This window comes from Pseudogracilibacillus sp. ICA-222130 (assembly GCF_037892545.1).
Lineage (GTDB): Bacteria > Bacillota > Bacilli > Bacillales > Amphibacillaceae > Pseudogracilibacillus.
On record NZ_JBBKBG010000016.1, the window covers coordinates 1 to 54,377 of the forward strand.

The following is a 54,377-nucleotide window of genomic DNA, read 5'->3' on the forward strand; positions in this document are numbered from 1 at the left end:
GAAAAAGCCGTTCCACTTGCGGATATATGAGTTAATTCCGCAAGTACAAGCGGAAAAGCCATTCCACTTGCGGATATATAGGATAATTCCGCAAGAACAAGCGAAAAAGTCGTTCCACTTGCGGATATATGGGATAATTCCGCAAGTACAAGCGGAAAAGCCGTTCCACTTGCGGATATATGAGTTAATTCCGCAAATAAAAGTGAAAAAGTCGTTCCACTTGCGGATATCCGGCATATTACTCCAACCCAAGTAAAAGCAAAACACCCACCTCACTCTCCCTTCAAAAATATCCATCCAATCTCCCCCTGACCACAAACGAAAAAAATAAATATTAAATGATAACTATTATTGATAAAACGCACTTAAATGAGAATGGAAATAGGGTCAGTCAACGATTCATCCAATCGCTCGATGAGAAAAAACTTAGAGAATACATAGTTTTTAAAACCGTAACATTTGAAAAATGCCACGCTATCGTTTAATATTGTAATGAGAATCAAACATAGGTTGAAGAGACCTAAAAATTAAATTCATGTAGTGGAGGTATCTATATGTCAACAAATACTTTAGAAATTAAAGATCTTCATGTTTCTGTTGAAGGTAAAGAGATATTAAAAGGGATTAATCTTACGATAAAGAGCGGTGAGTTCCACGCTATTATGGGGCCAAACGGAACAGGGAAGTCAACATTAGCTTCTGCAATTATGGGGCACCCATCATATGAAGTAACAAGCGGTAGCATTTTATTAAACGGAGAAGAAGTATTAGAAATGGAAGTTGATGAGCGTGCACGTGCTGGTCTATTTTTAGCGATGCAGTACCCGAGCGAAATTAGCGGTGTGACAACATCAGATTTCTTACGTTCTTCTATCAACGCACGTCGTGAAGAAGGAGACGAAATTTCTCTAATGAAATTCATTAAAGAAATGGATGGTGCTCTAGAAGAATTAGAAATCGACAAAAATATGGCACAACGTTACCTAAACGAAGGATTCTCAGGTGGGGAGAAAAAACGTAACGAAATTTTACAAATGAAATTATTAAATCCAGCAATCGCAGTATTAGACGAGATTGACTCTGGATTAGATATTGACGCTTTACGTATCGTTTCAGATGCAGTAAACAATATCCGTGAAGAATCAAATATTGGATGCTTAATTATTACACACTACCAACGTTTATTAAACTACATCAAACCAGATTTCGTACACGTTATTATGCAAGGACGTATCGTGAAATCAGGTGGCGTAGAATTAGCTGAACGCTTAGAGAAAGACGGATACGAGTGGATCAAGGAAGAATTAGGGATTGAAGACGAAACTGTTGGACAAAACGCTTAATCGTTAGGAGGGATAGTTCAATGACTACAGTAACTCAAATACCATTCGATAAAGACTATGTTGAAAATTTTTCAAAAGAATTTAACGAACCAAATTGGATGACTGAACTTCGTTTAGAAGGGTTAGACTTAGCAAACTCAATCGACATGCCTAAACCAGACAAAACGAATATCAATAGATGGAATTTTTTACAATTCAAACATCGTGCTCAAGGAGAAAAAATTGCTTCTTTATCAGAACTACCTGAAAGATTAGAAGCATTTATTGATCAAGAGAACAGACCAGAAAACATTTTAATTTTACGCAATGAAACAGTTGCATTTAATGCATTACATGACGACTTAAAAAATAAAGGCGTTATTTTTACAGATATTTTCACTGCACTTCAAGAACATGAAGCATTAGTGAAAAAATATTATATGAAAAATGCAGTAACAGTAGATGAGCATAAATTAACAGCTTTACATGCAGCATTAATGAACGGTGGGGCATTCATTTACGTTCCAAAAGGCGTAAAAATCGACACACCACTTCAAGCTATTTTTTGGCAAGAAGATAATGAAACAGCATTATTCAATCATGTCATTGTGGTAGCAGAAGACGATGCGGAAGTGACATATGTGGAGAACTATATTTCTTCCAATGAAGAGGAAGAAACAGTAGCGAATGTGATTGCAGAAGTATATGCGGGTGCGAATGCATATGTATCATTCGGAGCGGTAGACCACTTTGCAAATGGTACAACAACATATGTAAATCGTCGTGGAGTAACTGGGCCACAAGCTACTATTGATTGGGCTTTAGGACAGATGAACGAAGGAAACACGATTTCAGAAAACGCTACTCATTTAGAAGGAGATGGCTCTGTTTCAAACTTACGTACTGTAACAGTTGGTACTGGTAAGAATATCCAAAACTTTTCAGCGAAAACCGTACACTTTGGATTAGATACAGATGGTCAAATCTCACAGCGTGGAGTGTTAAACGGGGCAACGACTGCTATCTTTAACGCTATCGGAAAAATTTATAACGGAGCTACTCGTGCAAACGCTGATCAAGAATCACGTGTATTAATGCTAAGTGCAGACGCTCGTGGGGATGCAAACCCAATTCTATTAATCGATGAAGATGATGTAACAGCAGGTCACGCTGCATCTGTTGGTCGTATTGATGAAATGCAATTATACTACTTACAGAGCCGCGGAATTACTCGTACAGACGCAGAGCGTTTAATCATTCACGGATTCATGGCACCAGTAGTAGCTGAGTTACCAATCGAAACGATTAAAAATCAGTTAACACAGTTAATTGAAGGGAAGATAAAATAATGGATATTCGTGCGATTCGTGAGCAGTTTCCAGTTTTAGATCAAGAAGTTAATGGACATCCACTAGTATACCTTGATTCATCTGCAACGTCACAAAAGCCAATATCTGTTATAGAGGCAGTCGATCATTATTATCGTACTACAAACTCGAACGTTCACCGTGGCGTTCACACATTAGGTTCACGTGCGACAGACCTTTATGAAGGAGCACGTGAAAAAGCACGTCGCTTTATTAACGCAAAAAGCACGTCAGAAATTATTTTTAACCGAGGAACAACGACAGGACTAAATATCGTGGCACAAAGCTATGGATTAGCGAATGTAAACGAAGGGGACGAAATCGTCATTACGCCGATGGAACACCATAGTAACATCATTCCATGGCAGCAAGTAGCAAAGAAAAAAGGTGCAACGTTAAAATATATTCCATTGCAAGAAGATGGAACGATCACCTTAGAAGATGTGCGAAACACGGTAACAAATCAAACGAAAATCGTTGCGATTGCTCACGTGTCAAATGTTCTTGGAACGATTAATCCAGTAAAAGAAATTGCAAAAATCGCTCATGAAAATGGCGCGGTCATTGTCGTAGATGGTGCACAAAGTGCTCCACATATGAAAATAGACGTCCAAGATTTGGATTGTGATTTTTATGCATTTAGTGGTCATAAAATGTGTGCGCCAACTGGAATTGGGGTATTATATGGAAAAGAGGATTTACTAAATGCAATGGAACCAGTAGAATTCGGTGGTGAAATGATTGACTTCGTTGAAAAATACGATTCAACATGGAAAGAATTACCATGGAAATTTGAAGGTGGAACACCAATCATTGCGGGAGCAATTGGTCTTGGTGCAGCAATTGATTTTATAGAAGAGATTGGATTAGACGAAATCGCCGCACATGAAGAACATATTGCAAATTACGCGTACGATGCATTAAGTAATATTGACGGCTTAACTATTTATGGACCGAGAAAACGAGCATCACTCGTAACATTTAATCTAGATGAAGTCCATCCACATGATGTTTCAACGGTGCTTGATACAGAAGGTATTGCGATTCGTGCTGGTCACCACTGTGCACAAGTATTAATGAAAGAATTACAAGTATCTGCAACAGCGAGAGCGAGCATGTACTTATACAATACAGTAGAAGAAGTCGACCGTTTAGTGGAAGGTCTTTTGAAAACAAAGGAGTATTTCGGAAATGTCTCATTTTGATTTAGACACACTCTATCGCCAAGTGATTATGGATCATTACAAACATCCGCGTAATCGTGGCACTTTTGAAGACGAATCTTTAACGGTAGAAATGAATAACCCAACTTGTGGGGATAGAATTTTTCTTCAGTTTAAACTCGATGGCGATATCGTAGAGGACGTTAAGTTTACAGGAGAAGGATGCTCCATCAGCCTTGCTTCTGCATCGATGATGACGCAAGCGATTAAAGGAAAAACTGTCGAAGAAGCGCTCGCAATGTCAGAGCTATTTTCACAAATGATGCTTGGGAAAGAAATAGATTTTGATGATTTTGGATTAGAAGATATTGAAGCATTACAAGGTGTCTCGAATTTTCCAGCGCGTATTAAATGTGCGACATTAGCATGGAAAGCGATGGAACGAGTACACAAAAAGTAAAAACTTTAAGGAGGTTTTTTACGTGGCTAAAAATGTACCTGAAATTGGTGAATATAAATACGGTTTCCAAGATAAAGACATTTCGGTGTTCCGTACGGAGAGAGGGTTAACGAAAGCTGTCGTGGAAGAAATTTCACGTATGAAGAACGAACCTGAATGGATGTTAGAAGAACGTCTAAAAGCTTTAGACATTTTCTACTCCAAGCCGATGCCTCAATGGGGTGGAGATTTATCTGAGTTAGATTTTGATGAAATTGTTTATTACGTGAAACCAACAGAACAACAAGGAAGAACTTGGGATGAAGTACCTGATGAAATTAAGCGTACGTTTGATGCATTAGGTATTCCTGAGGCAGAACAAAAATATTTAGCAGGGGTTTCTGCTCAGTACGAATCAGAAGTAGTATACCAAAGCTTAGAAGAGGACTTAGAGAAATTAGGAGTAATCTTCTCTGATACGGATTCGGCTTTACAAGAGCATGAAGAATATTTTAAAGAGTATTTCGGAAAAGTTGTACCAGCTTCAGACAATAAATTTGCTGCATTAAATACAGCAGTTTGGTCTGGTGGGTCTTTCATCTACGTACCAAAAGGAGTAGAAGCAAAAGTACCTTTACAAGCATATTTCCGTATTAACTCTGAAAATATGGGACAATTTGAAAGAACACTGATTATCGTGGATGAAGGGGCATCTGTACACTATGTGGAAGGATGTACAGCTCCAACCTATACGACAAACTCATTACACAGTGCGGTAGTAGAAATTTTCGTTCAAAAAGATGCTTCATGCCGTTATACAACTATCCAAAACTGGGCAAACAACGTGTACAACTTAGTTACAAAACGTGCATCGGTGGAAGCGAACGGTTCTATGGAGTGGATTGACGGTAATATGGGATCGAAATTAACGATGAAATACCCATCTGTTTTATTACGTGGGGAAGGTGCACGTGGTGTGACCATTTCCATCGCTATAGCTGGAAAAGGGCAACACCAAGATGCTGGTGCGAAAATGTTCCACTTAGCACCGAATACTTCCTCTTCCATCGTTTCGAAATCTATTTCAAAAGACGGCGGAAAAGTATCGTACCGCGGTATCGTTCACTTCGGACGTAAAGCAGAAGGAGCTCGCTCGAATATCGAGTGTGATACGTTAATTTTAGATAATATTTCCACGTCAGATACGATTCCGTACAACGAAATCTTAAATGACAATATTTCTCTTGAACACGAAGCGAAAGTATCAAAAGTTTCAGAAGAACAGTTATTCTACTTAATGAGTAGAGGACTAGAAGAACAAGAAGCAACAGATATGATCGTAATGGGTTTCATCGAGCCATTCACAAGAGAATTACCAATGGAATATGCAGTAGAAATGAACCGTCTAATCAAATTCGAGATGGAAGGTTCGATTGGTTAATCGCATAAAAATACCTATCACAATGATGATTGTGATAGGTTTTTTTTGTTCGATCAGTTTGGATGAATTGTAAAAAGTGACATCTTGAATGTGCATGTATAGAAAAAATTGCAACAAAGCTAAAGGAATATCATCATGCATGTTTTAGTGTGAAAGGATGGAGGAATGTAAATGAAAAAACATAAAATATATACGATGAGTTTTGCGAGTGTGTACCCACATTATATAACGAAGGCGGAGAGGAAAGGGCGGACGAAGGAAGAAGTAGATGAAATCATTCGTTGGTTGACAGGTTACAGTCAGGAACAACTCGAAACAGAACTTGATAAACAAACAGATTTTGAAACGTTTTTTGCACATGCACCAGCAATGAATGAGGCGAGAACACGTATTAAAGGAGTCATTTGTGGGGTACGCGTGGAAGAGAGCGAAGAACCATTGATGCAGGAAATTCGTTATTTAGATAAATTGATCGATGAATTGGCTAAAGGAAAAACAATGGAGAAAATTTTGCGAAAAAATTAATCGAAAAAAAGATTCCTTAATGTTTAAGCAAATCATCGAGGTCACTTTTGATTATTTACATCATGATGCTCGAATTTTCAGACATTGGAATAAAAATGGAGCTTGACAGTTCGCATGCAATCTCGTACAATCGTAGTTAGAAAATTTCATACATGTTAAAAGCACTAGGGGAGCTATGTTGAATGGCTGAGAAAGGTAAACCTTGACCCTTGGCACCCGATCTAGATAATACTAGCGTGGGGAAGTGTGGCCGGGCATATACTGTATATATGTTATTTTTGTATATTTATATATTCGACTGCATTTCCTTATCGGGATTGCAGTTTTTTTATTGGTGAAAAAAGGAAAGGAGCGATCAACAAACAACAAAGCACGACAATCATAACAAAGGAGTGTATGGACGTATGACAAAAAATTGGAAGTTGAAAGAAATTGTAATGTTATCGATTATTTCGGTTGTTGCTGGGGTACTATATATGTTTTTCGTGTTGTTTGCATCTACTTTACGAAATGTATTAACCCCGATTGGACTTGCGCCATTTAGTTTTGAGTTTGTGTTTGGATTATGGTTTATCGGATCTGTCGTTGCGATGTATATCATTCGGAAGCCTGGGGCAGCCCTTTTTACAGGAATTATTTCAGCTGGGGTTGAAATTTTAGCAGGTGGTCCTGGTGGGGCAAAGGTTTTAATCATTGGGCTTATCCAAGGGGCAGGGATTGAGACGGCATTTCTATTAACGAAATATAACAATTATCGTCTTGGCATACTAATTTTGTCCGGAATGATCGCAGCCATATATAGTTTTGTGTATCAATTATTCGCTTCTGGAAATCTGGATCTTGCTCCCTCTGTACTAATTGGGATGCTTTCGATTCGTTTAATAAGTGGAGCATTGCTAAGTGGTGTACTCGGAAAATGGATAGCAGATAAGTTGGCATGTACAGGTGTATTAGATGGTTATGCATTAGGAAAGGAGGTTAGAAAAAAACGTGAACAAGATGCTGCATAAACGAGTGAACGGTGATGAACATGCAAACGGAAGCAACTGGAGGGAAACAAAGCGTCCATTAGTCACCATTGAAAATTTTTCATTTGCTTATGAATCATTGGAGGAGGCCGTTTTACGGGAGCTGGATGTCACATTGTATGAAAATGAAGTGACATTGCTCATGGGGCCAAGCGGTTCTGGTAAAAGTACATTATCGCTCTGTTTAAATGGACTATACCCGGAAGCGGTGGAAGGAGAAACAGCTGGTTCCATAAGGTTTCGCGGAGAACATTTGCAAGATTCTCCAGCTGGCACATGGAGCAAACAGATCGGTGTCGTCTTTCAAGATCCTGAAGCACAATTTTGCATGATTCATGTTGCCGATGAGTTAGCTTTTACATTGGAAAATATGGCGATAAAAGAGCAAGAAATGGACGAAAAAATCGATGAAGTGCTTTTATTAGTCGGCATGGAAAAATATAAACATCGGAAACTTCACGAATTATCAGGAGGAGAAAAACAGAAAATTGCTTTAGCTGCCGTTCTTTTATTGGAACCGACATTGCTTATTTTAGATGAAGCGACGGTTAATTTGGATCCACATGCAACCGAATCATTTATCAACCTTATCCAACACATTCAAGAAGAACGACAAATGAGCGTATTCATTATCGACCATCAAGCAGATGCATGGTTGAATATGACAGACCGTGTATTATTATTAGGGAAAAATGGTCGCTTGCTACAAGATGCATCCCCAGAAGAAATGTTTACGACGTATAAAGCACAAGTGAAAGAAGCGGGCATTTTTATACCGAAGAAGTTTTCTAGCCATTCTTTTGGTGCTTGTTTGTATACTCGTTCCTCCACGCAAAATCGAAATGAAGCTAAAGACGCTGAAACCGTCATGCGTCTCGAACATGTTACTTATAAACGAAAAACGCGGACGATTTTAAAACAGATTCATATGGACATTCCGAAAGGTGCTTTTATATCTATTCTTGGCAGAAATGGGGCCGGTAAATCTACCTTGCTTGAGTTGATGGCTGGAATTATCCCCCCGACGAAGGGAAAAGTTTATTTCCAACATCGACCTTTACAAAAATGGAAAGAAACGAAACTGCGACAACAATTAGGTTTCGTTTTTCAAAATCCAGAACATCAATTTATTACGGATACGGTTTATGATGAACTTGTCTTTTCCATGCGGTTAAATGAGGAACCACGAGAAAAAATGGAGGCTACCGCCACGTATTTACTCGAACATTTTCAACTTGAAAGTGAGAAGTATCGGAATCCATTTTCGCTAAGTGGAGGGCAAAAGCGGAGGTTAAGTGTTGCTACAGCACTGGATGATACACCAGATATGCTATTATTTGATGAACCGACATTTGGTCAAGATGCGGAAACGACAGCACGATTAATACATACGATATTCGAATTAAGGGAAAAAGGTATTACGATCATGATTGTCACACATGATATGGATCTTGCTGCCATAAGTGATATGGTATACGTGCTCCATGAAGGGGAAATTGCCTATCATGGTGCTCCTGATACATTATGGGAACAGGAAGATCTGTTACGCGCTGCCCATTTACGTCGGCCGTTGGAAGCGAAATATGTGCGACAGAAGGTAGGGGAAATAGGATGAAAGACATGAATCCCGTCATGAAGTTATTGGCAATTTTAGTACCAGGACTATGTCTCAGTCTCTTTTATGATTGGTTTACACCACTTTTTTATTTCGTGTTTTTACTTTGTATGACATTTGGTTATGGGAAGATTCCACTGCGTAAAGGACTGAAAATTTTCGCTCTGTTTTTATTCCTGTCATTCGGATTCGGTTGGACAGCTGCACTGTATGCAAATGATAGTTTTACTGGTGGAGATGTCCTTTTCACCTTTGGTTGGATGACATTAACGACTGGTGGCCTTCAAACAGGATTAAGTATTATGTTTCGTTCCCTCTGTTTTTTAATGATGTCCATGATGTTTATTTTTACGACAGATACGACACAGCTTATGATGAGCTTTATTCATCAATGTAAACTGCCACCGAAATTTGCATACGGCATTATTGCTGGATATCGCTTTTTGCCAGTATTTCAACATGAATTTCAACTATTACAAAAAGCACACCAAATTCGTGGGGTTGATAGAATGAGAGGGATAAAAGGAAAAATGCATCGATTTCAGCGTTATTCGATTCCACTTTTAGCGAATGGGATAAGAAAAGCAGAACGTGTTGCCATTGCAATGGAGTCAAAAGGATTTACAGGCGATAGAAACAGGACCTATTACCATCGAACATATGTGACAGCACGAGATTGGATTTTTTTCGCCATGATGGTGGGCATGTTAGGAGTGGGTGCTTTTATTTCGTATAAACTTGGTTATTTGAAAGTGTTTCATAAACAATTTTAAAGCGTCTAGTATCATACTAGATTCTTTTTTATAGACTATTCGTAGTAAACTGATATACTTAATTATAATTAATGTTTAGGAGGTTCTACGTTGAATATTCAAAACTTAGAAGCTTTTTTATATGTACATCATTTTGGGAGTGTGAATAAAGCTGCGGAAGCATTGTTTTTGTCACAACCATCCGTGTCTTCACGCATTCGTACATTGGAAAAAGAGTTGAATGTTGCGTTATTTGAACGGGTCGGACGTTCCCTCGTCATGACGAAAGAAGGAAAAGCGTTCATTCCATATGCGGAATCTATCGTGCAAGCGTATAAAAGTGGCCAGAAACGAATGAAAGAAACCGCGGCAACAGATCATATCGTTATTGGAGTGACTGGGCTCATCGCTAATTATGTCATGCCTTACGTCTTACCGAAATTTAAATTAGCCTATCCGAACGTCCAAATTACGATGCATACAGGGACGACAGAAGAAATCGAAAGTAAAGTATTGCACCGGGAAGTAGATGTTGGTTTTGTGCGGGCGAGCACCCATCCATCTTTAGAAAAAATTGCGATGTTACAAACGCCAATTCGTTTATTCGTTTCACGCCCACATCATTTAGAAAATGTGCCAAATATCAGTATGGAACAGTTGCAAGAGGAAACATTCGTATTTTATGAATGTGGGTCATTAGATTGGACGAAGGTGAAAAACTTATTTTTCAATGCCGCATATGTACCGACGATTACGTATGAAGTAGATAGTTTAGAAACAGCGAAAGGATTAATACTAGAAGGTGCTGGCATTGGATTTTTACCAGAAATATGTGTAAGAAAGGAAGTGGCAGACGGTAGACTAACAACCCTTGATGTTCCTGTCGTCGCCAAGGAATCGTTAAAAGCCCAAATGATTCATTATATGGGAGAAAAACCGTCATATTTTGATCACTTAGTAACATGGACGAAAGAGATTGATAGAGTTTCTCTATAAGAAAATAAATGAAAATCTATTACACGAATAAAAATTGCTATGATATACTATTTATAACATTTAATTCCGAGTAATTGAATGTGAAAACTAACATTAAAAGGTGGATGACGATGCATAGTCATAAAAATCTTTATATATTTCGTCAAAAAATACCGTGTTGTCGTTGTTTCATGGTGTATCGTTAACGAAAGTGGAAATGATAAAATGATGAACGGAGGAAGCACATATGACATATAAAATTGGGATTTTAGATCAAAGTCCAATTTTTCCTAATAAAACAGCTCAAGATGCATTGCAAAGTACGGTTGAGCTAGCTAAAAAAGCAGAAAGTTGGGGGTATCACCGATTTTGGGTGGCAGAACATCATCAGTCAGATGATTTGGCTGGTGCATCACCAGAAATATTAATAAGTCATTTGTTGGCACAAACAAATAGTATTAAAATCGGAGCTGGTGGTGTCATGTTGCAACATTATAGCCCTTATAAAGTGGCAGAAAATTTTCATGTCATGGAAGCATTGGCTCCAGATCGAGTGGAATTAGGTATCGGGAAAGCACCAGGAGGGTTGAATGCTTCCACCGCAGCATTACGATATGGCGGAACGGGCAATGACACTTCTTTTGAAGAACGATTTACATTGTTGCAGCAATTTTTAAGTAATGATATTCCAGAAGATCATATATTATCGGAGGCAGTTGTACATCCGAAAATAGCACGCACATTGCCGACATTTTTATTAGGGGCAAGTGTAAACAGTGCACGATTTTCGGCACGGCTCGGTGCCAATTTTGTCTTCGCTAGTTTTTTAAACGGGGATGAAACATTGCTTGAAGAAACGATTCATGCATATCGTGCATTACATCCGCATGGGAAGTTTATTATCGCAGTTGCTGCATTCGCCGGGACAGACCAACAAGCGGCAGAGGAAGAGGCAGAGAAATATAATATTTATAAAGTGACATTTGAAAGTGGTCGCGCCCTTTCCGTTGCTTCTTTAGACCAGGTGGAAGCATTATGGCGACAAACGAATGAACCGTTTGAAGTGAAGGAACAAAAAGTGAAAAAAATAGCGGGAACACAAAATTATGTGAAAGAAGCATTTGATCGTCTTGCAAAGACGTATGATGTCGATGAATTTATCGTACACACCCCAGTGCTTGATGAAGCGAAAAGATTACAATCCTTTCAATTGTTAAGCGTCTTAAATAAACAACATGTGTAACATTTATTAATCGGAAATTGTGATTAGATCACGTATAAGTAAAAAAATGGAGGTGTGTCATCATTGAATATCGATATCGGTTATGTGTTTGAAATTATTCCAGAGTTGCTCACTTATTTACCGATTACATTGTATATGACGTTTGCAGCGATGGCGATTGCGACGGTCATAGGGGCAGTTATCGCGATTATTTTAGTAAACAAAACACCTATTTTCATGCAACTGGCAAAAGTATATATATCATTTTTTAGAGGCACACCGATTTTAGTACAATTATTAATGATTTATTTCGGTTTACCGCAAATTTTTCCAATATTCAATGATGTAGGGGCAATCGTTTCTGCTATCGTCGCATTCGGATTAAATACTTCCGCTTATTTGGCAGAAATTTTTCGAGCAGGACTTACATCTGTTGATAAAGGGCAGGAAGAAGCAGCGATTTCTGTCGGGATGACGTATTTCCAATCATTGCGGAGTATTGTGTTGCCACAAGCAATACGAAATGCGCTTCCAGCAACAGGAAATATGTTTATCGGTCTCATCAAAAATTCATCCCTCGCCTTTACGATTGGCGTGACAGAATTACTCGCTCAAGGAAAAATGCTCGCATCTGCAAACATGAAGTTTTTTGAAGCATATTTAGCGGTCGGCCTCATTTATTGGGTGCTTACCCTATTATATAGTCAATTGCAAAGTTGGTATGAACATCGAATAAGTAAACCATATCAAGTGTAATGGTGCCTAATAACGTACTTGTATACAAGATGGAGCATGTACGAAAGTGCTCGTGTAAGAAAAATAAGTGTGGATCAAAGAGGTTGAAGGAGGATGTTTACATGAAACGTATTCGTTTATTATTGTTCGTAATAGGGGTCCTATTTTTAGCGGCATGTGGCCAAGAAGATACGAAGGAAGCGGCAAATGCAACAGATGAAAATGTAATTAAAGTTGGGACAGTGCCTGACAGTTTCCCAGTTTCTTTTAAAGAAGAGGATGATTTAAAAGGATTTAGTGTGGACATTGTGAAGGAAATTGTGGAGGAAGCTGGATATGAAGTAGAATGGGTAACTTCTGATTGGAATGGTGTGCTCGCTAATTTACAATCTGGAAAAGTAGATACAGCGATCAATTTTGCAGCTACGCCAGAACGAGGAGAAACATACAATTTCACAGAACCATACTATAGTTCAAAAGCGGTTATCGCAACGGCAGAAAAGAACGATACATTAAATAAGGTAGAAGATATAGAAGGGAAGGAGATTGCGACCATGATGGGAACGAATTTTGAAAACGTGCTTGCAGCAGAGTTCCCTGACCTTGATTATGAATTAATTACGTATGAATCAAATGATGTCGTGTATACAGATCTCGCATCTGGAAAAGTTGAAGGGCTCATTTACGGCCGTGAACAATTATTGGCTCAAATTAGTGAGCGTGAACTCCCATTACGTATTGTCGGAGAACCATTTGGGGATCAACCAGTTGCATTGCCATTTCAAAAAACAGAAGAAAACGATGCATTGATTGAGGAGTTAAATGAAGCGACCAATCGATTAAAAGAAAATGGGAAGTTTTCGGAAATTTCATTAGAGTATTTCGGAGTCGACCTTTTAGAAGATGAAAAATAATGAAGGTGTATAACGTGGGGGTCGAGACAGTGGGAATATTTATCATGAACATTTCGCACTGTTACGCACCCAGCCCCCACTTTTTCTAAAAAAATGGAGAGGAAGATGTGTCATGACGAAAAAAGACGTGAAACTCGGTGTCCTTATTCAAGGTGCTGGTGGTCATATGAACGCATGGAAAGCACAAGATGTGCCAAAAGATGCAAGTATTAATATCAATCATTATATAAACGTGTCACAAAAGGCAGAAAAAGCTGGACTGGATTTCATTTTTATCGCAGATGGATTGCATATTCATGAAAAATCGATCCCACATTTCCTTAACCGATTTGAACCATTAACATTGCTATCGACACTTGCTGCAACAACAGAAACGATAGGGCTTGTCGGTACGGTATCTACGACATATAGTGAACCATTTAATATTGCACGACAATTTGCTTCCTTAGATATATTATCTGGTGGTCGTGCTGGATGGAACGTCGTCACAACCCCCTTAGAAAACACGGCGAAAAATTTCCAAAAAGGGAACCATCCAGCACATTCTCTCAGATATGAAATGGCAGATGAATATGTAGAAGTGGTGAAAGGATTATGGGATTCATGGGAAGATGATGCATTCGTTCGAAATCGTGAGACAGGGCAGTTTTTTGAGGAAGAAAAAATGCACCGCGTACATTATGAGGGTAGGTATTTTCAAGTTGAAGGTCCTTTAAATATTCAAAGATCCCAACAAGGCCAACCAGTTATTTTCCAAGCTGGTTCATCTAAAACAGGTATCGAATTTGCCGGAAAAAATGGGGAAGCCATTTTTACGAATAAAGCGACAGTAGAAAGTGCACAAGCATATTACAAAGCTGTAAAAACGGCTGCGATTTCACACGGGCGAACAGAGGATGATATCGTCATTTTACCAGCATTATCACCAATTGTCGGTGCAACGGACGAGGAAGCAGAAGCGGCATACGAACAAATCAAACATTTCGTTACGATCGATGATGCCCTCGCATATCTCGGACGATTTTTTGATCATTTCGATTTCACCCAATTTCCATTAGATGAACCTTTTCCAGATATCGGGGATGTCGGCAAAAATAGTTTCCAATCCACGACAGACGATATTAAAAAGTTTGCGAAAGAAGAAAATTTAACTTTACGAGAAGTCGCATTACGTGTTGCAACGCCTAAACATTCGTTTATCGGATCATATGAAAAAGTTGCAGATGAAATGATCAAATGGATCGATGAAAAAGCAGCTGACGGATTTGTATTAAGTATGCCAGTATTTGGCAAACAATATGACGCATTTTTAAATAACGTCTTACCAATATTAGAAGAAAAAGGTTATTACAACAACGAACCGAAAAAGCCGACATTACGTGAAAATTTAGGCTTACACATACCAGAAAATCAATTTACGAAACAAGCACATGTGCCACGATAAATAATTTTCATAGATAGAGAGGAGTATCAACATGAGCGACATCGTTTTCATATCAGGTAGCCCGAGAGCACATTCTCGTTCCGAACGTATTTTATTTTATCTTGCCTCATTGTTTCAAAAAAAGGGGTATACGACGTCACATATTTCTGTCACCGATATTCCAGCTGAAGATTTACTGTATGCGAATTTTACTAGTAACGTCATTCAAGAAACAAATGAAAAAATTGCTGCCGCAAAAGGAGTAATCATTGGCTCCCCCGTATATAAAGCAGCATATAGTGGTGCGTTAAAAACGTTGATAGATTTACTTCCACAGGATGGATTACGAGGGAAACCCGTTTTACCAATCATGACTGGTGGAAGTGCAGCACACTTACTTGCAATTGATTTTGCCTTCAATCCATTGATCCATGCTGTAAAAGGGGAACCACTTCAAGGATTATATTTTCAAGATGAACAAATCGATTCCTCGAAAGAAAACCCGATTCAAGATAGTAGCATGCTAGAGAGAACCGAAAAACAAATAAATATATTCGAACATAAATTAAAAGAAATTTATTATGAAATAGTATAAAATGAAACGTCTAGAACATTTTTCTAGGCGTTTTATTTTTTATTTAAAAAATTTCAACATTAACTCGTGAACGTGGTAAGATAGAATATATAGAAATGGAGGGTCATGATGAAGAAAGGCTTAAAAATAAATCTTGTCCTATTAGCTGTTGCCTTTGTTTTATTCGCTTGTAGTAATAAATCGAATGAACAAAACGCAGATACGAATACAAATATCGAAATAACGAACGAACAAAAAGAGACGAAAAAGGAGAAATCATCCAAAAATGCATCCATTACTATCGATCAACTGATGGAAGAAGTGGCAGATGTCAATAAAGCATTAGATAGTTTTACGATGATAGAAGAAACGAATACAATCGAAACATTCCAAGAAGAAGAAAGCCATCTGTATACGAAGGAAGCTTTAGATATCGTGTTTGAACCATTTCAAATGGAAGTCATGATGGAGCAAAAACAACCGAAAGGGTTTAATGAAGAAGAACAAGAATCCTTCGAATATGAAGGAGGATTTTACATCGTCGACGGAAAGACATATATGAAATTGGACGGTGATACATGGAGTGAATCGGAAAACACTTTGTCCGATGAAGAGTTTCGGGAACAAGAAATGATGGTATTTGATCATATTACGGAAACGTATCGCAATGTTGCTGAAAAAGAATCATTGGATGAAACAGAAGATACATATGTCGTTACATTCGAGTTACAACCACAGCAAGCAACAAAAATGGATAAAAATGCAGAACAACCAGCATTTGAAGCATTGAATAATACGTATAAGGTAGAAGAGATGACGGTACAAATAACGATTGCCAAAGAAACTTTGTTCGTGACAGAAATCGTTTTGGATAAAACATTTACATATGATGAAGATTTCAATATTGAAAAAGATAAAATGACGGTACATCAAAAACAAGTGCAAACATTTTCGAATCAAAATGCGATTGAAGCGGTCACAGTACCAGATGATATAAAACAAAATGCTGAACCGATGTAAGGTATCGTAGAATTTGAAAACATACGGGACGGAATATAGGATGTCTGTTTCGTATGTTTGTTTCTATTTACCTATCTTTTTCGCTATAGAATAGAGATGATAGGAAAAATGAAATAAATAATATGATAAATAACCAATATTTGTTCCTATGTGGTATAATGAAAGAACCAAAAAATGTACGGTGTAAAGGAAGGGTGAAAACATGCGTACACTTACCATATTAGAATTAGAAGAGAAATTTTCTCATGTTCAAGTACACACAAACAATATGCGCATATTTTCACTTCTCGTTAGTGATGCGAAAAATACGATGCTCGAAACGAAACAATTTATATTGAATTGGTTAAAAGAAAATGGGCAATTTCCAATGTACATCTATATGAGTGCATATGACGACGGGATGAATGTAACGAATGATTTAAAACGTAAAAGCATCGATGTGAAAGAAAGAACGACAGACATACAAGCGATGTTTAAAATTAAACTGACGGAAAAGTCGCATATTGAAGCAGTAATAGGGGAATATTTTTGCATGTCCTCCCATAGTGAATTAATGATCATCGCTACCCCATCTGTTGAAATAACGATGAGTGATACGATGCATATTGCATCTGCAACGATCCCAGAAGGTGAATTTATTATTATTATTGAACATGATGGGCAAGGATTACAATTATTAACGTCGAAACAAGAATGGTTTTCGAAGGAAGGCCTTGAACAAACTATATTGAAATTAAAAGATTATACATACACGATAAATTATTATGGCTTAACAAAATAAAGTTCTCTCGTAAATTAATACGAGAGGGCTTTTTTATTATTATGTATTTGAATAATCTTGCTGGCTCTTCCGGGGTTCGAAGTTGCAAGAATAGTGGTCGAAGTTGCAAGAATAGTGGTCGAAGTTGCAAGAATGTGGGTCGAAGTTGCAAGAATACGAGTAGAAGTTGCAAGAATATGGCCTGAAGTTGCAAGAATACAGGTGAAAGTTGCAAGAATGCGTGCTGAAGTTGCAAGAATATGTGCTGAAGTTGCAAGAATACAGGTGAAAGTTGCAAGAATCCGTGCCGAAGTTGCAAGAATATGTGCTGAAGTTGCAAGAATCCGAGTCGAAGTTGCAAGAATCCAACCATAAAGCTAATCACCTTCCACAAAGTGGAAACAGGAAGTTGTGGTGTTGAAGGTATTTTGCGGATACAGTTGGAAGCAATAAAAATCAAATTTGGTAATATATAAGAAATCAGTTGAAAGATGATTATAAAAGCGATCAACTAACATTATTCGAAGAGTACGATCCATTTATAGGATACCAAAATAAAAAGCAATGAAGGATTCATAAAGAATCTGTATGTGAATATGTACTGCATAAAGGAGACACGTTCAGTGAGTTTTTTAAGCTGAGGTTTGTAATAAAGGCTTTCAGTCGCAGAGCAAACTACCAGTTCGGTAATGACCCAACAAAGTTAGAATTTTGATTAGCATAAAAATAAGCATTATTAATTGAAAAAAATTCCAAAAATGGGAATAAGGAATCATTTTGTCATATAGTAGTAAATTAAATGCATATTTATGATAAACTGTGAAGTATAAAATGTTTAATTTTTGTTTATAAATTATAAAGATTTTAGGGATTTGGAGGGGGTAACGTGATACGAGCAGTCGTAATTGATCGTGACGAAACGTCGGTACAATTTTTAAGAGAGCAGATAACGAATATACATATTGTAAAAGTATTCACTTCGAATGCATTTTCTTTACAAACATTAGAAAAATTGCGACCAGAAATTATTTTTATGAATATTGATGAACCAACATGTATTCATATTGACCTCATTCAATATATATCGAATCATCAGCTATTAGCGCATCTCATATTTATAAAAGAAGATGAGCAAACATTAGAACAGACGTATGTACATGAAACACCGGTGAAATATGTCGTAAAACCGTACACGAAAAAGCAGTTAGAAAAGTTAATGAAAGAAATTAATGATGATATCATTTATCCAAATTATCCTGTAACTGAAGTATGTTTATTTAAATATTTTCATATAAAAAAAGCTGGAAATAACATATTAAATATAAAATGGCGCACAGCAAAAGCACGTGAATTACTTATTTACTTGATTCAACATTATGGTGAAATCGTTCGGAAAGATGTATTAGTTGAATTATTATGGTCTGATTCGTCTGTCGATAAAGCGTATGATAATTTATATGCGTCGATTTATTATATACGGAAATTGCTCTCCGAGTTACATATTGGTATTCATATTCATACTCATGTGAATGGGTATGAGATCGAATTTCATAATGTGACGTGTGATGTGATAGAGTTTAACCAGTTATTTGAAGAAATCATGAGTGATATACGTCAGGAAGTAGATAAACAAGTTTTAATTCATAAATTCAACCGATTAAAACAATTGTATAGTGGAGAATATTTAGAAGAAGAATCTTACGTATGGAAAGAACATTTAAAGGAAAAATGTCGCATCCAGTTTTTATCCATCGCTCGTAAAATAAATCAATTATTTATAGAGCAAGAAGATGTGACAAATGCCATATTACTTTCATTAGATATTCAAAAACTATATCCGTATATGGATTATTCCTATTTTTCTTTAATGAAGTTATATAGTGAGTATGGTGATATGGAAAATGTCGAACGGCAATATATGAAGTTAAAGACGATGTTATATGACGAGTTTAATACAGAGCCAAATGAAGCGATTAAAATGTGGTATCAAAATTGGATTAAAATGCAGTACGCTTAAAACCTTACTAGAAAGATAGTAAGGTTTTTTATTATGGACAGTGTTTAGAAATTGTGAAGAAAATGAAAAGAAATCGAAAAGGTATTGAAAAGAGCTTGTAAATGTTTTGGAAATATTCAGATTATTATGATGTAAGTTAGGTGATTAGGTCGTTCCTTTATGTTATTAGTATATAGTAATTATCTAAATATTCTAATCATTATCAAGGGGGAATGTGGTGGAGATATATAGGAATTATCTAAATATTCTAATCATTGTCAAGGGGGAATGTGGTGGAGAAATGCATGATTGGAACTATATGTTGCATTAGAGTGACCAAAAGCGAATAGATAATTATATTTTGAGGAGGATGCAATTGATGTCCAAGAAGAATTTTGACTATAAAAGACGGCTAAATATACATAACAAACGCCGCAAAGGATATATTCGTAAGACTGCGGCAGTTGCAGCAACAACGTTAATTTTATCATTCCCGTTAACGACAGCCATAAACAACTTGAATGTGCCAGGGTTTGAGAATCATTATGTAAGTGCGGCAGATTTTATAGAAATTAGTTTGCTAACGAACACAACCATCAGTGCAACACAACCAAATGAGAATGGAATGTTTAATGTTACAGTGTCCGGTCAATCTGTTGCGGACGTAAGTGCACTTGGTGATTCGAAGTCAGGAGTCTTCCATGTTGACGTAGCAGATGGAAGTACAGTAACGGCAGATAGTGCAAATGTGAGTGTGCAAATTTTGCCAGTAACGATACCGGAAGGAAGTCCACTTTATAATGCTGTTGATGGGATTACTGGGCCAGTGGTTAATGTAACGCAGGGACTTGTTAATGCAGTGGATGCTTTAGTTAGTCAGCAAATTACAATTCCAAATCCAATTCCATTGGGTAATGATATTACCGTGGGATTAGGTACATTATTAAAAGTAGAAGGGTTGACAGAGTTAAATAATGCGTTAGATCGTGTAAATAACCTGTCTGCTTCGCTTGATAATTTAACAGATTATCAGGATACCGTAACGGTTACCCAAGACCCTGCAACAGGTGCATTTATTGCAGACTTTAACGATGGATTAGGAAATCATTTGGACACTGCTGTAAAAGACTTAATTCAAGGTGCGTTAGATGATTTAAATGATGCAATTAATGGGCTAAGTGTAGAATTACTACCAGATGATGAATTACGACAAGTGTTAACAGATTTAATTCCTGGATTAGGACCATTACTTGGAGCATTAGTTGGAACTGTTAAGGGATTAGTAGTAGATCCAATTTTAAATCCGGCATTGGACCAAATCCTTAGCTTAACAGGAACAGCGACAGATGCGATTACAAATGCGACAGATCAATTAACAGATGCATCACTTGATTTGGTAAGTTATTTATTAAGTGCGCAAGTATTAGGAGAAACTTCTGTTACATTAAACAATGTACAAGTAGAAGCGTTACAAGCTTGTGATATTAATGGCGGACAAGCTGAAGAGGGAGAAACAGTTGATGTTGATGTCACAGGAGCGATTGTTGGAGACAAAGCGATTGCACTTCAACTAATAGGTAATTTTGACGCATCAACACAAGTAACAGTACCTGTTCAGGATAATCCAGATTGTGACATTGATTTAGAAGCACCAGATGCACCGGGTGTTGATGAGGTGACAGAAGGTGATGAAACAGTTACTGGTACAGGAGAACCTGGAGCAACGGTGACAATCAAAGATAGTGAAGGAAATGAAATCGGAACAGGTGAAGTAGACGAAGGAGGTAATTATACAGTTGATCTAAATCGTCCAGCAGAACCTGGTGAAGAATTAGAAGTAACACAAACAGTATCTGATGACGAAGGAAATGAGGCGACATCAGATCCAACGACAGTTACTGTACTAGAGTTAGATGAGGCTGATGCCGACGCCGATGCTGATGCCGATGCCGACGCAGATGCGGATGCGGATGCTGACGCCGATGCCGATGCTGATGCTGACGCTGATGCCGATGCTGACGCCGACGCTGATGCCGACGCCGATGCTGATGCCGATGCCGACGCAGACGCTGATGCCGATGCCGATGCTGATGCTGACGCCGATGCCGACGCCGATGCTGATGCCGACGCCGATGCCGATGCGGATGCTGACGCCGATGCCGATGCTGATGCTGACGCCGACGCCGATGCCGACGCTGACGCCGATGCTGACGCCGATGCTGATGCTGATGCCGATGCTGACGCCGATGCCGATGCCGATGCTGACGCTGACGCCGATGCGGATGCTGACGCCGATGCCGATGCCGATGCTGATGCCGACGCCGATGCTGACGCCGACGCCGATGCCGACGCCGACGCTGACCTTGACATAGGAACGGTTGATGACGTTGTTGAAGGTGACACTACAGTAACAGGAAGTGGTGCACTTCCAGGAGCAACAATCGTTGTAACAGATGCTGATGGAAATGAATTAGGTAGAGCAACTGTAAAACCTGATGGTTCCTTTGAAGTAGAGTTAAATAGAGCCGCAAAAGCAGGTGAAGAATTAACTGTACAACAATGGAAGGGTAATGAATCAGGAGATCCAGTTACAATCGAGGTTCAGTCAGCAAGTAATGATGGTTCAGGTGAAGAGGTAGAAATTATCTCTAACGGCAACAATGGAGGATCAGGATCATCCGGTACAACGGTCGGAGATGGACAAACTTTACCAAACACGGCAACTGACACATTCAACTGGTTATTAGGGGGATTAGTCGCATTATTTGCTGGATTAGGTGGAATTCTATCAACGAAGAGACGCCGTGATAGCGAAAACAGGTAATAAATCTTGATAAAATATAGCCTATATTTCATAATGAGATATAGGCTATGTTAATTTAGAAAATTCAGAAAAATAGAATTGGAGGGTTCGTTTTGATTGCTCAAACAAACTTAAGCTATATAACGACAGCATTAACAAACTTAAAAGAAAAAATTTCCCCAATGGTTCAACCAATCCAAATCGAAACAGACACTAAATTTATTTGCTTCTTATCGATCGGTAATCCTTCTATTCGAGCAAGAGTATTATGTGAAATCAATCAATCTTTAGATAAAGTGTTTCAAAACTTAGAAAAAAAAGCGATACAATTTGTGAGGAAAAATCATTTAGATCCTGAATGGATGAAGATAGATTACGTAACGAATGTGGAACAACTTCCATTTCAGCAATTAGAACAAAAATTCGCCAATACTCGTCGTAACTATTTTCGCTATGGCATTGCTTTTGATGAGCAATTTCAACTTGCTTTTTTAGAACAAGAAATTAATGGGAATGCATTAATCCGTCAACTCCCAAATAAAAAAATCGGCCTTCACGATAAAAATGTGAACCATTATTTGAAAGTAAAACAGAGTAATAAACTTTTATTTATGAAAGAGCATTATAGGAATAAAAATGTATACATATTTGAAACAAAAAGTTATTTTAAAGAACGCACAGAAGAACATATTCACGATTTATATAATGGACCATTGTCGAATGGTTTACGGAAAACAACAAACATGAAAGATGAAGTAGCACATCTTATTGAAAAGTCGACGCAGTTTTTAACGAGACAAGTAGGAGAAAGTGGGAAATTCCAATATGGCTATTTTTCTGCATTCGGTAAGTCAATTGCAAATTACAACATTTTACGCCACGCTAGTTCGTTATATGCAATGATGGAAGGATATGAAATAATACGAGATGAAAAGGTAGTACAAGCTGTGGAGCGTGGATTAAATTATTTAATTGATAGTGCCATAGTATATAAAAACGAAGATACAGCTTTTGTCGTCGAACATGCGAACAATGGGGAGATAAAATTAGGGTCCAATGCGACGGCAATTTTGGCAATGACTAAATATATGACGGTAACAGGAAATGATAATTACTTAGAAATAGCTCAAGCGTTAGCTCGTGGCATTATTGAAATGAAGCTACCAGATAGTAGTTTTATTCACGTCCTTCAATATCCAGGCTTTGAAATAAAAGAGATGAATCGGATTATTTACTATGAAGGAGAAGCGATTTTTGCTTTATTGCGTTTATATGCTATAGATAAAAAGCCGCAATGGCTAGAGGAAGTAAAAGATTCTTTCGATTATTTTATGAAAAAAGATTACTGGAAATATCATGATCATTGGTTAAGTTATGCGGCAAATGAGTTAGTTACTTATGCACCAGAAGATGCTTATTTTGAATTTGGTTTAAAAAATTGTCATGATCGTCTGCAGTTTATTTATCATCGTGAAACGACATTCCCGACTTTTTTGGAACTAACGATGGCTGCATATAAAATGATTCATCGTATGAAAGAATTAGGAAAAGAATATTTATTAGATAATTTCGATGAAAATTTTTTAGTGGAAACGATTGACCGTCGTGCTGAATTTCAGCGGGTTGGATTTTTTTATCCGGAACAAGCGATGTATATGAAACAACCAAGTCTTATTTTAGATGGGTTTTTTATCCGTCATCATTCGTTCAGAGTTCGTATTGATGATGTGGAGCATTATTTATCTGGATATTGCCAATATTATCATGAACGGATAGGGGAACAAACGAACATCGAAGCACTTATATTAGATGTTTAATAGAAAAGGTATGATACAGATGGATAAGAAAAAGAACTAAGCAGAATTAGCACTTGGCATCACTTAAGATGATGAAGAGATTGCTGATAAAGAAAGCAATAGACATGTTCATTTTTTAATGATTATTGTTATAACATTTGTTCTCGCTATTGTGATGAATATTGGCTGAACTTTATATCGTATCGTAAAATTAATGGTGTAGATTAAACGAGATAGGGGGACTGTCTCGTTTTTACTAATAGAAAAGAGGGTTTACCATGCCAACAGTATACACGAAGGATGTAATAGAAAACTTATTTGATGGATATTGGTATAGAGAACCTACCAGTAAGTGGTTTATCGAAACTGTAACAATTTCAAAGACGGATGTGAATAGAGAAAGGAAACGAAAGAAATTATTTATTGCAATTGATTCAGATACATGGCATCTAGGTTCAGGAAATCAAGGGATTTATGCTGGATGGACAGATACTCATACTATCGTGACAACATTTCAGCATAAGATTGATGGTGTCATTGCACAAAAGCCGATTCCTTCGTTAGATGAAAACATTCCACAATTTATTACGGAAAATACATATGAAGTAATACAAATTCTCGGTAATTATGCATACGAAAAATTTACTGGGAAAATGATTGCAATCACAGGTACCGCAGGAAAGTCCACATCGAAAAATTTATTAAATCATATATTAACAAACTTCGATTCTGTCATTGCGACTAGAGGAAATCATAATACAAGAACAGGAGTCCCATTAACAATTGCATGTGCTGTCAGTAATCCTAATTATTTGGTAGTTGAATCAGCTGTATCTGGATTGTGGATGAAACAAGGGGGGATTTTAAAAAATTATCCTCCGAATGTAGCACTTATTACATCTATCGACGGTGGACAAGCGAAGACAGCATATGAAACAGCGAAATTAAAAGCACGAGTTGCAGAAGGAATGAATAACGAGGGTACAGTCATTATTAACAAAGAAACGAAAGAGTTTGACGTATTAAAAGAGTCTGTAGAAAGATATAATGAGAATATTTTAACATATGGAATCGATGATACGTGTGACAGCTTTTTAATAGATTATAAAGAATTACGAAGTGAAGCGAAAGTTCATGTGCAAATATTAGGGGAAAAAGTGACATTTACTACATATTTATTAGGTAAAGCAATGGTACAAAATATAATAGGGGTACTAACTGTTTTAAAACATTGGAATTTTCCTTTACAGGAAGTAATTCCTTTTGTTGAAACATATAAACCAGCAGAAGGAATACAAACGTTCGAACAGATCTCCCTACCAAATGGAAAACAATGTACGATGTTAGATGATAGTTGGAATGCTACAGGCATTGCTATGATTGAAACAATCAATTTATTTGGTCGTCAAGCACCATATTATAGTGGAAAGAAAATTGCCATTTTAGGCCGAATTGAATATTTAGGGGATGCAGAGGCGAAAAGGCAACATGAAGCATTGGTAGACCCAATTTTACAAGCAGGAATTGATCTTGTATTTGCACATGGGCCAGAGATGAAATATTTATTAAAAAAATTACCCGAAACGATTATTGGAGGGTATTTTGAAAATAGTAAATTACTCTCGGAGGCAGTTGCACCTCTTATAAAAGAAGATGACTTCTTACTTGTAAAAGGTTCGCCTCGTTCTAGTGATTTTAAGTTTGTGAAAAAGCATTTATTGACATCACTACATGAGAAAAAAGGAAATCTTTTATACTCTATTGACCATCCATATGCAACAGCATCAGGTGCCATGACTTTTGAGCTTGAATCAAATGTTGTTGTTGGAATGAGTGGAAACCCACAAGCAACACAAAATCACGGAGTCGGTCATTTATTATTATTGCAAATTATGATGGAAAAGTTATTCGCAAAAGAATTAGTTGTGAATGAACGTTACAAGCCGGGACGTCAAGCATTGAAAGAAACAACTTCCACTAATGCTGTTCCGTTAGTGGAGGGAGAGGAGATTGCACTTGGAGATATTTTATCCACGGCGATTATACAATATGCACCAAACACATTATTAATGTTAGCGAATCAAGTAATAGGGAATAATAATAAGGCAATGGCGATGATTCAGGAAAAAGGAAAGCATTTAAGCATTTCTCAAGCTGCGATTGGAAATGTAACAGGACGTCGTATTACGAACAAAAAACAGCGTATGACCCTCCTTGATCTGTATAAAGCAGCAAAAGTACTTTTTGATGGATATTCTACGACTTTAAATTGGTTTGCACAAAATATATGTTTTTACCGTAAGGAAGTATATGAGGCAAAAACGAATTTATTTCATAAAGGAATTATTTCACATGGAATCTTTTACGGTCATTTACATTCGATAGGGGCAGTTTTAACACAAAATAATGGAAAGAAATATGTCACCGTCGTACTTGGTGCAAAAGATATGTATGATCGGGATCGATTAATTCAAGCATCTTTGGATAGCATGAAGAAGAAAAAATATGATACTCCTGTCGTTGCTGATCAAACGGAAAAAACTCCCTACAAAATAAACATGATTGGTGATACATATTTTGGTGAATTTTATACGCGAATCCGGAAACGTCAAGGTCGTTTAGATGGATTACAGAAATATGGTAGGGCATATTCGTTTGATCGTATACGCCCTTTAATAGAAGAAGGAGATTTCAATATATGTAATTTTGAAGCGGCTTTATCAGAGAGCGATGATTATTTTTTACGAAGAAGAAAACCGTTCGTTTTACTTGCACATGTACATAAAACGGTTCCCGCTATGAAACAAGAGAAATTTGACCTTGTAACACTAGCAAACAATCATTTAATGGATGGAGGGAAAGATAATTTAGTAGAGACAATCGAACAATTCAAGGGTGCAAATATTGCTACCGTTGGGGCAGGGAATACTCAGGAAGAAGCAGAAAAGCCTTTTGTTAAAATAGTGAACGGAAAAAGGTTCGTTATATTTAACGCATATTGGCATCGAAATAGTATGTATGTCGATTTTGACTTCTATGCGCTTGGGCCTAATCCAGGAGTCGCGAATATGAGTGGGAGTTTATTTGAACAAATAAGGTTTGAGAAAAAGAATCATCCAGAAAGCTTTATTATCGTTATTCCGCATTGGGGCGGTGATTTTAAAACGGTATCGAAAAAGCAACGTCAATATGCTCATTCATTAGTGGAAGCTGGAGCAGACGTTATTATTGGACATGGTGCACATATGATTCAAGAAATTGAAAAAGTACATGATACATATGTCGTGTATAGTATAGGGAATGGCGTGTTTAATAGTGATGGAGAGTATAATCGTAGACATGTTGCTCCATATAGTTTATTTGTACAACTAATATACGAAGACAATCGTTTTGAGTTACGTCTTTATCCAATTTATACGAATAATTTAAAAACGTTTTGGCAACCAAAGTTTGCGGATAGAAAACAATTCGAACATTGTACATATATATTAAAAAGCTTCCAATCGACCCAATTAACAAAAAAGCAAGATGAACAAGAGAGATATTATTATGTACTTGATTTGTAAAAGGAATAATACGTAAAACATGAGGTGCTTTTTAGTGACCTATAAAATCTTTCTTGTTTCATTCTATTTTTTATGTTTTCTGTAAATTATTGACAGTAAAACAAATCTAAAGACTTATTAATCTTTCCGGTTTATTTGCATGAAATAAGTATAAGTGTTCATTTTGTAACATAAAAGTAACGATATTGAAACAATTATGTTAAGATAATTAATAAGTTAATGTTTATTTATTGCAATCATCTAGTTACAGACTTGAGGTGGATAATATGCTACGAGCAGTTATTATTGATCATGACGAAGAAGCGGTACAGTTTTTGCAGGAACATTTTTCTAACATTCATGTTTTAAAAGCTTATGCAACAAAGGATTTCGACACTATGGAGTTAGCAGATTTAGAACCTGAAGTCATTTTCATGAATATCGATGAGCCTAAATGTGTAAATATCAAGATTATTCAATACATAGCAAATCATCATTTAACTGCACATTTAGTATATATTCGCGAAAATGAAGATAAAGATAAAAAGAATGTCCTTCAAGGGCAGACAATTAAATATATTGAAAAACCATATACGTATGAAAAGATTAAACGACTAGAAGAAGAAATAAAAAAAGATATTGTGTTTCCGATCTACCCTGAAACAGAAGTGAATATGTTTAAACGTTTTTACTTTAAAAAAGACGGAAAAGAAATTACAAATATTAAGTTCCGTACGGCAAAGACACGGGAATTACTTATATACCTAATGCAAAATGGAGATGAAGTTGTTCGAAAAGAGACATTAATTCAACTATTATGGCCGGACATGCCTATGGAAAATGCGTATGATAATTTATATGCGGCAATTTATTATTTACGAAAATTATTACGTGAATTAAACATTGGTATTCATATTCATACGAGTGTACAAGGATATGTAGTGGAATACCATAATATAACTTGTAATATGATGCATTTTGGACAGTTGTATAATGATATTTCGAATGATTTAGCAGATGGTTGCGATAAATTACTTATCTTAAAAAAGTTTAATGTATTGAAAAACATGTACATTGGGGATTACTTAGAAGATGAGCCATATGAATGGAAGAAAAATTTACAAGAGAAATGCCGTTTACAATTTTTGTCGATTGTTCGTAAAATAATTAAATGTTTTGTCAGTCATGGAAAATATACAGAAGCAATCTTTTTCACAAAAGAACTTCAAATGCAATATCCGAAAGTAGATTATACATATTTAGCTTTAATGAAGTTGTATCATATCGTTGGGGAATTAGGTTGTGTGACAGACCAATACGAGAAATTAAAGACGATGTTAGAAGAAGAGTTCGGTACAAAACCGAATAAAGTGATCCAAGATTGGTATGAAAATGGGTTACCAATTGATGGCACATTCCAAGGACAAGGAACGAGCATGTTTTAGCTCGTTCCTTTTTCATTTGTCTTTTCGACTGAATATAAGATTGATAATGAGTAAAATAATGGCGGCAACTAATAAGAAGTGAATGATTGCGCCCCCGATTTTTGCAACTAAACCGATAATCCAAAATAAAATGAGTAAACCGATGAGTGTCCAAATAATTTTTGCCATAACCTCACGCTCCTTTATTCTATTTTTCCCCCAGAGAAAAAATTTAAACTAAAGAAGGGAGCAATTTTAATGCATTATATATATTGATGCAAATAATGATGAAAATGACGATCGTGAATACGCGGTCAATTATCGTATTAGTTACTCGGGATAAAAGGGCGCTACCTATCAACCCACCGGTCACTCCTCCGATGACGATAAATGGAAGCATGGTTAAATCAAGTTCTGTAAAACCTTTCGTGACACTCATCGTAATAATGGATGACAGCTGGGAAAAGAAGATAATAAAAAGCGAGTTGATGCTAGATTCCTTCGCTGTCATAGAAAAAAAGAGTGATAAGATGGCGACATTAAATGGGCCACCACCAATCCCGAGAAAGGAAGCGATGGAGCCGAGTGCAAACCCAATCATTAATATAATTGGTGTTTTATGTAATGTAAATGTACGCCACCTATCTTTTTTCTTTTGATAGATGTAAATGAGTATCATTAAACATGCTAAAATAATCGATTGCATTATCGAAAGCATATCTGGTTGTTCAAATGACTCGAGAAGGCGATTGAACATGCTTTTTCCAATAATGCCTCCGATAATGGATGCAATTGCTAATAAACTAGCAATTTTTACACGCACTTGTAGTTTTTTTGAAAATAACATAGTTATTAGTGACGTAGTAGCCATCGCAAAGACGGTGGATGCGGATAACACACTAATCGTCGATAAGTCATTAAGGCCGATTATGTCAAGGATTGGTTTAATGATAACTCCTCCACCAATGCCTGCCATCGAACCGAGGATAGATGCAAAAAGTCCGATGATGAAATAAATAATAAAAATGACAATCTCCTCCAATGTATTAATTATCAAAGAAATGAGAGGAAATGTAAATAGAAAACATGTTTTATGAAAGTAAATTTTATAAAAGTGTCACAAGTGAAATATTATAATGATTCTATATTCAATTTTTTAATGAATTGAATAAACACGTGAACCGATTTTAATTCACTATATGTTTTTTCATAATACAACCATGTCGGTCGAATAATATGTTGGTTCGTTTCCGGATGGATGATAGGTTTAGAATAAATACTTGGTTCATTTTTTATAACGAATTCGGATAATATGCCAAAACCTAATCCGTTTAAAATCATTTCTTTACATGTTTCGACTTGATTGACGAAAATAGCTGTTTTCGCTTGTTCCGTAAAGGTATGATTCCACCATTGGTCGATGGTATGTTTGATTAAAGGGTCTGTTTTGTAGTCGATACGCGGTAAATTAGGTAAATCTTCGAGTTCAAATGGCACTGCACTTGCCACAATCATTGCTTCTTTGTATAAAAGTAATTTTTCATCTCCCCACGGAAAGTCTCCTTTCACGAAAATGAGATGGACATTTCCGACCGTTAATTCCCGATACATTTCACTACTCCATCCGGTGATAATTTCAATATGTACATTCGGATATTCCTTTTTGAATAGTCGTAAGATTTTAGGCATTTTATGTAATGCAAAAAAATGGGAAACACCGATCTTTAACGTTCCACTTACTTCTGCATCTTCAGAAATTTGATCCAATAGTTTTAAATGTTCTAATTTAAAGCGTTGTGCAAATTGTAATAAGAGCTTTCCTTTATCTGTCCATTCAATGCCTCGATGTTTTCGAATAATAATCGCTATTCCGTACAATTTTTCGAGATTTGTTATACGCATGGAAATAGTAGATTGTGAAACAAATAGCTGTTCGGCAGCATGTGTAATATTTTTTGTTTGATCTAACATCAGTAATAATTCAATATCTTTTTTGTTCAATGTATCCCTTCCCATCAATTTTTTTGATGTCAACAGTGTAAAAAAATGTATTTCACAAATTTCATCGCTAAATTTATTATAAATGTAAGCGGTTTATATAACAAGAAAAGGAGTGAGTTGTTTTGTCGAATGTTTTTAAAGCTGGTTTAGAAGGAATTGTCGTCAGTGAAACGGAAATCTCTATATTAGATACGGATTTAGAAAAAATTATTATACGTGGAGAGGATCTAATTGAATTATCTAAAACACATTCCTATTTAGATGTTGTACATTTACTAATGGAAGGAACATTGTCAACAGATAGTCAGCGAATAGCGCTTGAGCAAATGTTGATGCAATATCAACAAGTACCGACGGCGGTGTTAGATGTGTTGAAAATGCAACACAAAAACTTTCATCCGATGGACGCACAACGTACAGGTATGTCGGTTTTAGCAACCTATGACGAAGATTTAGATGATCGAAGCAAAGAAGCTAATGTAAAAAGAGCTTATATGTTATTAGCGCAATTACCGATTATTACAGCAAATGCATATCACATTTTAAAAGAAGCACCACTCATTTATCCGAAGGAAGACTTAAGTTATAGCGCTAATTTTCTTTATATGATGACAGGGGAAGAACCTACGGAATTAGAAGAAGAAATATTCGATAAATCTCTATTACTGTATAGTGAACACGAGATGCCAAACTCGACATTTGCTGCTAGGGTGATTGCGAGTACGAATACGGATCTGTATGGAGCATTAACTGGCAGTGTATCAAGCTTAAAAGGCAATTTACATGGCGGGGCAAATGAGGCAGTCATGTACATGTTAAAGGAAGTAACGACAGCGGATGAGTTTGTAGCATTGTTAAAAGGCAAATTGGCAAGAAAAGAGAAAATTATGGGTTTTGGTCATCGTGTTTATATGGACCGAATGGATCCGCGTGCATTCGTAATGAAAGAATATTTACGTACATTATGTGAGCGGGATGGCGATTTTTCATTGTTAGATATGTGTGAAGCTGGAGAACGTTTGATGGCAGAAGAGAAGGGATTATATCCGAATCTAGATTATTATGCAGCACCAGTATATTGGAAGCTACAAATTCCGATTGTATTATATACCCCAATATTTTTCGTGTCACGTTCAGCTGGTTTATGTGCACACGTGATAGAACAACATAACAATAATCGAATTTTTAGACCGAGAGTGAGGTATGTAGGAAATGAATACAACTAAAGAGAGAAGGATGAACATGTCAAACGTAAATGAGCGAGTGTCTTATGATCAAATACTAGTCGAAATAGCAGATTATATGATGGATGATGAAAATATTAAAAGTGATGAAGCATTTGAAACAGCACGATATGTATTAATGGATAGTGTAGGTACCGCATTATTGGCGTTAGATTATCCGGAATGTGCTAAGATGCTTGGGCCTTGGACAGAAGGAACGATCGTACCAAATGGGGTTAGAGTACCTGGGACGTCTTATAGGGAAGATGTTGTCAAAGGTGCTTTTGACATTGGGACGTTAATTCGGTGGTTAGATTATAACGATACTTGGTTAGCTGCGGAATGGGGACATCCGAGTGATAATTTAGGAAGTATTTTAGCTGTAGCAGATATGGTGAGTCAACAACGGATTCGTGATAATAAAGCTCCACTACTTATGAAAGATGTCCTATTAATGAGTATTAAAGCACATGAAATTCAAGGAATCCTTTCTTTACAAAATAGCCTAAACCGTGTTGGACTGGATCATGTGTTTTTTGTAAAAGTAGCTTCAACAGCTGTAGCGGCTAAATTATTAGGAGCAACTCGGGAAGAAATGTTACATGCACTAAGCCATGCATGGGTCGATGGTGGAAGCTTACGGACTTACCGACACGCACCTAATACTGGTTCTAGAAAGTCATGGGCGGCAGGGGATGCTGCAGCACGTGGTGTACAATTAGCATTAATTGCTCTGAAAGGTGAAATGGGGTATCCAGGTGCTTTGAGTACGAAAACGTGGGGATTTGAAGATGTATTATTGAAAGGAAACAAAATTACATTAGAACGCCCATTAAGTAGTTATGTGATGGAAAATGTGTTATTTAAAGTCTCTTTCCCGGCAGAATTCCATGCACAGACTGCGGCAGAAGCAGGTGTGAAATTACATTCGGAAGTGAAGGACCGATTACAGGAGATTGAAGAAATTATCATTCGTACACATGAATCCGCGATTCGTATTATTGATAAACGTGGTCCGTTACACAATCCAGCAGATAGAGACCATTCTTTACAATATATTACTGCCATTGCGTTAATGAAGGGAAATATTGTTGCAGAAGACTATGAAGATGACGTGGCGAGCAATCCATTCATTGATGAGTTGCGAAATAAAATGACTGTAATCGAAGAAAAGCAATATTCCGTTGATTATTTAGATCCAGAGAAACGCTCGATCGCAAATGCCGTGCAAGTCGTGTTTAAAGATGGTACAAAAACAGAGCTTGTTGCAGTAGAGTATCCATTAGGACACCGATTTAGACGAGAAGAAGCATATCCTCTCATTGAGGAAAAGTTTCAACATAATATTGCGACACAATTGTCGAAAAAACAAATGGAACAAATAACAGCTGTCTGTTTAGATGATGAAAAATTATCAGAGATGCCTGTTCACGAATGGATGAAATTGTTAGCGAAATAAGGAGGATCTGTATGACTTGGATATTGGAGCAACCAAAATCACAAAAACAATTAGCGGAAGAATTTTTAACACTTGTAAAAGAGAAGACCATTTTACAAGTACCAGGTGCTCACGATGCAATGGCCGGAATTATTGCAAAAAAGGCAGGTTTTAATGCGCTTTATTTATCTGGAGGGGCTTTTACAGCTTCTTTAGGTATTCCAGATTTAGGAGTGTTACAGTCAACAGAAGTCGCTGAACGTGCCAATGAAATTGTCCGAGCAACGAACTTACCAATTTTGGTTGATATTGATACTGGTTTTGGTGGTGTATTAAATGTTGCACGGACTGCGATGGAGATGGTGGAAGCAAGGGTTGCTGCAGTTCAAATAGAAGATCAGCAATTGCCGAAGAAATGTGGACATTTAAATGGAAAACAATTAGTTCCTACAGAAGAAATGGTGCAAAAAATAAAAACGATGAAAGAAATCACTCCAGATTTAATCATTGTTGCACGTACGGATGCATTAGCAGTGGAAGGATTAGAAGAAGCTATACAACGTGCAAATGCGTATGTAAAAGCAGGAGCACATGTTATTTTCCCAGAGGCGTTGCGAAAAGAAGAGGAGTTCGTTATGTTTAAGAAAAAGGTCCATGCACCTTTACTAGCAAATATGACCGAATTCGGAAAAACACCATATTTTACGAAAGACGAATTTGATGAAATGGGATATGCATTAGTTATTTATCCTGTAACCTCTATGCGTGTTGCTGCCAAAGCGTATGAACGTGTTTTCAAAGAAATTAAAGAAGCAGGCACTCAGAAAAACATGCTTGATCATATGCAAACACGGGAAGAATTATATGAAACAATTCATTTACATGATTATGAAACATTGGATGCCTCGATTGCTAAAACAGTGTTACCGACTGTAGAGGATGAATCATAATATACCTATCCAGTAATCTTTCATATAAAAAGCGACTCTCTTCATACAGAGTCGTTTTTTTAGTGTGTATGATGAACATATGTTACTTTGACAGTTTGTTTTCACTTTGTTAACATATCCAATATACCAATCATCCTACAACTTTTAGTTGAGGGTTAAAGGAACGGGATTTTACGTGAAGCGGGGAGGTGTTTTCATGGTGATTAAAAAGACAAGTCGTATGTCATTGGTGGAACAAGTGGCAGAACAGATAGAAAGCTTAATAAGTGAGGGACATTGGGCTGTCGGGGAAAAAATTCCTCCCGAAATGGTGTTAATGGAACAGTTTGATGTTAGCCGTAATACATTACGTGAGGCAATTCGGGCACTCGTTCATGCGGGATTACTCGAAACGAAACAAGGAAGCGGGACGGTTGTAAAGGCGGTAAATACACTCGGTGTCGCATTAGAACGTCATGCAAAAAAAGCGGCAATGTTAGAGACGTTAGATGTTCGCTTTGCCTTAGAAAAACAAGCAGCAAAATTAGCTGCAAAACGTTTTGAAGAAGTGGATTTTACAAATATGCATGCAGCATTAAAAGCATGTCAACAGGCGGCAGATATCGAGGACCGTGTGGCATTTATACAAGCAGATATTTTATTTCATTCGAGTATCGTAGAAGCATCTGGGAACCGATTGTTATGTGATTTGTACAAGCCATTATTTGATGTCGTGTACGATTTTATCGAACAAATGATTGAGCTCGAGAAAGATTTATTGTATGATCATGAGCTTCATGTAGAGCTTGTTCGGGCGATTGAAGCTGGGAATGTCGAAGCAGCAGCCGCCATCGTCGATCAGTATTTTAACGAATTACGTGGCTATGTGGAAAAAGTAGAAGGGTAGCATATTTATTAGTATGGAGGGCTAGCATGTCTAACGAAAGTTTAGCAACAAAAGAGAATAAAGCAGCATGGCTTCTTTTAATTGGTGTAATGCTGGTAGGTACGAATTTGCGTGTCCCGCTTACATCTGCCGGGGCACTTATTACATTTATTCGGGATGATCTCGGCATGTCCAATGCGGTTGCAGGGGCAATTACGACGTTACCACTTTTAGCGTTTGCGTTTTTAAGTCCATTTGCTCCAAAAATTGCCAACCGGATTGGAATGGAATGGACAATTTTCTTATCACTTATTTTATTATTGATTGGTACGGGTGTTCGTTCCATCACAGGAGTTGGATTTTTATTTACAGGAACATTGTTCATCGGTCTAGCCATCGCAATTGGAAATGTCCTTATTCCAGCAATGATAAAAATGAATTTTCCTCTGAAAATTGGGTTAATGACAGGGATTTATGCCATTTTTATGAACGTATTCGGTGCACTTGGTTCAGGTTTAAGTGTTCCGATTTCGAATATGGGCGACTTTGGTTGGAAAGGTGCGCTTGCATTTTGGGGTGTATTAGGCATTATTTCTTTATTATTATGGATTCCTCAATTAAAAGGTGCAAACAAATCAGAGCAAGTGCAAGTGAAAACACAAGAGAAAAGCAATGTATGGCGTTCCCCACTCGCATGGAAAATTACGATTTTCATGGGATCACAGTCATTGATTTATTACACGCTTATCACGTGGATGCCAGATATTTTAATTTCTAAAAATTACTCCGCGTCGATGGCGGGGTGGATCGTGTTTTTAATGCAGTTCGCACTAATTCCTTGTACGTTTATTATTCCGGTAGTTTCAGAGAAAATGAAAGACCAAGTACTGGTAAGTATTGCTACAGGAGTAGCATTCATATTAGGTATATTAGGTTTAATGCAAGGAAGTGCATTTGTCGTTCCAATTGCAGCGATTCTGATTGGAATTGGTAGTGGAAGTGCTTTTAGTTTGTCCATGATGTTTTTCACGTTGCGAACCAAAGATGGAAAAGAAGCAGCAGAAATGTCAGGCATGGCACAATCATTTGGATACTTATTAGCGGCGACAGGTCCGATTATTGTTGGGGCTATTCATGATATGACTGGTGGATGGACGGTACCACTTTGTTTGCTCCTTATTACTTCGATCATCATTATATGTAATGGGATGGTAGCAGGGAAAAATGGACAAGTGTCGGACGTCATGAAAAAACAACACTCGGTAAAAATGCGTGTGTAGAAAGAAAAGATGGTTTTGCTGGGAGAGGCGAAATCATCTTTTTTACCATTGTTTATAGTATAATAGAAATATTGAATTTTTACATATTAAGGATGTCATACATGGGATTATTTATTAGTGTTATTTTACCAATTATTATGGTGTTTGCTGTCGGCTTTATTTTACAAAAGTTCCGCGAAGTCGATGTACGCTCTGTCTCTACTGTAAGTTTATACATATTGTCACCGGCATTAGTGTTTGTCGGATTATACGATGCAAAATTTGACGATAGTTATATCGTTATTTTTGTTTTTATGTTCGTATTATTATATGTCATGGTCGGACTAAATAAAATATTAGCGAAAATATTTAAGTGGGAAGCAAAAACGGAAAGTGCTGCAATCTTAGCGACTGGATTTATGAACTCGGGAAATTACGGATTACCTGTTGTGTTATTTAGTCTCGGGGAGCAAGCAGTGCCATATGCGATTTTTATTATGGTGGTACAATCTTTGCAAAATAACTTCTTTGGAATCTATTATGCATCAAGAAATACGAGTGGTGTGAAAACGGCTTTATTAAATGTGATGAAAATGCCGACGACATATGCTGCATTTTTAGGGATTAGCTTTCAATTACTAGATGTGTCTATTCCGAAAGAAATGTACTCGACACTTTCTATGGTCGGGGATGCAGCGATTCCGGTAATGATGCTTATTTTAGGATTGCAACTTGGTTCAATGACGAAAATAAAATTGAACTGGGAAGTCATCATATCAAGTGTCGTCTTAAAAATGGTTATCGCTCCAATTGTTGCGATTTTATTTGTATGGATGTTTGATGTCGATCCACTCATCGGATACATTTTAATAATCATTGCAGGTATGCCAACGGCAGCGACGACAACGATGTACGCAATTGAATTTGATACGGAACCAGATCTCGTATCAAGCATTACATTCATTTCGACAGTAATTAGTGTTGTTTCGCTCAGTGTTTTATTGAATGTTGTGTTGTGAGGAAAACGAATTTGCTAGGGCGGCAAATTCGTTTTTTTTAATTTATTTAAATTTGAAATTTAGAGACAATTCCGTTTAAATTTTCATGTTTCTTGGGTAAAAACCACCGTAAAATATAAAAAGGTATACTAATTTTTATGAGAAAGTAAATTTTACAAAAATGGCTTCGTGACAGTGATTTGTCACATTTCACTATATCGTTTACATTAGTATAAAAAGGGTGGGGATACTGATGTTGCGAATGAAACCACAAGTATTATTAGCATATGAAGCACTCATGAGAAATATTTCCCAAGGGTACATGGGAAAAGAAGAAATTTTAGCATCATATTATAAATATCGTTCCGGATTTACTGGAGAGCGAAACTTAGATTATAAACTGAATCTACTGCCAAGTTACTATGAACAAATTTCAGATATACGATTGAAAGGTATGAAACAAACAAGATTTCAAATGGATAAAATATTACTCACATCCAAAGTAATCATTGTTTTAGAATCAAAATATATTCGTGGGGAGATCTTATACCAAAAGGATACGCGCCAATTAGTGCAAATTTTTGATGGAAAAACAAAAGCTTATAAGGATCCCGTTCTTCAAGCATTTACACAACGAAAAAACTTGAAACATTGGTTAGAACTTCATGGCTATCACGTCCCAATAGTCGCACTGGCTGTCTCGACAAACGATGAAGCTCTCTTAAAACATGATAGTGAGAACGATGAATTATCGAAATGCTTCGTTACACTGGAAGAAGTTATTTATCGAGTAGAAAAAATATATCAATCATTCAACAATGACATGCTATCAACCGTCGACATTAAAAAAATTGCTCATTTATTAAAAAAAGAAAACGATCCACTTCTCATCAACGTGCTAGATCAACATCATATACGAACAAGTGAACTTGAATTTGGGATTCGCTGCACAATATGCAACCGAAAAATGTCACGTACCTACGGCACTTGGCGCTGTAGTTATTGTGAAATCAATGATAAAGAAGCACATATACAGAAATTATATGATTATTTCCTGTTGATCGGGGATACGATGAACAACGAACAGTGCCGAGTATGGTTACAATTGGGCCGTGAAAAAATGTGGTTAGTTAGTCGTATTCTAAAAAATTCACCATTTGAAGCAACTGGTAAAACAAAGTTACGCAAGTACCATCGCCCAGCCTTCGACCAATTCCCACAAAATGCCTCAGTCGACCTTTGGAAAAGAGCGAGCGTAAGTAGATGATGCTCTCCCTAGGGTGGGGTTGCAAGATTATGGGGTATAGTTGCAAGATTATGGGGTAGAGTTGCAAGAATCCGGGGGAAAGTTGCAAGAATATGGTGTGCAGTTGCAAGAATCTGGGTAGAAGTTGCAAGAATTTGGGGTAAAGTTGCAAGATTATGGGGTAAAGTTGCAAGAATCTGAGGTGAAGTTGCAAGAATCTGGGGTGAAGTTGCAAGAATATAGGGTAGAGTTGCAAGATTATGAGGTGAAGTTGCAAGAATCTGGTGTAGAGTTGCAAGATTATGGGGTAGAGTTGCAAGAATGTGGGGTAAAGTTGCAAGATTATGGGGTAGAGTTGCAAGAATGCGGGGTGAAGTTGCAAGAATATGAGGTAGAGTTGCAAGATTATGGGGTGAAGTTGCAAGAATTTGGGGTAAAGTTGCAAGATTATGGGGTATAGTTGCAAGAATCCGGGTAAAGTTGCAAGATTATGGGGTGAAGTTGCAAGAATCCGGGGTAGAGTTGCAAGAATGCGGGGTGAAGTTGCAAGGTTATGGGGTATAGTTGCAAGAATAACAAAAAACCGCCTGTCCATCGTGGCTAGCACGACAATGGACAGTCGGTTTTCACTAGTCTAACTCCAGGTGTTCACGGAGTTGTGTAGAAACTTCATTTAGTTCTTCTTCATTCATAATATAATACCAAACGCCATTAATCATTTGGCCTTCCCCACGTTCGAAGTATAATTGATGAACGTCTTTCGTTGCGTCACGGTAGTTCTTCTGAATATCTACCATATCATCGAAATCTAAGTTCGTACGTACATTAGCACTGATAGAATCAAAGATTTCTTTATAATTCATAATACTACTGACAGATGCGCCTTCTTTCATCACTGCCTGTACGATTTGTTTCTGACGATCTTGACGACCGAAGTCTCCACGTGGATCTTGTTTACGCATACGAACATATGCAAGAGCATCTTCACCGTTTAAGTGGATATTACCTTCGCTGAACCCGTCAAATGCGATAGAGTTGTTTACATCGACACCACCGACTGCATCCACAATTTCTTTAAAACTTTCCATATTTACTTGGACTGCATAGTCTAAAGGAATGTTCATTAAATTCTCTGTTGAATCTAATGCCATTTTTACGCCACCGAATGCAAAAGCGTGGTTTAACTTATCTTCATTTCCTTGTCCGACTATTTCTGTTAATGTATCACGAGGGATACTGACCATCATGGAAGAGTCTTTCTTAGGATTTATTGTCATTACAATCATCGTATCTGAACGACCGCTGTCTCCTTCACGAGCATCTACCCCTAATAGTAAAATACTAAATGGATCTTGGTTATCAAATGCAATCTCGGAATCTCGCATATCCGATTTAGGACGTTCAGGAATAATTTCGTGAATATCTGATGCTGTACGTTTTATATCGATATAGACTTTAGCGATTAATGCTCCAACTGCTAACACAAAAATTCCAATAATTAATAGAAGCCACTTTTTCCATGTCATGCCTTTTTTTGCTTTTTTTCTACTTCTTTTATTTTCAGCCATAACTAGTTGTTACTCCCTTCTGATTCGATAAAATATGAGGATAACTGATTTGCCCAAAAATCTAATCCTTCGTCTGTTGGAAATCCTTCAGCTGTTATATACGTATCCAATGAACCTTCTTCTATATCATTCCAAACATCAATCCAGATTTCAGAACGATTATTCATCGTTCCTTCTATATGATCATATCGTTCAGGTCCATATTCTAATGAAGTTGCTTTTGGGTTAGGATGGACGATGACCACTGCCTCGGAATCCTCCCAAAAATCTAAAACTTCATTTAGATAATATGCAGTATCTTCATACGAAAGAAGTCCATGATTATTATACGTGAAAGGGTCTAAAATAACAATATCATATGCCTCTTTATTTAAGTTATTTATTTCATCACTATTTGCAATGGTTGATATGGATGCATCTTCTGTAAATAAATAATATTCGACTTCTACATTGCCCATTAATTCATTTTCCATTACATTGGTGAAAACTTCTGGAAAAATATTATTTTCGGTTGTCATATAGTCTGAACCGATTATTAAATAGCGAATTGGTTCTTCTGCATTAAGTCTTTCTTCCACTTTATTAGTAATTGCATCGTTTTTCATAGCAACAGTTATTTCATGATTAAAAGGAGATTCTTTTTTAGTAGAATTTGAAACTTCTTTCCCATCTACCTTCTTCTTTTTCTTTTCTGTTTTATCGGTATTTACTTCTGCAACAACCTCTTTATTTGTTTTTTCTAAAGTTAATTTCCAATAAGAATAACTAGCAATAATAATACAAAGACTTGCTGCGATGGTAATGAAAAAGAAAGATTTACTTTTCATTACGTTTCCCTCACTTTCAACGATGTTATCTATATCCATCTATCATACAATTATATCCAAATAAAAACCACTATGAGCAAATATCCCTAAAATAATCACAGGAAAATACCAAATTCATCGTAAAAAGATAGTATTTCAAAAAAGATAATGCTATAATAAAAAAATATTAGGTAAATATTTATAGGAACATAGACCGTTATTAGTGCAAATGAATTACTAATGAAAATTTTGTGTGAAAATTCCAACAATGGAAGACTATTATAGTATAATATAATAGCTATTAATTATTAAAGGAGAAACAGCAAAAAATGGAAGAAACGATTGAACTACAACAAATATTTACTATCCTAAAAAAACGGATAAAACTAATAATTGGAACAGCAGTAGCCGTTTTAGCAATTGCTGCATTTATAAGTTTTGTTATTTTAACACCTATCTATGAATCTTCTACACAATTATTAGTAAACAAAGAAATAGAAGAAGAACAATTTAATACGCAAGATATTCAAACGAACCTTCAATTAATAGAAACATATAGTTTAATTATTAAATCCCCTGCAATATTAGATATTGTAGCCGAGCGTTTAAACGACGAATATACTGTTTCACAATTAAATGAAAAAATATCTGTTAATAGTGTTGAACAGTCTCAAGTAATTGATATTAAAGTACAAGATAAAAGTCCTAATGTAGCAGCGACAATTGCAAATGAAACAGCAAAAGTGTTCCAAGAAGAAATCGTGGAATTAATGAGTGTAGATAACGTAAAAATCTTATCCCAAGCAGAATTAAGTGAAAACCCAACACCTGTAAAACCGAATCCGAAATTAAACATGGCAATCGGACTTGTATTAGGAGCGATGTTAGGAATCGGTATTGCATTCTTATTAGAATATTTAGATACGACCGTTAAAAATGAAAAAGACGTGGAAGATTTATTAGACTTACCAGTATTAGGGGGTATTTCCACGATTACAGAAGATGAAATGAAGAAAACAGAGTTACATGTCGAGCGTAGAAGGCGAGGAAAAGTAAGTGTTTAAGAAAAAAAGAAAACATATGGATCAAAAAACAGCACGTCAACTTATTACCGTAGCATCACCCAAATCGATTATTTCTGAACAATTCCGTACGATCCGGACGAACTTAACATTCTCATTGCCAGATGAAGAGCTAAAAACATTATTTTTTACATCTGCTTCAGCACTAGAAGGGAAGTCAACCATCTCTGCAAATACGGCAGTAACATTCGCACAAGCGGGGAAAAAGGTACTATTCGTAGATGCTGATATGAGAAAACCAACTGTACATTATACTTTTCGCTTACCGAATGCGGCGGGTTTATCGACTGTTTTAACGAAACAAATTACTTTAGAAGAAGTAATTCGTGAAACAGATATTGATAACTTATCTGTTATAACGAGTGGACCCATTCCACCGAACCCTTCAGAGTTACTAGGTTCTAAGACGATGACTTCTTTACTTGAAAAGTTAAAAGAAGATTTTGATTTAATCGTATTTGACGCACCACCAACATTATCTGTTACAGATGCACAAATTTTGTCTAATGAAATGGATGGAACGGTGCTAGTTATTGATGTTGGATATACAGAGAAAGATTCTATTATAAAAGCGAAGGAATTACTAGAACAAGCAGATGCAAAAATTCTCGGTGTCGTTTTAAACAACTATACGAACAGTAGTGGAGAGTATTACGAATATTATGGATAATAAAGGAGAATGATGCTTATGATCGACATTCATGCTCATATTATTCCAGGTGTAGATGATGGACCTGAAACAATTGAGGAAGCAATGCGTATGCTTGAAGATGCAGCAGAGCAAGGGATTACACATATATTTGCAACAAGTCATGCGAAAAGTCCTCAATACGATGTAAGTGTAGAGCAAATTAAAAGTGGCGTAGCATTACTTCGTGAGGCGGTGGAAGCAAATGATATCCAAATCAATGTTTTACACGGACAAGAAATTCGAATTCACTCGAAACTATTAGAAGATTTAGTAGAAGGCAAAGCATTGCCATTAGGTAATTCGCAATATGTCTTAGTCGAATTTCCGACACGAGAAATACCTGATTATGCAGCAACTGTATTTGAAAAAATGTTATCGAATAATTTTGTACCGATTATTGCACATCCAGAAAAAAACCGTCCTTTAATGGATAAACCAGAATTACTATACAAGTTTGTCAAACAAGGCTGTTTATCACAAGTGACGACTGGTAGTTTAGTTGGTCACTTTGGTAGTAAAATAAAGGATACTGCTCTTTCATTTATTAACCATCAACTCGTTCATTGTATCGGTTCCGATGTACATAACTTAACATCAAGGCCCTTATTATATAATGAAGGTATTAACGAATTAGATAAAAAAGGCCTATCAAAACAAGCAGATATTTTAATAGAAAATAACTTCCGTATTCAAGAAGAGAAGCTTGTAATTATTCAAGAACCTATAAAGCCAACGAAGAAATGGTGGAACGTCTTTCAATGGGCGTAATAAATTGGGCGGATATATATCCGCCCTTTTTCTGTGTAATTTAAACTAGTTAACGTGTAGAATATAGTAGGATATTACGAAATATTGTGGTACAATATTACCGGTATAATAGGAAACATTGGTAAAAAATCAGAATTATATTAGAAAAGGAGAAAGATGAAATTGTCTATAAAGACACGTTTTGGTATCTTTATGTTAATCGACTCAATAATCGTCTTAACGGCAATATTTTTAAGTACGTTAATCATACAACCAACGATGGACGTATTTTTGAGTCAAACATTAATGATAAGTGCCGCCATCATGTTAATTACCCACCATATATTTGCGACAATGTTCCATTTATATGATCGCGCATGGGGAGTTGCCTCCATTCGTGAACTCGTTGTTATTGCTATAGCAGTTACATTAACAATTATTGTTACAATGATCTTCCAAAAATTTATCCTCGGAAATGTAGTTATTCGTGTGATGTTTTTAACATGGCTTCTGCATATTATTATGATTGGTGGATCTCGCTTTGTCGTACGGATGTGGACGGATAGAGATCATTTAAGAATGCCATCAAGAAAGGCGAAACATGTCCTTATTGTCGGTGCAGGTCAAGGGGGAACGATGTTAGCGAAAAATCTTTTACATATGGACGAGCGTGAGCTTATTCCAAGCGCATTTATCGATGACGATATTGCGAAACAAAATATTCGCATCCACGGTGTACCGGTTGTTGGGCAGTTAGAAAATTTAGAGCAGATTATAGAGAAATATCATATCGATGAAATTATTATTGCTATTCCATCTTTAACAGTTAAAAAGAGAAAGAAAGTTGTAGAAACATGTAATGCAACAAATTTACCTGTAAAAATTATGCCAAAAATAGAAGATATTTTCACTGGGAAATTACAAGTATCAGATATTCGAGAAATTGAAATTGAAGACTTACTTGGACGTGAACCCGTTCAACTTGATATTTCCGGATTACAGAATATTCTTGCAAATGAAACGATTATGGTAACTGGAGCGGGTGGATCTATCGGTTCTGAAATATGTCGTCAATTATCTAAGTTTAATCCAAAACGTATTTTACTTGTCGGACACGGTGAATTTAGCATTTATACTATTTATATGGAATTACATAAACAGTATCCAGAAATCGAGTATTTACAAATTATTGGAGATGTAAAAGATAAACGACGTATGGCTTCCATCGTTGAAAAATACCGTCCTAAAATTATTTACCATGCAGCCGCACATAAATATGTCCCAATCATGGAAGAAAATGGGCATGAAGCGATTAAAAATAATGTTATTGGAACAAGAAATGTTGCGGAAGTTGCTCGTGATTATGAAGTAGATACATTTGTACTCATCTCTACTGATAAAGCGGTAAATCCAACGAATGTAATGGGAGCATCCAAACGTGTTGCTGAAATGATTGTTCAATCATTAAGCCGGCAAGAATCGAAGACGAAATTCGTTGCAGTGAGATTCGGGAATGTACTTGGAAGCCGCGGCTCAGTTATTCCTTTATTTACAAAACAAATTCGTTCAGGTGGTCCGGTAACGGTAACACATCGTGATATGACAAGATATTTTATGACAATTCCTGAAGCAAGTCGACTTGTTATCCAAGCGGGAAGTCTTGCCCGTGGAGGCGAAATATTTGTCCTCGATATGGGGGAACAAGTGAAAATTGTTGACCTTGCCAAAAATATGATAAAGTTATTAAGTAATGAAGAGGATGGCATCGAAATAAAATATACAGGTCTTCGTAAGGGAGAAAAAATGTATGAAGAACTATTAAATGAAGATGAAATCCACCCTGAACAAATTTATGAAAAAATATACATTGGCAAAACAACAAATGTAGATATAGGGGTCATTACAAGATTAACAGAAGAATTTCATGACCTTACACAGGCACAATTAAAAGAAAGATTAATGGAAATTGTGTATGAGGGAAAACCGGAATTGTTAGAGAAAATAGATGCATAAATATTGGAGGAAAATGAAATGAAACAGGTAAAAAAAGCAATTATTCCAGCAGCGGGCATGGGAACTAGATTCCTACCTGCAACAAAGGCGATGCCGAAAGAAATGTTACCGATTGTGGACAAACCGACGATTCAATACATCGTAGAAGAAGCAATAGCATCTGGTATTGAAGATATTATTATCGTTACAAGTCATACGAAACGTGCGATTGAAGACCATTTTGATACAAACTTTGAATTAGAAGAGAGCTTAAAGAAAAGTGGAAAGTTAGAGCTTTTAGAAAAAGTGAAAGAAGCTGAAATCGATATTCACTATATTCGACAAAAAGAGGCAAAAGGACTTGGACATGCCGTATGGTGTGCACGTAAATTTATTGGCGATGAACCATTCGCTGTATTACTTGGTGATGATATCGTTCAATCGGAAACTCCAGGATTAAAACAATTGATAGATAAATATGACAAAACAGGTAGTTCTGTTATTGGTGTACAAACTGTAGAGGACGATGAAACAGATCGTTACGGAATTGTTGATCCTATTAGTAATGATGGACGTTTATATGAAGTAAAAGAATTCGTTGAAAAACCCAAACTAGGTACAGCACCGTCAAACTTAGCAATTATGGGACGTTATATACTAACACCTGAGATTTTTAACCATCTAGATAAACAACAAATAGGTGCAGGTGGAGAGATTCAATTAACCGATGCAATCCAAATGTTAAACGAAGAACAAAACGTATACGCATATGACTTCGAGGGTAAGCGTTATGACGTTGGAGAAATTATGGGATTTGTTAAGACAACGGTGGAATTTGCGTTAAAAGATGAACGGATTAAAGATGAATTTGAGCAATATTTAAATGAGATAATTTCAGATATTAATAATATTTAATAAAAGGAGTAAATTAAATGTCTCAAGATATTAAAAACATTTCATTTTCGCCACCAGATATAACTGATGCTGAAATAAAAGAAGTGGTTGATACATTAAAATCCGGTTGGCTTACAACTGGACCTAAAACTAAGAAATTAGAACAGAAAATAGCTGAATATATTGGTGTAAACAAAGCGGTTTGTTTAAACTCAGCAACTGCTTCAATGGAATTAACTTTAAGAATTTTAGGTATTGGTCCAGGTGATGAGGTAATTACATCTGCATATACCTATACTGCCTCTGCTTCGGTTATTCATCATGTGGGTGCAAAGATAATATTGGTTGATACAGAAAAAGATTCATATGAGATGGACTATAACCAACTGGAAAATGTGATTACAGAAAAAACTAAAGCAATTATTCCAGTTGATATTGCAGGTAAAATGTGTAACTATGATCGTATTTTTGAGGTTGTAAATAGCAAAAGGCACCTTTTTAAACCGAATAATAAAATTCAAGAACAAATTATGCGTATTACAGTTATAGCGGATGGAGCGCACTCATTTGGTGCGAAAAGAAAAGGGAAAATTAGTGGACAAGTTGCGGATTTCACTTGTTTTTCCTTTCACGCTGTTAAAAACTTAACAACCGCTGAAGGTGGTGCGGTTGTTTGGAAATCCGACTTAGGTTTAGACGATAATGAACTATACCGACAATATATGTTATATAGTTTACACGGACAATCGAAAGATGCATTATCTAAGACAAAAGCCGGTTCTTGGGAATATGATATTGTTTTTCCTGGATATAAATGTAATATGACTGATATTACGGCAAGTATTGGTTTAATCCAACTTGAAAGATATGAAAGTTTGCTAAGAAAAAGAAAAAATATTGTATTACAATATAATACACTTTTTGAAAAAATAAATGTAAAACCTCTGAGACATATTGATAATGTATACGAATCTTCATGTCATTTATATATATTAAGATTACCTAACTATGATGAGGATAAGAGAAATACATTAATTTCTGAATTGGCAAGTAGGGGAATTTCCACAAATGTACACTATAAACCTTTACCATATTTAACCGCGTATAAAAACTTGGGTTTTAAAATGATTGATTATCCTAATGCATATAAACAATATGAACAATCAATTACATTGCCGTTGCATACACAATTAACAAATGGAGATATTGACTATATATTTAAAAATCTTAATAATCTATTACAAAAATAAAATAGCAATACTTCAAGAACAAATTAAATAATTGTTTAAATAATGAAAAGCAAAATTCATAAATAAATCAAATACAAAATAAATCGATTGTTTTGTTTAGGATATTATTAAGTTGTAATTGAGGATGTTTATGATTGATAACTTGTCTATCACTATGTATGAGTTCAGTTTTAAAGTAATAATATCTTCGCTAATCTTCTATTAATAGGAAAAGTTGAAAACTGTTGTAAGCCCGATAAATCTCTTGATCTATTCATATATAATTATTGTTTAGGAACATCAGGCAGGAAACGTTTGGTTATTAGTAAAATATATCTGCAATTTATAGTTACATAAGTTATTTGAAATGGCCACTGGAGAGTGAAAAATAATGAAGTTGTAAAGGTAAGTATAAATAATTAAATTGATAGGATAGATCTATAGCTAAAATCTATTATACTAGGAGGTTCCTAAATGAAACTTGAATTTGAAAGGATCCAATCGCATAATAAGTCAAAAATAAAGGAAATATCAAATATTATAAATTCATGTGGTATAGATATGTATGAAAGACACGGTTTAAACCATTGGTCTAAAGAATATACGATAAATATGATAGAAAAAGAGTTTGATTCAAGAGAAGTATTTCTTGCTAGAGATCTCTGTTCTAATAAGTACATACATACATTTCAGTTAGAACACTTTATTGAAAATAATATGAAAGGCGTAGTTTTACATAAGTTTGCAACTAGTCCTTTATACTCAGGGTTAGGTATAGGTGATTCAAGTCTAAAATATATTGAAGAATATTGTGAAATAAAAAATATTAAAATTTTAAAATTAGAAGTGTATGAGAAAAGTATTAATGCAATTAAGTTTTATGAAAAGAGAGGTTTTAAGCAAATTTCTACGAGAAATACCACAAACTTCAGTGTAATAATAATGCAAAAATTGCTATTTAATTAAAGGTAGTGAACAAATGAAGAAGATTTTAATAGTAGGTTCAGGGTTTTTACAAAGCTTTATTATAAAAAAAGCAAAAGAAATGGGATTATATACAATTGCTTTAGACAAAAATAATAATGCAATTGGTTTTAAATATGCTGATGAGCATTATTGTATAGATATTGTTAATGAATATGAATGTTTAAAAGTTGCAAAACAATTAAATATTGATGGCGTAGTTACAGGAGCTACTGATTATGGGGTATTATCGACCTCCTTTATATCAGAAAAAATGAACTTACCAGGACTAGCCTACAAAACTACTGAATTGATTAAAGATAAGCATAAGGTGAGGAGTTTATTATCTACGGCAAATATTAACGATGTTAAACAGTTTTATACAGTAGATAAAATGAGTAATTTTAAAAATATAAGTCGCCAATTAAAATATCCAGTGATGATTAAACCAATTGATGGTTCAGGCAGCCGTGGAGCATATAAAGTAAATGAAGAAAAAGATTTTATTGAGTTTTCAAAATTATCAATTGAGAATTCTGCAAAAGGTGTCGCTCTAGTTGAGGACTTTATAGAAGGTAGAGAATATGGCGTAGAATCCTTTGTATATGGTGGGAAAGTTTATGTGTTATCAATATTAGGCAAAATAATGACGGACCATCCAAATTATGCTGAATTAGGTCATTATACAATTTCGGATAAATCAGTGGAATTTAAAATTAAAAAAAAGGTTGAGCAAATTATAAATGTATTGGAAATTGATTACGGTTCAGTCAATATGGATGTTATTGTTGATGAACAAAACAATGTTTCAGTTATCGATATAGGTGTGCGTATGGGAGGAAATTTGATAGGGTCACATATAATCCCGTTAAGTACAGGATTTCCATATATAGAAAATATTATAAGGGCTTCTTTAGGCGAAAAGATTGATACTCATTTTGCAAAAAATAGAAAAGAAGTTGCAACACGAGTTATTGCTTTAAAACCGGGAGAGATTAAAAAAATACCAAATATCTCGGAGATTGAGAAAGAATATAATGTTAATATATTACACACTTTAAAAGAAGGGAAATTTATAAATGAATATCAAAACAATTTGGATGGTCTAGGCTACATCATTTCGTCCTCTAAAAATGTTCAAGAAGCAATGCTTAAAAATGAAAAAGCTTTACAAGTTTTAAATAAAAAGATAATAAGAAAATAAGAAAACAAGGTGATAATATATGTTTTATCAACGATTTAAACGTTTATTAGATATTTTATTGTCTATTTTGTTATTACCTTTATTTTTAATTTTATACATTGTAATAGGTACTTTAATTAAGTTGGAAGATAATGGTCCTGTTATTTATAAAGGTGAAAGAATAGGGAAGCGTAATAAAAAATTTTTCATGTACAAATTTAGATCAATGAAAGTAGATGCACCAAACATATTGAATGCAGATGGTAGTACATTCAATTCTGAAAATGATCCAAGAGTAACAAAAATCGGGAAATTTATACGTGAATCTAGCATTGATGAAATACCGCAAATAATTAATGTATTACGAGGAGATATGAGTTTTATAGGACCAAGAGCTAGTTTATATTCTGTTTTATCGACGTTTGAAGAAAAAGAAAAGGATAAAATGAAAGTGCGCCCGGGGATAACTGGTTATACACAAGCTTATTATAGGAATGGTTTATCAAATAAAGAAAAGAGATTAAAAGATGCTTGGTATGCTAATAATGTATCATTTTTTTTAGATTTGAAAATTATTCTTAAAACTATACAAATGGTTATTAAAAAAGAGAATATTTATACAAAATAAACGCTAGGAGATAATCATGAAAGTAGCATTAATCGCGATTCGAACGAGTGATAAGAAATTAAATAGGTACGAACTTATTAAATTATTACAATCAAAGGGGTATCAGGTATCTTATTTTGCTAAGAAAAGTGAGGGAAAAATTCATTCGGATTATAATGATTATAATGTTAGATTTATAGAATCACCTTTATTAAGGGCGAATTTAAACCCAATAAAAGAAATAAAAGTTTTAATCAGTTTACTTAAAATTTTTAAAAGAGAACAATTTGATTCAATTGTTGTGTATGGTATAAATATAATGCCTTCTGTTATCATTGCTGCAAAACTTTCAAGGATTAAAAATATTATCGCAATTGTTAATGGATCTGGAAGATTATTTAAACTTAAAGGAATAAAAGGATTTTTCATTAAATCTATATCCTATCCATTATTAAAGTTGTCTTTCAAAGTTTCTAAGCATGTTTTTGTGCAAAACTTAGATGATATTGTCTTATTGAAAAAAAAACATTTGTTATCTAATAATTATTCACACATTAATGGCAGTGGTGTTAATATCGAAAGGTTTAAGTACACAAGTCTAAAAGTAACTAATTCTTTTACCATGATATCAAGGTTAACAGGATTGAAAGGTGTTAATGAATTTTTATATACAGCAAAAAATATAAAATTAAAATATCCAGAAGTTAGATTTAATTTAATCGGTCCAATGGATAACGACGATAAAAGTATTAATATAACTTTATTCGAAGAATGTATTCAAAATGGAATTGTGAACTACTATGGTGAAGTAGAAAATGTAAAAAAGTATTTAGTAAAAACATCTGTATTTGTTTTGCCTTCATACTATCCAGAAGGAGTGCCAAGAGCTATCTTGGAGGCAATGTCTGTTGGAAGACCAATAATAACAACTAATTCTCCAGGATGTAGAGAAACTGTTATTAATGGTGAGAATGGATTTCTTATTGAGCCGAAAAGCATTGAGGATTTAACAGAAAAAGTTGAGTGGATGATAAAAAATGAAAATTGTTTAAAACATATGGGGTTAAAAAGTCGTGAATTATGTGAGAAGAAATTTGATGTGAATCTTGTTAATAAGGATATAGTTGAAAAAATCGATTAGGAAAATGTATATGAGTGTAAAAAATAAATCAATTGAAGGAATAAAGTGGACAACATTAAATACTGTTTTTAATGCTTTTATAACACCTATTTTTTATATACTTTTAGCTGTGTTTTTATCTCCAACGGAATTTGCTTATATTGCTGTAATTACATTGTTTTTTAGGATTATACCTATTATACCGAAGTTTGGTATAGAAGAAGCGTATATCAAATTGGACAAAATAAGTAAATTGCAAAATACAAGTTTATTGATGTTTAATATATTTTTAACATCTGTATTTATTGTTATCTTATATTTTTCCTCTTCCTCAATAGAGACTTTCTATGGATTAGAAAATTTATCTAAGACTTTGAAGATTTTGATGTTTGGTATATTTTTTGAAAGTTTAGAAGTATTATTTGTTGGTGCTTTAAAGAGGAATTTTTTATTTAAAGAAATAACATTAATAACGATGAGTGGAATGTTAGTACGAACATTAACCACAATTGTGCTCATAACGATGAGCTATAGTATTTATAGCTATGCAATTGGAATAGGTATCTCTACGTTGTTAAAGTTAATATTATATGTATTTATTACCCATAAATGTAAAGTTATAGGATTTATTCCAAGATTTAATTATAATGCCCTAAGAAAGTTACTAAAATTTGGATTCCCTGTAACATTGAAAAGTCTATTAACGGTAGGTAACCAAAGAGTAGATGAAGTAATTATAGGGGCATTTTTAAATGCTGAGCAATTTGGAATTTATTATTTTGGTAAAAACCTAATGACACAGGTATACACAGCAATTACACAAACATTTTCATCAGTATTATTACCACTTTATTCGAAATTAGCTGAATCAATTATAAGATTGAAAGATACTTATTATAAAATAATTAAATTCACTTCGTTATTAGGATTTCCTATATTAATAGGTATTGTTTTAACTGCAGATTTATTTGTCCCGATAATATTTGGAAGTGAGTGGGAAGAAAGTGTAATAGTGATTCAAATTTTATTTATTGCCGTTTCGTTACCCATTATTACTGGAAATAACGCGGTAGCTTTATTGTATTCAATGAACAAACCAACGATGGTATTAAAAATAGAAACAATAACCTCACTAATTTATCTATTAGTATTAATCGGTGGATTACAAATTAAACAAAGTGTATTAGTTGTTGTAATCATACATGCCTGTTTTTTAGTTTTAAATGCATTGATATTTCAATATTATGTAAACAAACAAATTCATAGTAATTTTTTAGCATTATTTGTAAATATGAAATCTGTCATTAGTGGTATAATTTTAATGATAATTTCAATTTACTTTATAAAAAACTTTTTAATATATTCTTTTGGTGATATAAATAAATTAATTATAATAATTCTGATAGGTGCTATTATATATGTTTCAACAATAATAGTGATTGATAAAAAAAGTATAAATGAAATTTATACTCTAGTAAAACGATGAAAATTATTAAGGATTGTGTTTAATATTGAAAAAAATTATATATATGACTATTGCAGTATCTCTTGTATTTTATCCTATATATATATTTGATAGTGGATATCCACAAATATCAGACATATTAATGTTTGGATCATTTATAATGTTTGTTTTTAAATATGAAATAAGAAATGATCTTATTTTAAAAACAGTATTAGCTTTGCTATTTTTAATCTTTTTTATTAATTTCTTTTGGGGATTTATTTATTCAAGTACTGAATTTATAATTAGTTCTTTTTATTATTTATTAAACTTTAGCTTCTTAATTATGATTATTAATATTTATTTTACTGATGGAAAAATCTTATTAGAGGTAATTTATAAATCTATTGTTATAAGTATAGTAATCCAAATATTGTTATCTCCCTTTTTAATTAATAAAGGTTTAACGAGACAAACTTTGTTGTTTAATAACCCTAATCAATTAGGGTATTACTCATTATTGTGTCTAGTTATTGTTATTTTACTATACTTTATATTAAACAAAAGATTTTCTCATTTTCTATTAATAACGTTAGCTTCGATTTATTTAGCTTTTTTATCAAATTCAACTTCAACAATAATATCGATGCTTTTTATTGTTTTTGTAACGATTGTGTATATTTATTTTGCAAAACTTAAATTAAAAGGAAAACTGATTACTATGTTTTGTTTTTTTATAGTGATAATAAGTTTATTAAGTAATTATGGATTTATTAAGGATTCAGCTTTAATAGAAAACTTTCTGAACAGAATAAATCAAAAAGAAGAAAAAAATATATCAGTTATGGAAGAAAGACACTATAACAGAGTACTTGATTATTTTGAATTGACATTTTTCGGAGCAGGAGAAGGTTTAACCAAGGAAAGGTTTGATAGCCCAGTAGAAATACATTCAACAGTGTTGTCCTTTTATTTTAATTATGGAATTATAGCTACATTATTATTACTATTATTATTTTTAATATTATTAAATAAAATATCGTTTATTCCAATTATAATATTGATTGGATTGCACTTTTATGGATTAACTCATAATGGAATTAGACAACCTCTGTTTTGGTTAGCACATGCTTTAATTTATATAGGGAATTATCAAGGTATATTTAATTTAAGAAATACATTTAAAGTTACATACAATAAACGATGACACTATTTAAAACTAAATATAATCT

General features: G+C 35.2%; 49 protein-coding genes, 1 pseudogene and 1 riboswitch. Of the genes and pseudogenes, 44 read left to right on the forward strand and 6 right to left on the reverse strand.

Annotated features, from left to right (window positions below; genetic code table 11):
- A partial coding sequence (locus WKT09_RS07910) for a hypothetical protein (protein WP_340415522.1) occupies positions 1 to 297 on the reverse strand: 297 nt, incomplete at its 3' end.
- A gap of 257 nt (positions 298 to 554) precedes the next feature.
- On the opposite strand from WKT09_RS07910, the gene sufC reads away from it, so the two are divergent.
- The 24 genes and pseudogenes from sufC (at position 555) to WKT09_RS08030 (ending at position 28,860) form a co-directional block, all read left to right on the forward strand.
- A complete protein-coding gene (sufC, locus tag WKT09_RS07915) occupies positions 555 to 1,343 on the forward strand; it encodes a Fe-S cluster assembly ATPase SufC (RefSeq protein WP_340415523.1) in 789 nt (262 codons plus the stop codon).
- A 20-nt stretch (positions 1,344 to 1,363) separates the two neighbouring features.
- Positions 1,364 to 2,671, forward strand: a complete 1,308-nt coding sequence (gene sufD / locus WKT09_RS07920; protein WP_340415524.1) for a Fe-S cluster assembly protein SufD — start codon at positions 1,364 to 1,366, stop codon at positions 2,669 to 2,671.
- Entirely contained in the window at positions 2,671 to 3,894 is a 1,224-nt protein-coding gene (locus WKT09_RS07925; RefSeq protein ID WP_340415525.1) for a cysteine desulfurase, read from the forward strand. The genes sufD and WKT09_RS07925 overlap by 1 nt, the downstream gene beginning before the upstream one ends.
- The gene (gene sufU / locus WKT09_RS07930; RefSeq protein ID WP_336266170.1) at positions 3,881 to 4,312 is read left to right on the forward strand and encodes a Fe-S cluster assembly sulfur transfer protein SufU; all 432 of its coding nucleotides are present in this window, start codon (positions 3,881 to 3,883) and stop codon (positions 4,310 to 4,312) included. Before WKT09_RS07925 ends, sufU begins: the two co-directional genes overlap by 14 nt.
- 22 nt (positions 4,313 to 4,334) lie before the next feature.
- Entirely contained in the window at positions 4,335 to 5,732 is a 1,398-nt protein-coding gene (gene sufB / locus WKT09_RS07935; protein WP_340415526.1) for a Fe-S cluster assembly protein SufB, read from the forward strand.
- A gap of 171 nt (positions 5,733 to 5,903) precedes the next feature.
- Complete coding sequence (locus WKT09_RS07940; RefSeq protein ID WP_340415527.1) at positions 5,904 to 6,257, forward strand: DUF2200 domain-containing protein; 354 nt, start codon at positions 5,904 to 5,906, stop codon at positions 6,255 to 6,257.
- 156 nt (positions 6,258 to 6,413) lie between these two features.
- Positions 6,414 to 6,517, forward strand: a riboswitch (TPP riboswitch).
- 144 nt (positions 6,518 to 6,661) lie between these two features.
- Positions 6,662 to 7,267 (forward strand): ECF transporter S component, encoded by a 606-nt coding sequence (locus WKT09_RS07945; RefSeq protein ID WP_340415528.1) that lies wholly within the window; start codon positions 6,662 to 6,664, stop codon positions 7,265 to 7,267.
- Positions 7,257 to 8,900 carry an ABC transporter ATP-binding protein gene (locus tag WKT09_RS07950; protein WP_340415568.1) on the forward strand — a complete coding sequence of 548 codons (1,644 nt, stop codon included), beginning with the start codon at positions 7,257 to 7,259 and terminating at the stop codon, positions 8,898 to 8,900. The genes WKT09_RS07945 and WKT09_RS07950 overlap by 11 nt, the downstream gene beginning before the upstream one ends.
- The gene (locus WKT09_RS07955; RefSeq protein ID WP_340415529.1) at positions 8,897 to 9,673 is read left to right on the forward strand and encodes an energy-coupling factor transporter transmembrane component T family protein; all 777 of its coding nucleotides are present in this window, start codon (positions 8,897 to 8,899) and stop codon (positions 9,671 to 9,673) included. The genes WKT09_RS07950 and WKT09_RS07955 overlap by 4 nt, the downstream gene beginning before the upstream one ends.
- Positions 9,674 to 9,763: 90 nt before the next feature.
- The gene (locus tag WKT09_RS07960) at positions 9,764 to 10,648 is read left to right on the forward strand and encodes a LysR family transcriptional regulator (RefSeq protein WP_340415530.1); all 885 of its coding nucleotides are present in this window, start codon (positions 9,764 to 9,766) and stop codon (positions 10,646 to 10,648) included.
- A gap of 226 nt (positions 10,649 to 10,874) precedes the next feature.
- Entirely contained in the window at positions 10,875 to 11,870 is a 996-nt protein-coding gene (locus WKT09_RS07965; RefSeq protein WP_340415531.1) for an MsnO8 family LLM class oxidoreductase, read from the forward strand.
- Between the two features lie 63 nt (positions 11,871 to 11,933).
- The gene (locus WKT09_RS07970; protein ID WP_340415569.1) at positions 11,934 to 12,605 is read left to right on the forward strand and encodes an amino acid ABC transporter permease; all 672 of its coding nucleotides are present in this window, start codon (positions 11,934 to 11,936) and stop codon (positions 12,603 to 12,605) included.
- A gap of 101 nt (positions 12,606 to 12,706) precedes the next feature.
- On the forward strand, positions 12,707 to 13,498 hold the full coding sequence (locus WKT09_RS07975) for a transporter substrate-binding domain-containing protein (RefSeq protein WP_340415532.1): 792 nt from the start codon (positions 12,707 to 12,709) through the stop codon (positions 13,496 to 13,498).
- A 112-nt stretch (positions 13,499 to 13,610) separates the two neighbouring features.
- Positions 13,611 to 14,942, forward strand: coding sequence for an LLM class flavin-dependent oxidoreductase (locus tag WKT09_RS07980; RefSeq protein WP_340415533.1), 1,332 nt, complete (start codon positions 13,611 to 13,613; stop codon positions 14,940 to 14,942).
- A gap of 31 nt (positions 14,943 to 14,973) precedes the next feature.
- Complete coding sequence (ssuE, locus tag WKT09_RS07985; RefSeq protein WP_340415534.1) at positions 14,974 to 15,516, forward strand: NADPH-dependent FMN reductase; 543 nt, start codon at positions 14,974 to 14,976, stop codon at positions 15,514 to 15,516.
- A 108-nt stretch (positions 15,517 to 15,624) separates the two neighbouring features.
- The gene (locus WKT09_RS07990) at positions 15,625 to 16,515 is read left to right on the forward strand and encodes a DUF6612 family protein (RefSeq protein WP_340415535.1); all 891 of its coding nucleotides are present in this window, start codon (positions 15,625 to 15,627) and stop codon (positions 16,513 to 16,515) included.
- Positions 16,516 to 16,717: 202 nt separating this feature from the next.
- Positions 16,718 to 17,296 (forward strand): hypothetical protein, encoded by a 579-nt coding sequence (locus WKT09_RS07995; RefSeq protein WP_340415536.1) that lies wholly within the window; start codon positions 16,718 to 16,720, stop codon positions 17,294 to 17,296.
- A gap of 93 nt (positions 17,297 to 17,389) precedes the next feature.
- Positions 17,390 to 17,650, forward strand: coding sequence for a hypothetical protein (locus WKT09_RS08000; protein WP_340415537.1), 261 nt, complete (start codon positions 17,390 to 17,392; stop codon positions 17,648 to 17,650).
- A 19-nt stretch (positions 17,651 to 17,669) separates the two neighbouring features.
- Positions 17,670 to 17,843: pseudogene (locus WKT09_RS08005) on the forward strand (IS200/IS605 family transposase); the annotation flags it as partial.
- A 318-nt stretch (positions 17,844 to 18,161) separates the two neighbouring features.
- A complete protein-coding gene (locus WKT09_RS08010) occupies positions 18,162 to 19,292 on the forward strand; it encodes a winged helix-turn-helix domain-containing protein (RefSeq protein WP_340415538.1) in 1,131 nt (376 codons plus the stop codon).
- Positions 19,293 to 19,650: 358 nt separating this feature from the next.
- Positions 19,651 to 22,095, forward strand: coding sequence for an Ig-like domain-containing protein (locus WKT09_RS08015; protein ID WP_340415539.1), 2,445 nt, complete (start codon positions 19,651 to 19,653; stop codon positions 22,093 to 22,095).
- Positions 22,096 to 22,187: 92 nt separating this feature from the next.
- Complete coding sequence (locus tag WKT09_RS08020) at positions 22,188 to 23,891, forward strand: hypothetical protein (RefSeq protein ID WP_340415540.1); 1,704 nt, start codon at positions 22,188 to 22,190, stop codon at positions 23,889 to 23,891.
- A 257-nt stretch (positions 23,892 to 24,148) separates the two neighbouring features.
- Entirely contained in the window at positions 24,149 to 27,436 is a 3,288-nt protein-coding gene (locus tag WKT09_RS08025) for a CapA family protein (protein ID WP_340415541.1), read from the forward strand.
- A 266-nt stretch (positions 27,437 to 27,702) separates the two neighbouring features.
- Entirely contained in the window at positions 27,703 to 28,860 is a 1,158-nt protein-coding gene (locus WKT09_RS08030) for a winged helix-turn-helix domain-containing protein (RefSeq protein ID WP_340415542.1), read from the forward strand.
- Between the two features lie 12 nt (positions 28,861 to 28,872).
- Here the strand turns inward: WKT09_RS08030 and WKT09_RS08035 are convergent, their stop codons facing one another.
- The 3 genes from WKT09_RS08035 to WKT09_RS08045 form a co-directional block, all read right to left on the reverse strand.
- Positions 28,873 to 29,028 (reverse strand): lmo0937 family membrane protein, encoded by a 156-nt coding sequence (locus tag WKT09_RS08035; RefSeq protein WP_340415543.1) that lies wholly within the window; start codon positions 29,026 to 29,028, stop codon positions 28,873 to 28,875.
- 43 nt (positions 29,029 to 29,071) lie between these two features.
- Positions 29,072 to 29,881, reverse strand: a complete 810-nt coding sequence (locus tag WKT09_RS08040; RefSeq protein ID WP_340415544.1) for a sulfite exporter TauE/SafE family protein — start codon at positions 29,879 to 29,881, stop codon at positions 29,072 to 29,074.
- Between the two features lie 89 nt (positions 29,882 to 29,970).
- Entirely contained in the window at positions 29,971 to 30,840 is an 870-nt protein-coding gene (locus WKT09_RS08045; RefSeq protein WP_340415545.1) for a LysR family transcriptional regulator, read from the reverse strand.
- Positions 30,841 to 30,962: 122 nt separating this feature from the next.
- Between WKT09_RS08045 and mmgD the strand changes: the two genes are divergently transcribed.
- From mmgD to WKT09_RS08085, 8 genes are all read left to right on the forward strand, one after another.
- On the forward strand, positions 30,963 to 32,066 hold the full coding sequence (mmgD, locus tag WKT09_RS08050; RefSeq protein ID WP_340415546.1) for a citrate synthase: 1,104 nt from the start codon (positions 30,963 to 30,965) through the stop codon (positions 32,064 to 32,066).
- 16 nt (positions 32,067 to 32,082) lie between these two features.
- Positions 32,083 to 33,522, forward strand: a complete 1,440-nt coding sequence (locus tag WKT09_RS08055) for a bifunctional 2-methylcitrate dehydratase/aconitate hydratase (protein ID WP_340415547.1) — start codon at positions 32,083 to 32,085, stop codon at positions 33,520 to 33,522.
- An 11-nt stretch (positions 33,523 to 33,533) separates the two neighbouring features.
- Positions 33,534 to 34,451, forward strand: a complete 918-nt coding sequence (prpB, locus tag WKT09_RS08060; protein WP_340415548.1) for a methylisocitrate lyase — start codon at positions 33,534 to 33,536, stop codon at positions 34,449 to 34,451.
- A 196-nt stretch (positions 34,452 to 34,647) separates the two neighbouring features.
- Positions 34,648 to 35,337: a FadR/GntR family transcriptional regulator gene (locus WKT09_RS08065; protein WP_340415549.1), complete on the forward strand. Its 690-nt coding sequence runs from the start codon at positions 34,648 to 34,650 to the stop codon at positions 35,335 to 35,337.
- A 26-nt stretch (positions 35,338 to 35,363) separates the two neighbouring features.
- A complete protein-coding gene (locus tag WKT09_RS08070; protein WP_340415550.1) occupies positions 35,364 to 36,596 on the forward strand; it encodes a CynX/NimT family MFS transporter in 1,233 nt (410 codons plus the stop codon).
- A 101-nt stretch (positions 36,597 to 36,697) separates the two neighbouring features.
- Positions 36,698 to 37,594: an AEC family transporter gene (locus WKT09_RS08075; protein WP_340415551.1), complete on the forward strand. Its 897-nt coding sequence runs from the start codon at positions 36,698 to 36,700 to the stop codon at positions 37,592 to 37,594.
- A gap of 232 nt (positions 37,595 to 37,826) precedes the next feature.
- Positions 37,827 to 38,840 (forward strand): nuclease-related domain-containing protein, encoded by a 1,014-nt coding sequence (locus WKT09_RS08080; protein WP_340415552.1) that lies wholly within the window; start codon positions 37,827 to 37,829, stop codon positions 38,838 to 38,840.
- Between the two features lie 124 nt (positions 38,841 to 38,964).
- The gene (locus WKT09_RS08085) at positions 38,965 to 39,279 is read left to right on the forward strand and encodes a hypothetical protein (protein WP_340415553.1); all 315 of its coding nucleotides are present in this window, start codon (positions 38,965 to 38,967) and stop codon (positions 39,277 to 39,279) included.
- Positions 39,280 to 39,448: 169 nt separating this feature from the next.
- Here WKT09_RS08085 and WKT09_RS08090 read toward each other — a convergent pair whose 3' ends face one another.
- Positions 39,449 to 40,387 (reverse strand): LCP family glycopolymer transferase, encoded by a 939-nt coding sequence (locus tag WKT09_RS08090; protein WP_340415554.1) that lies wholly within the window; start codon positions 40,385 to 40,387, stop codon positions 39,449 to 39,451.
- Positions 40,388 to 40,389: 2 nt separating this feature from the next.
- A complete protein-coding gene (locus WKT09_RS08095) occupies positions 40,390 to 41,214 on the reverse strand; it encodes a hypothetical protein (protein ID WP_340415555.1) in 825 nt (274 codons plus the stop codon).
- Between the two features lie 308 nt (positions 41,215 to 41,522).
- Here WKT09_RS08095 and WKT09_RS08100 point away from each other — a divergent pair, with 308 nt between their 5' ends.
- The 12 genes from WKT09_RS08100 (at position 41,523) to WKT09_RS08155 (ending at position 54,352) form a co-directional block, all read left to right on the forward strand.
- On the forward strand, positions 41,523 to 42,257 hold the full coding sequence (locus WKT09_RS08100; RefSeq protein ID WP_340415556.1) for a YveK family protein: 735 nt from the start codon (positions 41,523 to 41,525) through the stop codon (positions 42,255 to 42,257).
- Positions 42,250 to 42,945 carry a CpsD/CapB family tyrosine-protein kinase gene (locus tag WKT09_RS08105; protein ID WP_340415557.1) on the forward strand — a complete coding sequence of 232 codons (696 nt, stop codon included), beginning with the start codon at positions 42,250 to 42,252 and terminating at the stop codon, positions 42,943 to 42,945. Before WKT09_RS08100 ends, WKT09_RS08105 begins: the two co-directional genes overlap by 8 nt.
- An 18-nt stretch (positions 42,946 to 42,963) precedes the next feature.
- A complete protein-coding gene (locus tag WKT09_RS08110) occupies positions 42,964 to 43,734 on the forward strand; it encodes a tyrosine-protein phosphatase (RefSeq protein WP_340415558.1) in 771 nt (256 codons plus the stop codon).
- A 156-nt stretch (positions 43,735 to 43,890) separates the two neighbouring features.
- Positions 43,891 to 45,726 carry a polysaccharide biosynthesis protein gene (locus tag WKT09_RS08115; RefSeq protein WP_340415559.1) on the forward strand — a complete coding sequence of 612 codons (1,836 nt, stop codon included), beginning with the start codon at positions 43,891 to 43,893 and terminating at the stop codon, positions 45,724 to 45,726.
- Positions 45,727 to 45,744: 18 nt separating this feature from the next.
- Positions 45,745 to 46,620: a UTP--glucose-1-phosphate uridylyltransferase GalU gene (gene galU / locus WKT09_RS08120; protein ID WP_340415560.1), complete on the forward strand. Its 876-nt coding sequence runs from the start codon at positions 45,745 to 45,747 to the stop codon at positions 46,618 to 46,620.
- Between the two features lie 17 nt (positions 46,621 to 46,637).
- Positions 46,638 to 47,849, forward strand: coding sequence for a DegT/DnrJ/EryC1/StrS family aminotransferase (locus WKT09_RS08125; protein ID WP_340415561.1), 1,212 nt, complete (start codon positions 46,638 to 46,640; stop codon positions 47,847 to 47,849).
- A gap of 453 nt (positions 47,850 to 48,302) precedes the next feature.
- Positions 48,303 to 48,794, forward strand: coding sequence for a GNAT family N-acetyltransferase (locus tag WKT09_RS08130; RefSeq protein ID WP_340415562.1), 492 nt, complete (start codon positions 48,303 to 48,305; stop codon positions 48,792 to 48,794).
- A gap of 13 nt (positions 48,795 to 48,807) precedes the next feature.
- Positions 48,808 to 49,995: an ATP-grasp domain-containing protein gene (locus WKT09_RS08135; RefSeq protein ID WP_340415563.1), complete on the forward strand. Its 1,188-nt coding sequence runs from the start codon at positions 48,808 to 48,810 to the stop codon at positions 49,993 to 49,995.
- 19 nt (positions 49,996 to 50,014) lie between these two features.
- A complete protein-coding gene (locus WKT09_RS08140) occupies positions 50,015 to 50,602 on the forward strand; it encodes a sugar transferase (protein ID WP_340415564.1) in 588 nt (195 codons plus the stop codon).
- Positions 50,603 to 50,618: 16 nt separating this feature from the next.
- Positions 50,619 to 51,722: a glycosyltransferase family 4 protein gene (locus tag WKT09_RS08145; protein ID WP_340415565.1), complete on the forward strand. Its 1,104-nt coding sequence runs from the start codon at positions 50,619 to 50,621 to the stop codon at positions 51,720 to 51,722.
- A gap of 10 nt (positions 51,723 to 51,732) precedes the next feature.
- Entirely contained in the window at positions 51,733 to 53,187 is a 1,455-nt protein-coding gene (locus WKT09_RS08150; protein WP_340415566.1) for an oligosaccharide flippase family protein, read from the forward strand.
- A gap of 25 nt (positions 53,188 to 53,212) precedes the next feature.
- On the forward strand, positions 53,213 to 54,352 hold the full coding sequence (locus WKT09_RS08155) for a hypothetical protein (RefSeq protein WP_340415567.1): 1,140 nt from the start codon (positions 53,213 to 53,215) through the stop codon (positions 54,350 to 54,352).
- Positions 54,353 to 54,377 lie beyond the last annotated feature (25 nt).

Excerpts from the sequence above, each read along its gene's own strand:
- WKT09_RS08035 (WP_340415543.1), bottom strand. The coding sequence starts at position 29,028 with ATGGCAAAAATTATTTGGACACTCATCGGTTTACTCATTTTATTTTGG.
- WKT09_RS07990 (WP_340415535.1), top strand. The coding sequence starts at position 15,625 with ATGAAGAAAGGCTTAAAAATAAATCTTGTCCTATTAGCTGTTGCCTTT.
- WKT09_RS07945 (WP_340415528.1), top strand. The coding sequence starts at position 6,662 with ATGACAAAAAATTGGAAGTTGAAAGAAATTGTAATGTTATCGATTATT.
- WKT09_RS08025 (WP_340415541.1), top strand. The coding sequence starts at position 24,149 with ATGCCAACAGTATACACGAAGGATGTAATAGAAAACTTATTTGATGGA.
- ssuE (WP_340415534.1), top strand. The coding sequence starts at position 14,974 with ATGAGCGACATCGTTTTCATATCAGGTAGCCCGAGAGCACATTCTCGT.
- prpB (WP_340415548.1), top strand. The coding sequence starts at position 33,534 with ATGACTTGGATATTGGAGCAACCAAAATCACAAAAACAATTAGCGGAA.
- sufC (WP_340415523.1), top strand. The coding sequence starts at position 555 with ATGTCAACAAATACTTTAGAAATTAAAGATCTTCATGTTTCTGTTGAA.
- WKT09_RS07980 (WP_340415533.1), top strand. The coding sequence starts at position 13,611 with ATGACGAAAAAAGACGTGAAACTCGGTGTCCTTATTCAAGGTGCTGGT.
- WKT09_RS08070 (WP_340415550.1), top strand. The coding sequence starts at position 35,364 with ATGTCTAACGAAAGTTTAGCAACAAAAGAGAATAAAGCAGCATGGCTT.
- WKT09_RS08145 (WP_340415565.1), top strand. The coding sequence starts at position 50,619 with ATGAAAGTAGCATTAATCGCGATTCGAACGAGTGATAAGAAATTAAAT.
- WKT09_RS07995 (WP_340415536.1), top strand. The coding sequence starts at position 16,718 with ATGCGTACACTTACCATATTAGAATTAGAAGAGAAATTTTCTCATGTT.
- sufD (WP_340415524.1), top strand. The coding sequence starts at position 1,364 with ATGACTACAGTAACTCAAATACCATTCGATAAAGACTATGTTGAAAAT.
- WKT09_RS08140 (WP_340415564.1), top strand. The coding sequence starts at position 50,015 with ATGTTTTATCAACGATTTAAACGTTTATTAGATATTTTATTGTCTATT.
- WKT09_RS08110 (WP_340415558.1), top strand. The coding sequence starts at position 42,964 with ATGATCGACATTCATGCTCATATTATTCCAGGTGTAGATGATGGACCT.
- galU (WP_340415560.1), top strand. The coding sequence starts at position 45,745 with ATGAAACAGGTAAAAAAAGCAATTATTCCAGCAGCGGGCATGGGAACT.
- WKT09_RS07955 (WP_340415529.1), top strand. The coding sequence starts at position 8,897 with ATGAAAGACATGAATCCCGTCATGAAGTTATTGGCAATTTTAGTACCA.
- WKT09_RS07925 (WP_340415525.1), top strand. The coding sequence starts at position 2,671 with ATGGATATTCGTGCGATTCGTGAGCAGTTTCCAGTTTTAGATCAAGAA.
- WKT09_RS08030 (WP_340415542.1), top strand. The coding sequence starts at position 27,703 with ATGCTACGAGCAGTTATTATTGATCATGACGAAGAAGCGGTACAGTTT.
- WKT09_RS08150 (WP_340415566.1), top strand. The coding sequence starts at position 51,733 with ATGAGTGTAAAAAATAAATCAATTGAAGGAATAAAGTGGACAACATTA.
- WKT09_RS07975 (WP_340415532.1), top strand. The coding sequence starts at position 12,707 with ATGAAACGTATTCGTTTATTATTGTTCGTAATAGGGGTCCTATTTTTA.
- WKT09_RS08135 (WP_340415563.1), top strand. The coding sequence starts at position 48,808 with ATGAAGAAGATTTTAATAGTAGGTTCAGGGTTTTTACAAAGCTTTATT.
- WKT09_RS08055 (WP_340415547.1), top strand. The coding sequence starts at position 32,083 with ATGTCAAACGTAAATGAGCGAGTGTCTTATGATCAAATACTAGTCGAA.
- WKT09_RS07950 (WP_340415568.1), top strand. The coding sequence starts at position 7,257 with ATGCTGCATAAACGAGTGAACGGTGATGAACATGCAAACGGAAGCAAC.
- WKT09_RS07965 (WP_340415531.1), top strand. The coding sequence starts at position 10,875 with ATGACATATAAAATTGGGATTTTAGATCAAAGTCCAATTTTTCCTAAT.
- WKT09_RS07940 (WP_340415527.1), top strand. The coding sequence starts at position 5,904 with ATGAAAAAACATAAAATATATACGATGAGTTTTGCGAGTGTGTACCCA.
- WKT09_RS08130 (WP_340415562.1), top strand. The coding sequence starts at position 48,303 with ATGAAACTTGAATTTGAAAGGATCCAATCGCATAATAAGTCAAAAATA.
- sufU (WP_336266170.1), top strand. The coding sequence starts at position 3,881 with ATGTCTCATTTTGATTTAGACACACTCTATCGCCAAGTGATTATGGAT.
- WKT09_RS08015 (WP_340415539.1), top strand. The coding sequence starts at position 19,651 with ATGTCCAAGAAGAATTTTGACTATAAAAGACGGCTAAATATACATAAC.
- WKT09_RS08075 (WP_340415551.1), top strand. The coding sequence starts at position 36,698 with ATGGGATTATTTATTAGTGTTATTTTACCAATTATTATGGTGTTTGCT.
- WKT09_RS08115 (WP_340415559.1), top strand. The coding sequence starts at position 43,891 with ATGAAATTGTCTATAAAGACACGTTTTGGTATCTTTATGTTAATCGAC.
- WKT09_RS08090 (WP_340415554.1), bottom strand. The coding sequence starts at position 40,387 with ATGGCTGAAAATAAAAGAAGTAGAAAAAAAGCAAAAAAAGGCATGACA.
- WKT09_RS08095 (WP_340415555.1), bottom strand. The coding sequence starts at position 41,214 with ATGAAAAGTAAATCTTTCTTTTTCATTACCATCGCAGCAAGTCTTTGT.
- WKT09_RS08100 (WP_340415556.1), top strand. The coding sequence starts at position 41,523 with ATGGAAGAAACGATTGAACTACAACAAATATTTACTATCCTAAAAAAA.
- WKT09_RS08080 (WP_340415552.1), top strand. The coding sequence starts at position 37,827 with ATGTTGCGAATGAAACCACAAGTATTATTAGCATATGAAGCACTCATG.
- WKT09_RS08125 (WP_340415561.1), top strand. The coding sequence starts at position 46,638 with ATGTCTCAAGATATTAAAAACATTTCATTTTCGCCACCAGATATAACT.
- WKT09_RS08065 (WP_340415549.1), top strand. The coding sequence starts at position 34,648 with ATGGTGATTAAAAAGACAAGTCGTATGTCATTGGTGGAACAAGTGGCA.